Annotated in this window: 52 protein-coding genes and 1 pseudogene (2 of these 53 running past the window's edge); 16 read left to right on the forward strand and 37 right to left on the reverse strand. The window is 61.4% G+C overall.

The window, feature by feature from the left end; all coding sequences use genetic code 11:
* Positions 1-797 carry the 5' portion of a serine hydrolase gene (locus ACVWYO_RS22630; protein WP_457354685.1) on the reverse strand. The gene continues 61 nt to the left of window position 1, outside the view, so 797 of the gene's 858 nt are visible here — the first part of the coding sequence; its start codon is at positions 795-797; its stop codon lies off the left edge, out of view.
* Positions 798-1187: 390 nt separating this feature from the next.
* On the opposite strand from ACVWYO_RS22630, the gene ACVWYO_RS22635 reads away from it, so the two are divergent.
* Together ACVWYO_RS22635 and ACVWYO_RS22640 are read left to right on the forward strand one after the other, a co-directional pair.
* Entirely contained in the window at positions 1188-2681 is a 1494-nt protein-coding gene (locus ACVWYO_RS22635) for a L,D-transpeptidase family protein (protein WP_457354687.1), read from the forward strand.
* A 4-nt stretch (positions 2682-2685) separates the two neighbouring features.
* Positions 2686-3042, forward strand: coding sequence for a hypothetical protein (locus ACVWYO_RS22640; protein WP_457354689.1), 357 nt, complete (start codon positions 2686-2688; stop codon positions 3040-3042).
* Between the two features lie 124 nt (positions 3043-3166).
* On the opposite strand, the gene ACVWYO_RS22645 is transcribed toward ACVWYO_RS22640, so the two are convergent.
* The 12 genes from ACVWYO_RS22645 to ACVWYO_RS22700 all read right to left on the reverse strand — a co-directional run bounded on the left by ACVWYO_RS22645 (position 3167) and on the right by ACVWYO_RS22700 (position 15159).
* On the reverse strand, positions 3167-3955 hold the full coding sequence (locus ACVWYO_RS22645) for a hypothetical protein (protein WP_457354691.1): 789 nt from the start codon (positions 3953-3955) through the stop codon (positions 3167-3169).
* 208 nt (positions 3956-4163) lie between these two features.
* On the reverse strand, positions 4164-5096 hold the full coding sequence (locus ACVWYO_RS22650) for an IS5 family transposase (protein ID WP_457354693.1): 933 nt from the start codon (positions 5094-5096) through the stop codon (positions 4164-4166).
* Positions 5097-5105: 9 nt separating this feature from the next.
* Entirely contained in the window at positions 5106-5237 is a 132-nt protein-coding gene (locus tag ACVWYO_RS22655) for a hypothetical protein (protein WP_457354695.1), read from the reverse strand.
* Positions 5238-5473: 236 nt separating this feature from the next.
* Positions 5474-6247 carry a PRC-barrel domain-containing protein gene (locus ACVWYO_RS22660; RefSeq protein WP_457354697.1) on the reverse strand — a complete coding sequence of 258 codons (774 nt, stop codon included), beginning with the start codon at positions 6245-6247 and terminating at the stop codon, positions 5474-5476.
* Positions 6248-6478: 231 nt separating this feature from the next.
* Entirely contained in the window at positions 6479-7627 is a 1149-nt protein-coding gene (locus ACVWYO_RS22665; RefSeq protein WP_457354699.1) for an alkene reductase, read from the reverse strand.
* Positions 7628-7742: 115 nt separating this feature from the next.
* Entirely contained in the window at positions 7743-8837 is a 1095-nt protein-coding gene (locus ACVWYO_RS22670) for a zinc-dependent alcohol dehydrogenase (RefSeq protein ID WP_457355126.1), read from the reverse strand.
* Between the two features lie 44 nt (positions 8838-8881).
* The gene (locus tag ACVWYO_RS22675; protein WP_457354701.1) at positions 8882-9613 is read right to left on the reverse strand and encodes a TorF family putative porin; all 732 of its coding nucleotides are present in this window, start codon (positions 9611-9613) and stop codon (positions 8882-8884) included.
* A 35-nt stretch (positions 9614-9648) separates the two neighbouring features.
* Positions 9649-11100, reverse strand: a complete 1452-nt coding sequence (locus ACVWYO_RS22680; protein ID WP_457354388.1) for an NAD(P)(+) transhydrogenase (Re/Si-specific) subunit beta — start codon at positions 11098-11100, stop codon at positions 9649-9651.
* Between the two features lie 4 nt (positions 11101-11104).
* Entirely contained in the window at positions 11105-11452 is a 348-nt protein-coding gene (locus tag ACVWYO_RS22685; RefSeq protein ID WP_457354390.1) for a proton-translocating transhydrogenase family protein, read from the reverse strand.
* 19 nt (positions 11453-11471) lie between these two features.
* The gene (locus tag ACVWYO_RS22690; protein WP_457354703.1) at positions 11472-12617 is read right to left on the reverse strand and encodes an NAD(P) transhydrogenase subunit alpha; all 1146 of its coding nucleotides are present in this window, start codon (positions 12615-12617) and stop codon (positions 11472-11474) included.
* A gap of 64 nt (positions 12618-12681) precedes the next feature.
* Positions 12682-14064, reverse strand: coding sequence for an NAD-dependent succinate-semialdehyde dehydrogenase (locus ACVWYO_RS22695; RefSeq protein ID WP_457354705.1), 1383 nt, complete (start codon positions 14062-14064; stop codon positions 12682-12684).
* A gap of 57 nt (positions 14065-14121) precedes the next feature.
* On the reverse strand, positions 14122-15159 hold the full coding sequence (locus tag ACVWYO_RS22700; RefSeq protein ID WP_457354707.1) for a zinc-dependent alcohol dehydrogenase family protein: 1038 nt from the start codon (positions 15157-15159) through the stop codon (positions 14122-14124).
* A gap of 377 nt (positions 15160-15536) precedes the next feature.
* Here ACVWYO_RS22700 and ACVWYO_RS22705 point away from each other — a divergent pair, with 377 nt between their 5' ends.
* Together ACVWYO_RS22705 and ACVWYO_RS22710 are read left to right on the forward strand one after the other, a co-directional pair.
* Entirely contained in the window at positions 15537-17033 is a 1497-nt protein-coding gene (locus ACVWYO_RS22705) for an NAD(P)H-hydrate dehydratase (protein ID WP_457354709.1), read from the forward strand.
* A 64-nt stretch (positions 17034-17097) separates the two neighbouring features.
* A complete protein-coding gene (locus ACVWYO_RS22710) occupies positions 17098-18081 on the forward strand; it encodes a zinc-dependent alcohol dehydrogenase family protein (protein WP_457354711.1) in 984 nt (327 codons plus the stop codon).
* A 97-nt stretch (positions 18082-18178) separates the two neighbouring features.
* Here the strand turns inward: ACVWYO_RS22710 and ACVWYO_RS22715 are convergent.
* The 6 genes and pseudogenes from ACVWYO_RS22715 to ACVWYO_RS22740 form a co-directional block, all read right to left on the reverse strand.
* A pseudogene (locus ACVWYO_RS22715) lies at positions 18179-18743 on the reverse strand (recombinase family protein).
* 120 nt (positions 18744-18863) lie between these two features.
* Complete coding sequence (locus tag ACVWYO_RS22720; RefSeq protein ID WP_457354713.1) at positions 18864-19751, reverse strand: NmrA family NAD(P)-binding protein; 888 nt, start codon at positions 19749-19751, stop codon at positions 18864-18866.
* Between the two features lie 297 nt (positions 19752-20048).
* Positions 20049-20828: a hypothetical protein gene (locus tag ACVWYO_RS22725; RefSeq protein WP_457354715.1), complete on the reverse strand. Its 780-nt coding sequence runs from the start codon at positions 20826-20828 to the stop codon at positions 20049-20051.
* 106 nt (positions 20829-20934) lie between these two features.
* Positions 20935-21672 carry a nuclear transport factor 2 family protein gene (locus tag ACVWYO_RS22730; RefSeq protein ID WP_457354717.1) on the reverse strand — a complete coding sequence of 246 codons (738 nt, stop codon included), beginning with the start codon at positions 21670-21672 and terminating at the stop codon, positions 20935-20937.
* A 108-nt stretch (positions 21673-21780) separates the two neighbouring features.
* Entirely contained in the window at positions 21781-22770 is a 990-nt protein-coding gene (locus ACVWYO_RS22735) for an aldo/keto reductase (protein WP_457354719.1), read from the reverse strand.
* A 226-nt stretch (positions 22771-22996) separates the two neighbouring features.
* Positions 22997-24487, reverse strand: coding sequence for a CYTH and CHAD domain-containing protein (locus tag ACVWYO_RS22740; RefSeq protein ID WP_457354721.1), 1491 nt, complete (start codon positions 24485-24487; stop codon positions 22997-22999).
* Between the two features lie 434 nt (positions 24488-24921).
* Between ACVWYO_RS22740 and ACVWYO_RS22745 the strand changes: the two genes are divergently transcribed.
* On the forward strand, positions 24922-26031 hold the full coding sequence (locus ACVWYO_RS22745) for an NAD(P)-dependent alcohol dehydrogenase (RefSeq protein WP_457354723.1): 1110 nt from the start codon (positions 24922-24924) through the stop codon (positions 26029-26031).
* Between the two features lie 90 nt (positions 26032-26121).
* On the forward strand, positions 26122-27243 hold the full coding sequence (locus ACVWYO_RS22750; RefSeq protein ID WP_457354725.1) for a cation diffusion facilitator family transporter: 1122 nt from the start codon (positions 26122-26124) through the stop codon (positions 27241-27243).
* Between the two features lie 32 nt (positions 27244-27275).
* On the opposite strand, the gene ACVWYO_RS22755 is transcribed toward ACVWYO_RS22750, so the two are convergent.
* Positions 27276-27644: a response regulator gene (locus ACVWYO_RS22755; RefSeq protein ID WP_457354727.1), complete on the reverse strand. Its 369-nt coding sequence runs from the start codon at positions 27642-27644 to the stop codon at positions 27276-27278.
* Positions 27645-27794: 150 nt separating this feature from the next.
* Positions 27795-28274 (reverse strand): DNA starvation/stationary phase protection protein Dps, encoded by a 480-nt coding sequence (dps, locus tag ACVWYO_RS22760; RefSeq protein WP_457354729.1) that lies wholly within the window; start codon positions 28272-28274, stop codon positions 27795-27797.
* A 329-nt stretch (positions 28275-28603) separates the two neighbouring features.
* On the opposite strand from dps, the gene ACVWYO_RS22765 reads away from it, so the two are divergent.
* Genes ACVWYO_RS22765 through ACVWYO_RS22775 form a run of 3 tightly spaced genes read left to right on the forward strand, consistent with a single transcriptional unit; the run spans position 28604 to position 34108 of the window.
* Complete coding sequence (locus tag ACVWYO_RS22765) at positions 28604-29449, forward strand: chemotaxis protein CheB (RefSeq protein WP_457354731.1); 846 nt, start codon at positions 28604-28606, stop codon at positions 29447-29449.
* Positions 29450-29487: 38 nt separating this feature from the next.
* Positions 29488-30567: an IS630 family transposase gene (locus ACVWYO_RS22770; protein WP_457354733.1), complete on the forward strand. Its 1080-nt coding sequence runs from the start codon at positions 29488-29490 to the stop codon at positions 30565-30567.
* Positions 30568-30613: 46 nt separating this feature from the next.
* Entirely contained in the window at positions 30614-34108 is a 3495-nt protein-coding gene (locus tag ACVWYO_RS22775; protein ID WP_457355128.1) for a CheR family methyltransferase, read from the forward strand.
* A gap of 440 nt (positions 34109-34548) precedes the next feature.
* Here the strand turns inward: ACVWYO_RS22775 and ACVWYO_RS22780 are convergent, their stop codons facing one another.
* The 8 genes from ACVWYO_RS22780 to ACVWYO_RS22815 all read right to left on the reverse strand — a co-directional run bounded on the left by ACVWYO_RS22780 (position 34549) and on the right by ACVWYO_RS22815 (position 41615).
* Positions 34549-35124: a chemotaxis protein CheB gene (locus ACVWYO_RS22780; protein WP_457354735.1), complete on the reverse strand. Its 576-nt coding sequence runs from the start codon at positions 35122-35124 to the stop codon at positions 34549-34551.
* Positions 35125-35258: 134 nt separating this feature from the next.
* Positions 35259-35930: an ABC-type transport auxiliary lipoprotein family protein gene (locus ACVWYO_RS22785; protein WP_457354737.1), complete on the reverse strand. Its 672-nt coding sequence runs from the start codon at positions 35928-35930 to the stop codon at positions 35259-35261.
* A complete protein-coding gene (locus tag ACVWYO_RS22790; protein WP_457354739.1) occupies positions 35927-36811 on the reverse strand; it encodes an MlaD family protein in 885 nt (294 codons plus the stop codon). Before ACVWYO_RS22790 ends, ACVWYO_RS22785 begins: the two co-directional genes overlap by 4 nt.
* A 50-nt stretch (positions 36812-36861) precedes the next feature.
* Complete coding sequence (locus ACVWYO_RS22795; protein ID WP_457354741.1) at positions 36862-37647, reverse strand: ABC transporter ATP-binding protein; 786 nt, start codon at positions 37645-37647, stop codon at positions 36862-36864.
* Positions 37644-38747: an MlaE family ABC transporter permease gene (locus ACVWYO_RS22800; protein WP_457354743.1), complete on the reverse strand. Its 1104-nt coding sequence runs from the start codon at positions 38745-38747 to the stop codon at positions 37644-37646. The genes ACVWYO_RS22795 and ACVWYO_RS22800 overlap by 4 nt, the downstream gene beginning before the upstream one ends.
* A 177-nt stretch (positions 38748-38924) precedes the next feature.
* Entirely contained in the window at positions 38925-40562 is a 1638-nt protein-coding gene (gene groL / locus ACVWYO_RS22805; protein WP_457354745.1) for a chaperonin GroEL, read from the reverse strand.
* Between the two features lie 87 nt (positions 40563-40649).
* Positions 40650-40937: a co-chaperone GroES gene (locus tag ACVWYO_RS22810; RefSeq protein ID WP_457354747.1), complete on the reverse strand. Its 288-nt coding sequence runs from the start codon at positions 40935-40937 to the stop codon at positions 40650-40652.
* 150 nt (positions 40938-41087) lie between these two features.
* Positions 41088-41615 (reverse strand): N-acetyltransferase family protein, encoded by a 528-nt coding sequence (locus ACVWYO_RS22815; protein WP_457354749.1) that lies wholly within the window; start codon positions 41613-41615, stop codon positions 41088-41090.
* A 472-nt stretch (positions 41616-42087) separates the two neighbouring features.
* On the opposite strand from ACVWYO_RS22815, the gene ACVWYO_RS22820 reads away from it, so the two are divergent.
* Positions 42088-44466 (forward strand): HAD-IC family P-type ATPase, encoded by a 2379-nt coding sequence (locus ACVWYO_RS22820; RefSeq protein ID WP_457354751.1) that lies wholly within the window; start codon positions 42088-42090, stop codon positions 44464-44466.
* 88 nt (positions 44467-44554) lie between these two features.
* On the opposite strand, the gene ACVWYO_RS22825 is transcribed toward ACVWYO_RS22820, so the two are convergent.
* Together ACVWYO_RS22825 and ACVWYO_RS22830 are read right to left on the reverse strand one after the other, a co-directional pair.
* On the reverse strand, positions 44555-45487 hold the full coding sequence (locus tag ACVWYO_RS22825) for an IS5 family transposase (RefSeq protein WP_457348219.1): 933 nt from the start codon (positions 45485-45487) through the stop codon (positions 44555-44557).
* Positions 45488-45587: 100 nt separating this feature from the next.
* A complete protein-coding gene (locus ACVWYO_RS22830) occupies positions 45588-45836 on the reverse strand; it encodes a hypothetical protein (protein ID WP_457354753.1) in 249 nt (82 codons plus the stop codon).
* Positions 45837-46079: 243 nt separating this feature from the next.
* Between ACVWYO_RS22830 and ACVWYO_RS22835 the strand changes: the two genes are divergently transcribed.
* Positions 46080-46778 (forward strand): VIT1/CCC1 transporter family protein, encoded by a 699-nt coding sequence (locus ACVWYO_RS22835; protein ID WP_457354755.1) that lies wholly within the window; start codon positions 46080-46082, stop codon positions 46776-46778.
* An 84-nt stretch (positions 46779-46862) separates the two neighbouring features.
* Here the strand turns inward: ACVWYO_RS22835 and ACVWYO_RS22840 are convergent, their stop codons facing one another.
* Positions 46863-48047, reverse strand: coding sequence for an acetate/propionate family kinase (locus ACVWYO_RS22840; protein WP_457354757.1), 1185 nt, complete (start codon positions 48045-48047; stop codon positions 46863-46865).
* Between the two features lie 325 nt (positions 48048-48372).
* On the opposite strand from ACVWYO_RS22840, the gene ACVWYO_RS22845 reads away from it, so the two are divergent.
* From ACVWYO_RS22845 to ACVWYO_RS22860, 4 genes are read left to right on the forward strand one after another with little or no spacing between them, the layout of a single operon-like run.
* On the forward strand, positions 48373-50793 hold the full coding sequence (locus ACVWYO_RS22845; RefSeq protein ID WP_457354759.1) for a phosphoketolase family protein: 2421 nt from the start codon (positions 48373-48375) through the stop codon (positions 50791-50793).
* Positions 50790-51833, forward strand: a complete 1044-nt coding sequence (locus ACVWYO_RS22850; protein ID WP_457354761.1) for a class I fructose-bisphosphate aldolase — start codon at positions 50790-50792, stop codon at positions 51831-51833. Before ACVWYO_RS22845 ends, ACVWYO_RS22850 begins: the two co-directional genes overlap by 4 nt.
* Positions 51830-52465 carry a histidine phosphatase family protein gene (locus tag ACVWYO_RS22855; protein WP_457354763.1) on the forward strand — a complete coding sequence of 212 codons (636 nt, stop codon included), beginning with the start codon at positions 51830-51832 and terminating at the stop codon, positions 52463-52465. The genes ACVWYO_RS22850 and ACVWYO_RS22855 overlap by 4 nt, the downstream gene beginning before the upstream one ends.
* Positions 52452-53753 carry a glycoside hydrolase family 130 protein gene (locus tag ACVWYO_RS22860; protein WP_457354765.1) on the forward strand — a complete coding sequence of 434 codons (1302 nt, stop codon included), beginning with the start codon at positions 52452-52454 and terminating at the stop codon, positions 53751-53753. Before ACVWYO_RS22855 ends, ACVWYO_RS22860 begins: the two co-directional genes overlap by 14 nt.
* A gap of 10 nt (positions 53754-53763) precedes the next feature.
* On the opposite strand, the gene ACVWYO_RS22865 is transcribed toward ACVWYO_RS22860, so the two are convergent.
* Both ACVWYO_RS22865 and tpiA read right to left on the reverse strand, forming a co-directional pair.
* The gene (locus ACVWYO_RS22865; protein ID WP_457354767.1) at positions 53764-54033 is read right to left on the reverse strand and encodes a hypothetical protein; all 270 of its coding nucleotides are present in this window, start codon (positions 54031-54033) and stop codon (positions 53764-53766) included.
* Positions 54030-54848, reverse strand: coding sequence for a triose-phosphate isomerase (tpiA, locus tag ACVWYO_RS22870; protein WP_457354769.1), 819 nt, complete (start codon positions 54846-54848; stop codon positions 54030-54032). Before tpiA ends, ACVWYO_RS22865 begins: the two co-directional genes overlap by 4 nt.
* 353 nt (positions 54849-55201) lie before the next feature.
* Here tpiA and lptB point away from each other — a divergent pair, with 353 nt between their 5' ends.
* Entirely contained in the window at positions 55202-55981 is a 780-nt protein-coding gene (gene lptB, locus ACVWYO_RS22875) for an LPS export ABC transporter ATP-binding protein (protein WP_457355129.1), read from the forward strand.
* 102 nt (positions 55982-56083) lie between these two features.
* Here the strand turns inward: lptB and ACVWYO_RS22880 are convergent, their stop codons facing one another.
* The 3 genes in view from ACVWYO_RS22880 to ACVWYO_RS22890 are tightly spaced (at most 52 nt apart) and all read right to left on the reverse strand, a layout consistent with a single transcriptional unit that may run on beyond the window.
* Positions 56084-56416: a chaperone modulator CbpM gene (locus ACVWYO_RS22880; RefSeq protein WP_457354771.1), complete on the reverse strand. Its 333-nt coding sequence runs from the start codon at positions 56414-56416 to the stop codon at positions 56084-56086.
* Positions 56413-57339: a DnaJ C-terminal domain-containing protein gene (locus ACVWYO_RS22885; RefSeq protein ID WP_457354773.1), complete on the reverse strand. Its 927-nt coding sequence runs from the start codon at positions 57337-57339 to the stop codon at positions 56413-56415. The genes ACVWYO_RS22880 and ACVWYO_RS22885 overlap by 4 nt, the downstream gene beginning before the upstream one ends.
* A 52-nt stretch (positions 57340-57391) precedes the next feature.
* A protein-coding gene (locus tag ACVWYO_RS22890) for an FAD-dependent oxidoreductase (RefSeq protein WP_457354775.1) crosses the window boundary here: on the reverse strand, positions 57392-57671 show its 3' portion. The gene runs 1217 nt beyond the window's last position; only the last 280 of its 1497 coding nucleotides appear in the window; its start codon lies off the right edge, out of view; its stop codon occupies positions 57392-57394.

Consider the following 57671-nt stretch of genomic DNA (forward strand, 5'->3'; position numbering starts at 1 on the left):
ATGACGCGTGCGACCGCAGCGATGCCCGGCTGCCGATCGCGACCGCCTCGAGCGAACACCGCGACGGCCACGCGGTGGCCGTCAGGCATGGTAATGAACCCCACATCGTTCGTGACACCGTCAAGCGTGCCGGTCTTATCCTCGACCAGGGTACCGGTCGGGAGCAGTGCGCGAATGCGGCGCGTACCGGTCTCGCATCGCCGCATCAATTCGAAGAGATAGGCGCTGCTTTGCGGCGTCAGGACGGTGCCGTTGGTCAATTTGTACAAGAGCGCGACCATGGCTGTCGGCGTGGCGACATCCCGGCTGTCCGCCAGATGGCCGCGCTCTCGAAGCAGTTGCGCGATGGTTCGGTCGACCCGGATGCCGGTTATCGCGTGCGACGACAGCCACTGCTGGACCGTGACCGGTCCGCCAAGCGCAGCGAGCACCTGGTCGGCCGCCTGGTTGTCACTGCGAACAATCATGAGCTCGAGTACCTTCGCAGCAGGACGGGCGGAAATCGTCTCGTCGAGGCGGCGTCGACCTTGATCGACCTCGGCGAGGTAGGCGGCAGCAATGGCGAGCTTGACCGTACTGGCCATCGGAAACGGCGTATTGCCGTTGATGGCGACGCTCGAGCCATCGCGAAGGTCGAGCGCGGCGATGCCATATTCACCCGAGCGTTCCGCCACCAGCCGGCTGAGCTCGCGCTCGAGCCCGATCAGCTCGGCAGAGCTTGCCGACGCCGGTGCCGGAACGAGGAAGCTTGCGGCGAGACCGGAGAGCAGCAGGCGGGAAAGCAGAGGCACGCGCATCGATAATCCTTGAGCGTTGTCGTTAAGCGGCTCGGCTCACTCTAAACCGACAAGACTGAACACGCGGTGTGCGCGTACCCGTGCAATGCGAGTAGCGGACCGCGCCGGAGCCCGTCCACGGCTAAACCGTAAAGCGTCCTCGATCTCATCGAATTTTGCCGCCCCCCCAATTACCTCGCTTGGTATGCGGCAAGGCATGCCCGCTCGACATGGCGAAAGAATGACACGTATGTTGGGGTCGGACACGATCGACCTGAGCGTCTGATCGGTTTCGTACCCGGCACAGCCCGATGGCGAAGTTTCTCGCAGGCGCCGCCCTCCATCGCAAACAACGACAAGACCGCCAGATAACCGATGCAGTCGGCGGCGACGGGGTGTAGGGCAGCGCTCATGACACAGACGCATCGCAAGCCCCCCTTCTTGTCCCGCCACGGATCGCGCACAACGCGCTGCCTTGCTTTGGCGGCCTTGCTGGTTGCGCCGCCTGCCATGGCGCAAGATGCACCATCGAACAGCGATCTGCCGATGCCTGCACCGATCGTCCAGACAGCGCCATCCGCCCCGCTGCCGCAGCTCAGTCCGGCCCAAGCCAGCGCCCTTGCGCTTCTGCTTCGTAAGGACATCGTGGCACAGGGTCTCGCCGACACAGAGTCGAGCGAGACCCTCGACAACGACAGTCTTGTCCGAGCCGCGCTGGACCATGCCCATGCGGTTCATGCCGGCCGGCTTGCCGAAGCCGATTTCGATAAGGACTGGGCGATGCGGCCCGTGGCATACGACCCGCTGCCGGCCTTCAAGGCCGCGGTCGAGCACGACCGTCTCGCCGCCTGGATCGCTTCGCTGCCGCCACCCTATGCAGGCTATGATGCGCTGGTTGCCGCGCTTGCGCGGTATCGGACGATCGCGGCTGCGGGCGGCTGGGAGCCGCTCACCGCAGGGCCCGACCTGACGCTCGGCAACACCGGCGCACGCGTTTCCGCGCTGCGTCAGCGCCTCGCGCTCGAAGATCCGCAAGTAACGCCGGCGGGCGATCGCTTCGACGCCGCGCTTGTCGACGCGGTGCGTCGCGCGCAACGGCGCTACGGGCTCAATCCGACGGGAATCGTCGCGGCGCAAACGCTCGCCGCGCTCAACGTGCCGGTCGATGCGCGGCTTCGTCAGATCAAGGCGAACATGGAGCGCTGGCGCTGGCTGCCGCCCGAACTCGCAAAGAACCGCGTCCAGGTGAACATCGCCGCCGCGGTGCTGACGCTGTTCGACGGCGACGTGCCGGTCATGTCGATGAAGGCGGTGACCGGGCGCCCCGGCGCCGAGACGCCGATGCTGACCTCGCAGATCCACAGCATCGTGCTCAATCCGCCGTGGAACGTGCCATCGACGATCGCTGGGCGCGAGCTGTGGCCCAAGGAAAAGGCGCACCCCGGCTATCTCGCGCAGCATGGCTTCCGCGTGATCGATACCGGCGATGGCGGCAAGCGGCTCCAGCAAGCGTCCGATCATAGTGCGCTGGGCAAGTACAAGTTCGATTTCGCCAACCCGTTCGCCGTCTACCTGCACGACACGCCGGCGCAGGCGGGGTTCGCGCGCTTCGACCGGTTGGCGAGCCATGGCTGCGTCCGGCTGGAAAAGCCGGGCGACCTCGCCAAGCGGCTGCTCGACGGCACGCCCGACTGGTCGGCGGACGCGATCGATGCGACGGTCAGCGCGGGCAAGACGGTGCGCGCGAAGCTGGCGGCGCCCGTCGCGGTCTATCTGCTGTACTGGACGGCGTTTGCGACCGCGGACGGCCAGGTCAGTTTCCGGAATGACCCCTATACCTGGGACGGAACGCTGGCGACCAAGATTGCGGCACGGTCCGCGCGCCAAGCCCTTGCGGCGCGCTGAGGAGATGACGACGATGACCAGTAAATTCCCCCTCGCCCTTACCGCAGTGCTGCTGATCGCCGCGCTCGGCGCTTGTTCGCAATCGACCGAGGCGCCGACGCACGACGACAATTATGCCGAGACGCGCCCGGAACCAGCCGACGAAGCCCTGCCGGCGGCGCCGGAGACCCGCGCACCCGATCCCGAACCGACACCGACCGCCGACACCAACATGACGGCTGCGTTGCCGGAAAAGGCGCCCCCGCCGGCACCAGATGAACAACTGATGGATGACGCCTCGGCCACCGGTATGACGGCACGCACAACCCGTGGCGATCCGTCAAACCAGGCCGCTCCGACCGAGCAGACCGAGTCCAACTAGCGCAACCGGCCATCGTCCGATCAGCCCGTAGACCTGTTCGTATAGGCATGAGGACAGCGGCTCGATGCACCGTTGCATGCCAGTTTTCGGATTCGGCGGGGGCGTCTAGCGCCCCCGCCCTCGCCTATTGCTTCTTGAGCGTGAACTCGTCGGTCGTCCCAGCCTTTATATTGACGGCCTTCAGGATCATCGTCGTCGCGTCTTGCGGTAGATATGTGTAGCTGCCGATCGCTGTACCGCCGACATAGTCGGTCTCGACGAATCCAGCGCCCGCCCGTTTCAAGGCAACCATCGCATTCGCTTTATCTCCGACGAACGGCACTTGCGGCCCGTCGAGCTTTGCCGCGTAATGCTCGCCCGTCCCCAATTTCATCGTTACCATATCGCCGACCATGCTCATGGTCGCGATGAGGTTTTCCTCTGCGATCTGAGCGCCATCATTGATTCCGACCCACGAACCGCTCGAAGCGTGCGCCCCGGCCGGGGCGGGTCCGACGCGTTTTGCCCGGCTGGAACTGGTTACGGATTTGCCGAGCGCATTGTCGGCTGAGACGGAAACGAACGTCAGTGTATTTCCGTCTGCCGACACTGCAATCTTGGTCGTGCTCACCGAAGCGCCCTTGCGATACCGTTCCCATTGAAGGGTATTGGCGTCGATCACGGCGACCGACCCAGCATCCCAGTAATCGCGGTCCGCGACGGGATGTACTTTCCCATCGGCGGCGATCTTGTAAGGCGGCGAGCACGAAATGCAGTCGTACACCCCATCCTTGATGACGAAGATGTCCGGCTTGGTCGACAACTTGGCGGTGGTGGTATCGGCCTTCCATGTTCCATCGATCGCGCTCTTCGCTAGAGCTGGCGTGGCGACCGTACATAGCAGTCCGATAAAAGCGACGTTGAACCGATTCATCGAATTTCCCCCTGTCAAAAGATGGTGACTTTTATACTAGGGCGACCCAGATTCGACTTACGTCCTAGGTCGAGCGACCGCAATCCCGAACTGGGTTGCAGCCGCAGCCGGATGACAACCGGAAAAACGTCGCGCGTTTAGCGCACGCCTTGATGAGGCTTTGTTGCATAATTACGCGAGAGCATGACCGACGTTTTACTTGAAGATGTTATTGGATGCGGACGGTCACCGGCGTTCCTATTTCGGAGAACCGATTGAGAATTGCAGCACGGACTTTGAGCTCGGTAATCTGACGATCGAAGGTGCGGGCGACAACGCGCTGGCCCAGGAGTTTGAAGCAGTGCATTTTGGTCTCGACCAGACTGCGGCGATGATAGCCGCTCCACTTTTTCCAGATTGCGCGACCAAGCCGCTTTGTCGCGCGTAGCGCTCCATTGCGTGCATCGACGCCGGGACCGCCTTCTGCCCATGGTTGCCCGTTGCGGCGGACCGGGATGACCGCATCGGCACCGCGCCCGGCAATAGCGGCATGGCAGTCCCTGGTATCATAAGCGCCATCTCCGCCGACGCTGAGTATCCGCTCGTCTCCGGGAATTTGCGCCAGGAGAACGGGCAGCGTCGGTGCGTCACCAATGGCATTCGTCGTGACCTCAATGGCCCGGATATCCAGCGTCCCAGCATCAATCCCGAGATGCACCTTGCGCCACTGGCGACGGTAGGACGGTCCGTGTTTGCGCGTCTTCCACTCGCCTTCTCCCGTCATTTTGATCCCGGTGCTGTCGACCAGCAGGTGCAGTCCGCCCGAGCTGATCCGCCCGCCGAGGTTGACCTTCAACGTCTTCTGCCGTCGGCACAGCGTCGTATAATCCGGCACCGACCAATCCAGCCCCGCCATTTTGATCAGGCTCGAAACCAACCCCGTCACTTGCCGCAAAGGCAGGTTGAACAGCGTCTTCAGCGTCAGGCACAGCTCTATCGCGCTGTCTGAAAACCGCATCGGGCGACCAGGGCGACCACACGGCTTCGAAAGCCAGTGCATATCCGGATCAAACCATATTTCCAGCGACCCACGCCGCTTCAGCGCCGCATTATACTCAGGCCAGTTCGTCGTACGATACACAGGTGCGGCAGGTTTGGGCATTACGCCTATCTATACCGCTCGATTCCCTGCGTGAATCCCCGCCATCAGTTTTGCAACAAAGCCGATCGGGAGTGTCATGTCGATTTCCTTGGAAATAAAGCGGACCGGTTCGCGAGGATCCCAGGCGTCAGTCGTGCTCACGACACGGTTCTCGCGCTACGGCCCGTCGCGTTATCGTCGCGAGCTTCGCCCTGCCCGTCTGTTCGACCGCTCGCAGATCTGGTTGCGCGAACGTGCCGCGGCTCTTGCTGAGGCAGCAGCCCAGCCAGTCGTGGCCAGGCCGCAACGCTTCAGGAGGTGGCTACCACCGTCCCGCTCGTGGTCGAGCGCGGTAAGCCGACCATGCATCCAACCGTACAAATTCCAGCCGAATGATATCAGACCGGCTCAGGGACCCGTCGGCCATCATAATAGCCGTGGTACTGATACTCGTAAGCGCGGTCGATGGCCTCTGATCCGTCATACGCGGGACTGTGTTTGACCTTCTCGCGGTCAACATCGAGGTTCACCATTCGGTCCGACCAGCTCGTCGATTGAATGGAGCGCGGCGAGATCAGAACCTTCTTTCCTGGCCACCAGTTGCGCGTGTCCACGACCAGATAGCGAACGCTCCAGTCCCCGTCTTCGAGCAGAAAGTCGGCAACGTGCCCAATCTCACCATCTCGTGCGTGAATATGGTAGCCTGTCACCTCTTTCACACTGCGCAGATGTCTGTCGCCGCGGGCGCGATCTGAATCTTCTGCGCTGGGCTCGCGTGAGCGAAATCCAGGGCTATTGGGGGCAAAAGGGCCTCCAGCGCAACCGTATCCGCCCATGTAAAAGCCGGTGTACCAATACGGGCTCCAGCCGTAATAATCGTAGAGATCGGTTTCGATCTGACCCGAGACCGGCTCGTCGGATTGGATGTCCGGGCTGTCCTTCACCTGCTGCCTGGTCAGGTTGACCGCCAGTTGATGGCCGATGTGATTGACATGGCTGAGCGCTGACGGGGGAAGCAGCACCTTGCGGCCCGGCAGGAAGGTCCCGGTGTCGACGACCAGCCAGCGAACCCGCCAGGAAAGCTCGTCAAACAGAAAGTCGGTCACCGAGCCGATTTGGCCATCGCTTGCGCCAACGGTATAACCACCGATCTTCGAAGTATGTCTCAGCATATCAGGCCTCTCAGGGGTTCAGGACAGCGAAGTGAGATCATAATCCCGAGCGATCCGGCGTGGGCAGGGCCGGAATCTACTCACTGTGCGCGTCGGCAAAGCGTTAGACGGGCTGACAGCACCAAGACCATTGCGGGACGCGTCTCCACTCGTCACGGGAGCACGTAATCAAGGCTGCCGAGCCGAGCTCCAATGGACGAGACCTGCAACACCGGCTCTCGCCGGTCAGATTCACGCACACAGACTCGGCGCTGGCACGCTTGGCCCCTCAAGATCATCGAGTGTCGGATAGTCGGTGTATCCATGGGCACCACCGCCATAGAAGGTCGCCGGTTCCATCAGCGGGTTGAGCGCTGCGCCTTTTCTGAAACGCTCCACCAGATCCGGATTGGCGAGGAACAGCCGGCCTAAAGAAACCAGATCCACGCAGCCGCTGGCAACGGCGTCGCTCGCCATCTGGCGGTCATAGCCATTGTTGACCATCCAAACGCCTTCGAAGCGATCGCGCAGCGCAGCATAATCAAATGGGAGGCTGTCTCTCGCCCCACCGGTTTCTCCTTCGACCACATGCACATAGGCCAGACCAAGGGGGTTGAGCCGATCGACGACATGTTCAAACAGCGGCTGGGGGTCGCTGTCATGAGAGTCCCCTGCCGTCGAGACCGGTGAGATCCGAACGCCAAGCCGGTCTGCGCCGATTGCGTTCGCGCAAGCCTCGGTCACCTCAAGTAATAGTCGTGCCCGGTTCTCGATCGATCCGCCATAGGCGTCCGTCCTGTGGTTCGTACCATCGCGCAGGAAGGCGTCGAGCAGATAGCCGTGGGCGCCGTGCAACTCGACACCGTCAAAACCCGCTTCGAGCGCGCGTGTCGATGCATATCGGAAGTCCTCAACGATGCCCGGCAGTTCCTCCAGCGCGAGTGCCCGAGGCGTTGAGCAATCGACAAAGCCTTTCCCGGCTACAAACGTCTTGGTGTTGGCCCGGATCGCGGAGGGACCAACGGGTGCCTGGCCATCCTTCTGAAAGCTCGTGTGCGACACCCGCCCGGTATGCCAGAGCTGTACGACGATCTTGCCGCCTTTGGCGTGGACCGCATCGGTTACCGTTCGCCAGCCGGCGACCTGCGCGTCGGTGTAACAGCCCGGAGTGCCGGAATAGCCTTGCGCCTGCGCGGAGATCTGCGTCGCTTCGGCGATGATCAGGCCTGCGGATGCGCGCTGACTATAATATTCGGCGGCGAACGGGCTGGGCACAAGGCCTGGGCCAGCGCGGTTACGGGTCAACGGCGCCATCACGATGCGATTGGCCAGGCGAAGGGCACCAACGTCGGCAGGTTCAAATAGAGCATCGGGTTTACGGTGCTGATACGTTCGGGACAAAACTCATCTCCGGGCCTGTTTGGCCATTGTGTGAATCACAGTCGGTGCGGCCGTTAGGCAACATGCCGATACGACCCAGTCGGGCGCGCATTGCGGCCGACTGGGTCGTATCGGATCAGGCGTGGACAGGGACGGCTGGCTTCGTCGCCCTGCCTTCATCGGCGATTTTGTCGCTTTTCGTGTCGGTGAAATCGAGCACCACGCGAGACGGCACGTCGCCATTTTCGAGCCGCTCGAAGATCGTGTTGATCGATGCGAGCGGCTGCAGTTCGATATCTGCCTTGACCTTGCCTTCGGCCGCAAATTGCAGGCACTCGGCCATGTCTTTCCGGGTGCCGACGAACGACCCGCGGATGGTGATGCAATTCGCAACGACATCGAACAACGGCGTGGGGAATTCGCCCGGCGGAAGACCGACGAGCGCGCAAGTGCCCCGCTTGCGCGTCATCTCGATCCCCTGCTTGAACGCCGGCAACGATGGCGCCGTGATCAGCACGCCATGCGCGCCGCCACCGATCGCTGTCTTGAGCACCTCGCCTGGGTTCTGCGTCCGGGCGTTGATGACCATATCGGCGCCGAGCCGCGTCGCATGGGCGAGCTTCCCGTCATCGATGTCGACCGCGCAGACGTGCAGGCCCATCACCTTTGCATATTGGATCGCGAGATGGCCAAGGCCGCCGCACCCAGAAATGGCGATCCATTCGCCCGGGCGGGCTTCGGTTTCCTTGATGCCCTTGTAGGTCGTGATCCCGGCGCAGATCAGCGGGGCCGCCTCGGTCGGGCTTAATTCCTTGGGGATATGGGCGACGTAATTCGGGTCAGCGAGCACATACTCGGCAAAGCCGCCATTCTGGGTATAGCCGCCGAATTTTGCTTCGGCACACACGGTCTCCCATGCCGACAGGCAATATTCGCAGTGACCGCACGCGGAATAGAGCCAAGGCACGCCGACCCGATCGCCTTCCTTTACGATCGTGACCCCCGCGCCGAGCGCAACGACGATGCCAATCGCCTCGTGCCCTGGAATAAACGGCGGCGTTGGTTTCAGCGGCCAGTCACCCTTTGCCGCATGAAGGTCGGTGTGGCAGACCCCGCAAGCCTCTGTTTTGACGAGGATCTGGCCGGGCCCGGGCAAGTGGACAGCGCATTCCTGCAGTTCCAACGGTTTGCCGAAGGTGGTGACGACAGCGGCGTGCATTGTCTTGGGGATCATGACGCGTTCCTTAGTTGGGGGGATGATTGCGCAGATGGAGCTCAGAATCCGAGCTTTGCCGAGGCGACCAGATGGCTGCGGTAGAGCCTGCCGAGGTCGTGCGTGTCGGTATCGGTGTAGCGAAGACCGACGGCGATATGCCTGTTGAAGGCATAGCCAGCGCCGGCGTTCCAGGTCGTGTAGCTGTTGCCCGCGTCGATCTGCTGCCGGCCAACCGCACCACTCACCGTCAATTTGGGTGTGAAGCTGTAGCCTGCGTTACCCTCGAAATAGGTGCCGGGCCGCTTGCTGCCGAAATACTCGAAGGCGTAGTTGACCGCACCACCAACTTTGATCGCGCCGAAGGTCCGCGAGACCGAGCCGCGAAGTTCGGTCGTATCGATCGAGACGCCGGTCGGCGCGCCGATATAGCCGTAGCGGATCGCCCCTACATCGACGTCGAAACCGGCCAGCGAGGAGGCCCATCCGGCGGACAGGTCATATTCGACTTCAATGCCGTTCCGAAAATCGACATTCTCTCCGCCTGCAGCGACGTAGAAATGATCGTAGCTGATCTTGGCACCCGCGAAGACGGCGGGACCGTTTTCCGTCTGGCTCACGCCCCGAAAGATGTAGTCCGACGCGCCGGTTACGCTGACGCTCAGCACCGGCGGCGGCATTGACACGTTCGCCTGTTCAGGCATCACGATCGCGGTGTCGGCGCCGCGCACTTGCGCCTGCGCCGTGGATGCGCCGCCTGCTAGCATCGCGAGGGCTGCGAAGAATAAAGCCATACGCCCGAGCGCGCGCGTCCCTGACGTGCTGGCGATCATGCCGCCGCCGCCCCGAGACCGCGCACGGCCTCGATCATCTTGATCAGCACGGCCTGCGCATCGCCATAGACCATGTCGCAATTCGGTTTGTAGAACAGCGCGTTGACGATGCCGGAATAGCCTTTGCCCTGCCCGCGCTTGATGACGTAAACCTGTTGGGCCATGTCCGCGTTGAGGATCGGCATACCGAAGATCGGCGAGGATTTGTCGGTGCGCGCCGCCGGATTCACGACGTCGTTGGCGCCGATCACCAGCACGACGTCGGTGGTGGCGAAGTCGTCGTTGATGTCGTCGAGCTGGAATATCAGGTCATAGGGCACGCCGGCTTCGGCCAGCAGCACGTCCATCTGTCCCGGCATTCTGCCGGCGACAGGATGGATCGCGAAGCGGACCTGTACCTTGGCGGCGAGCAGCAGCTTGACGAACTCGTAGAGCTTCTGCTGCCCCTGCGCGGCGGCCAGACCATAGCCCGGCACGATGATGACGCTGCTGGCGTAGCGCATCTGGATGCCCGCATCGGATGCCTGCGTTTCGCGCTCCGTGCCGGTGACCGCGCCCGCCTTCCCCTTGGCGGCAACCTCCCCGAAGTTGGAGAAGAGCACGTTGGCGACCGAGCGGTTCATCGCCTTCGCCATCAGCAGCGTGAGGAGCAGGCCGGCCGCACCGACCACCATGCCGGCGATCATCAGTGCGGGATTGCCGAGGACATAGCCTTCGAACCCGACCGCGAGCCCGGTGAAGGCGTTGTAGATCGAGATCACCACCGGCATGTCCGCGCCGCCGATCGGCAAAGTCATCAGGATGCCGAACGTCAAAGCGAGGCCGAAGAAGATCAGGATCCAGGTGGCGGCGGGCAGCACCGGTGCCACGCCGCTGAGCGCGGTGAACACCATCCAGCCACCGATCGCGAGCGCGGCAATGAACACGACGCCGTTCAGGGCGCGCTGGCCGCCGAACCGCAGCGGATTGCCGAGCACGCCCTGAAGCTTGGCCCAGGCGATCACCGACCCCGACATCGAGACCGCGCCGATCAACGCGCCGAGCAACGTCACGATGAGGTGCGTGCTCCCGACCGCCCGGTTCCCGAACAGTTCGACCGCAGCGATGCCCCCCGCCGCTCCGCCGCCCATGCCGTTATAGATCGCCACCATCTGCGGCATGGCGGTCATCGCGACCTTGCGGCCGACGATCCATGCAAAGCCACCACCGATCGCGAGTGCGACGACGGCGAGCACGAGGTTGACGATCAGATGCGGGCGCGCCGCAACGTCGATCGTGAAGGCATAGAGGAAGCTGACCAGGACCGCCGCAACCATGCCGATGCCTGCAACGCGGATGCCCGAGGCGGCGGTCGCGGGCGATGACATGCGCTTGAGCCCGAACAGGAACAGGAAGGCCGCGACCAGATCGGTCGCGCCGATCGCGATTTGGGAAACGACGGCGATCATGGTCTCACCCCTTCTTCTTGAGGTGGACGACTTTGCGATGTGCTGGCTTGCCCGCGTCGCCGCTCGATTTGAACATCGCCAGCATCCGGTCGGTCACGGCATAGCCGCCCGCAGCATTGCCCGCGCCGAGCAGCACCGCGACAAAGCCGATGCCTTGCTCGAGCGGCGTGCTGGCGTTGAGAAGGGCGAACACGCCACCGACCACGACGATGCCGTGGACGAAGTTCGAGCCCGACATCAGCGGCGTATGCAGGATCGCTGGTACGTTCCCGATGATGACCCAGCCGGCAAAGCCGGCGAGCATGAAGATGTAGAGGGCGATGAGGCCCGTCATGGCGAGGTCGCTATTCATGCTCGGGGTCCCATCGCGGTCACGCCGCTGTCGCGGTCGGTGTGGCGGATATTTCGCGCGTCTTGTCGGCGTCACACAGCTTGCCATCATGGGTCAGCGCGGTCTTCGCCAGAACCTCGTCGGTCCAATCGATCGTCACGATATTATCGTGCAGCATCAGCGCGAGCAGATTGAACTGGTTCTTGGCGTAGAGCTCGCTCGCATCTGCGCCGAGGTTCGACGGCACATTCAGCGGCGCGACGATCGTCACCCCATCGACACGGATCGTCTCGCCCGGCTGCGTCGCTTCGCAATTGCCGCCACCCTCCGCCGAGAGATCGACGATCACCGCGCCCGATTTCATGCCCGCCACTTGGGACCTGCTGATCAGCTTGGGCGAGGCTTTGCCGGGGATCGCGGCGGTGGTGATGATCAGGTCGGACGCCTGGATGTGCTTGGTCAGCGCGGCGTCGACCTTGGTCTTTTCGTCCGCGGTCAGCGCGCGGGCGTAGCCGCCCGTGCCCGTCGCATCGACGCCGGTATCGACGAAGGTCGCGCCGAGCGACAGCGCCTGCTCGCGGGTTTCGGGACGGACGTCATAGCCTTCGACCACCGCGCCCAGTCGCTGCGCCGTGGCGATCGCCTCCAGCCCGGCGACACCGAGCCCCATCACAAGCACCTTGGCCGGCCCGATGACGCCCGCGGCTGACGTGATCTTGGGCAGGACGCGGTCCATATGCGTCATGCCGAGCGCGACGGCGTAATAGCCCGCCAGCGCCGACTGGCTCGACAGCGCGTCCATCGCCTGCGCGCGCGAAATACGCGGGATGCGTTCCATCGCGAAGCAGGTGACGTGCCTTGCGAGCAGGCGCTTCACCAGTTCGGGCTCGTTCGCCGCATAGACGAAGCACAGCAAGATTGAGCCGGGCTTCATCGCATCAACGACGTCGAGCGCCGGTGGCTGGACGCACAGCACGACGTCGGCATCCGCGACCATTGCGCTGCGATCGTCCACGAAGATCACGTCGCCATAAGCCGATTCCGGGACCCGGATCGCGTCTGCGGCACCGGCCTGCATATGCAGCCTGGCGCCCAGCTTTGTGAGTTTGGCCACCATCGACGGCACCAGCGCGACGCGCCGTTCGTGCCGCTGGGTTTCTTTGAGAACGGCGATATTGACGTACATGGGGCGCTCCGCTCGGCATCGCTTAAGGGCGCCCGGCAGGATTGCCGGGCGCTGGTCTTGAAGCTCAGGCAGGCGCTTTTGCGTCGTGGATGCGGACAAGCTTTTTGTTCACGAACTGCTGAATGCCCATGTCGCCAAGCTCGCGGCCGTAGCCTGAATCCTTGATCCCGCCGAACGGCAGCTCGGCATCGGTCCAGTCGATGTTGTTGATGAACATCATGCCGGTCTCGACCTTCGACGCGACGCGACGTCCACGCGCGACATCCTTGGTCCACACCGAGCCCCCGAGGCCGAAATCGGAGTCATTGGCGATCGCAATGGCTTCGTCCTCGTCCTTCACGCGGAAGAAGAGCGCGACCGGTCCGAAGAATTCCTCGCGGAAGGCGGGGTTGTCCTTGGCAATGTCGGTCAGGATCGTCGGCGTCATGAACGACCCCGGACGATCGACCCGCTTGCCACCGAGCGCGATCTTCGCGCCGTGTGCAACCGCGCCATCTACCTGCTTGAGCAGATCGACCAGCGCCTGTTCGGTCGAAAGCGGCCCGAGCGTCGTCTTCTCGTCCATCGGATCGCCTGCCTCGAGCGCGCCGAGCGCGGACTTGAACTTCGCGAGGAACGCCTCCGCCATACTCTCGACCACGATGAAGCGCTTGGCTGCGCAGCAGGTCTGGCCGGTGTTGTACATCCGGCCCCACACCGCCCAAGGAACGGTCAGGTCGAGATCGGCATCCTCGAGCACGATGAACGCGTCGCTGCCGCCCAATTCCATCGACGATACTTTGAGGTTTTTGCCAGCGCGCGAGGCAACACTGCGGCCTGCGCCGACGCTGCCGGTCAACGCGACGCCCTTGATGCGAGGATCATCGACGACGGTATCGGACTGATCATGGCTGATCAGCAAATTGGTATAGAGGCCGACTGGCGCACCGGCCTCGATCAGCAGTTTTTCGAAGGCGATCGCGCACTGCGGCACGATGCCGGCGTGCTTCACGACCAAGGTGTTGCCCGCCATCAGATGCGGCCCAGCGACGCGGGCGAGCTGATAATACGGGAAGTTCCACGGCTCGACGCAGAAGATCACCCCGATCGGGCTACTCTCCATATGCGCTTCACCATTCGTGGGGTTGAGCTTGACCGGCGCGAGGAAGCGTTCGGCGTTCTTGGCGTAATACGCCATGATGCGCGCGCTGAATTCCACTTCGCCCCGCGCCTCCCCAATGCGCTTGCCCATCTCGGTCGTCATGATGCGCGCGAACTCGTCGGCCCGCGCGTGGAGGATCTCGCCCGCCTTGGCGATGATCTTGGCGCGGTTGGCGTAGGATGTGTGACGCCACGTCTGGAAGCAGGCGTCGGCCGTCGCGATCTTGGTCTCGAGTTGCGGATCGCCGAGATCGGCGAAGGATTCAACGAGTTTGCCATTGAACGGATTGAGGCTTTGATAGGTCATGAAATTCAGCTTTCTGTTTGGAATGACGACGGCAAAGGCAGGCCGCCGGCCGTGTCGTCAGGCGTCGATGATGACCTTCAGGGCCTTGGTTTCCGCGGCGCGCACGAACGTGTCGTAAGCGTCGAGGATCTGGTCGAGCTTGAAGTGATGCGTGATCAACCGAGTCGGGTCGATCTTCCCAGATTGCACCGTCTTCAGCAGCATCGGGGTGGTGACGGCGTCGACCAGCCGCGTGGTGATCGCGATGTTCTGCGACCAGAGCGTCTCCAGATGCAGGTCGACCTTCTGGCCGTGAACGCCAATATTCGCGATGATCCCACCGGGAGCGACGATCTGCTCGCAGAGCTCGAAAGTCGCCGGGATGCCGACCGCCTCGATCGCGGTGTCGACGCCTTTTCCGTCGGTGAATGCCTTCACCTTGTCCGACGCCTTGCCGTCCGCACTGTTGATCGTGCGGGTTGCGCCGAACTTCATCGCCATTGCCAAGCGATTGTCGTCCAGGTCGATCATGATGATCTCGGCTGGCGAATAGAGTTGGGCGGTGAGCAACGCCGCCAGCCCGATCGGTCCTGCGCCGACGATCGCTACCGTCGATCCCGGCGAGACCTTTCCGTTGAGCACACCGCATTCAAACCCGGTCGGCAGGATGTCGCTTAGCATGACCATCGCGTTCTCATCCGCACCCTTGGGAATCGGATAGAGGCTCGTCTCGGCGTGCGGAATTCGCACATATTCCGCCTGAGTGCCGTCGATCGCGTTGCCGAGGATCCAGCCCCCGGTCGTGCAATGCGAATACATGCCGCGGCGGCAATATTCGCATTTACCGCAGGATGAGATGCAAGAAATTAGGACGCGGTCGCCTGGCTTAAAGGTGGTGACGCCCGCACCGATCGTCTCGATCGTTCCGATACCTTCATGGCCGAGAATACGCCCCGGCGCGCAGGTCGCGACGTCGCCTTTCAGGATATGCAAGTCGGTCCCGCAAATGGTCGTCTTGACCATCTTGACGATCGCATCGCCCGGATCGGTGATCTCGGGCTTCGGGCGGTCTTCAAGGCTCTTCTTGCCAACCCCACCGTAAACGAATGCCTTCATGATACGCATGCTCCTGGTCCGCCACTCGCGCAGAATTGCCCGATGCTGCCGGTTCAGCCGGTTCGCGGTGGCTGGTTCAGGATTGCGAGGTAGGATTCATCAGGTTGGGATATCAGCGTCGGAATCTACTCATCCCCATTGGCGTCAGCCCGACCACCGGGACGTGCTGACCTTGTCCGCTTCCGTGTGCCGCCGCCTTCAACCGACCGCGCTACGCCGCGCGGTGACATTTCAGGACCGATCGGTGCTTTCGCGTTGCGATGCCGCTTTCGGAAAAGACGTCAGTGTAAGTGAATTCCGACCCTGCCGGGGCGGGCGGGGACCGCGTACCCGCAGCTTGGCCCACGCGAATGGTCGCAGGCAGGAATTCACTGAAGATGAGCGATTCCGAAGACACATGGCAACGGGACTCAGTTGTGCTCCTGACTCCTGCACAGATGGGCGCTGCCGACCGCGCCGGCCAAGCGGCTGGCATTAGCGGCAGATCGATGATGGAGGCGGCCGGCGCAGCCGTTGCGGTCGCGGTGGGCGGACGCTGGTCGATGCAGCCGGTTACGGTGCTGTGCGGCCCTGGCAACAACGGCGGCGACGGGTTTGTCGTCGCGCGGCATCTCGAAGCTGCAGGGTGGCCGGTGAAAGTCGCGCTGCTTGGCACGCGCGAGAAGCTCACCGGCGAGGCTGCGCATGCGGCGGCGATTTGGAACGGCGAGTTGATACCCTTTGATCCCGAAAGCCTCGACGGCGCGGGGATTGTCGTCGATGCAATCTTTGGCGCGGGCCTAGCAAGGCCACTCGAGGGGCAAGCGCTGGTCATGATCGACGCGCTGAAAACCCGGAAGATTCCTGTCTGTGCAATAGATGTCCCCAGTGGGCTCGACGGTGCTTCGGGTTTGGTTCGCGGGGATGCGGCACCCGCCGAACTGACGGTGACGTTCTTCCGCAAAAAACCGGGCCATCTGCTTTACCCGGGACGAGCACTGTGCGGCGCGATCTTGGTTGCCGATATCGGCACGCCGTTGTCGGTGCTGGATGGGGTTGCGCCCGATTGCTGGGAGAACGATTCTTGTCTCTGGCAGGCATCCTACCCGTGGCCGCAGCCCCAAAGCTTCAAATATACGCGTGGTGAGGTCCTCGTTCTCGGCGGCGCGACTATCACGGGTGCAAGCCGAATGACGACGCTGGCGGCATCTCGTGCTGGCGCCGGCATGGTCACCCTTGCCGCACCGGCGGCGGTGTGGAGCATTTATGCCAGCGCGGTGACCAACGCGATTGTGTGCGGCTTCGATGGGGCGGCGGGATGGCTGGACTTGCTGGCGGACGAGCGTCGCAACGCCATCGCGATTGGGCCTGGCGCTGGCATCGGCGAAATGACCCGAGGGTATGTCCTTGCTGGTCTCGCCACAAAAAGGGCGATGGTTCTCGATGCTGATGCGTTGACCTCGTTTGCCGAGGCACCCGAGGATCTGTTTGGTGCGATCGTCGGGCCGTGCGTGATGACCCCACATGCGGGCGAGTTCATGCGGCTGTTCCACTTCGACGGTGACAAGCTGGAGCGCACGCGCGCCGCCGCCCGGAAAAGCGGCGCGGTGGTGGTCTTCAAAGGCCCCGATACCGTCATAGCAAGCCCCGATGGTCGCGCCATCATCAATGCAAACGCACCGCCGCAACTCGCGACCGGAGGCAGCGGCGATGTTCTGACCGGCTTTATCGCCGCTTTGCTTGCTCAAGGCATGACTCCGTTCAAGGCGGCTGCGGCCGGCGTCTGGCTGCACGGCGCAGCAGCCACGGAATTCGGGCTGGGGCTGATCGCGGAAGATCTGCCCGATGCGCTGCCGAAGGTTCTCCAGAAGCTCAAGGTGCAGACGGCACTTTGAAGACCGTGACCGCCGCTGCCCCCCTGCCCTCGCCGACCGGCGGATATCGAAGGACTGGCCAATCATGAAGGCAATGGTACTCAACACGCCCGGAACGCCGCTGGTATGGACAGACTTGCCCGACCGACAGCCCGGCCCCGGTGAAGTCCGCGTGAAGGTTCTCGCGTGCGGCGTCTGCCGCACAGATCTGCATGTTTTCGACGGCGAGCTGCCGAACCCGAAATCGCCGATTATCCCGGGCCATGAGATCGTCGGGCGGATCGACGCGATCGGCGCGGACGTATCCGATCTCCAACTGGGCGAACGGGTTGGGATTCCTTGGCTCGGCCACACCTGCGGCGTTTGTCATTATTGCAAGGCGCATAGGGAGAACCTCTGCGACGCACCGCTGTTTACAGGGTACACCCGCGACGGCGGTTTCGCGACCGCTGTGATTGCCGACGCGCGCTTTGCGTTTCCACTGGGTGAGACCGGCAGCGACGTGTCGCTCGCACCGCTGCTTTGCGCCGGGTTGATCGGCTGGCGCTCTCTGGAGATCGCCGGCGATGGTAAGCGTCTGGGGATTTACGGTTTTGGCGCTGCCGGCCATATCGTCGCACAAGTCGCCAAATGGCAGGGTCGCGAGGTATACGCATTCACGCGGCCAGGCGACACGGGAACGCAAGAGTTCGCGCGCAGCCTGGGCGTGACCTGGGCGGGCGGCTCGGATGAGATAGCGCCCGGGCCGCTCGATGCCGCGATCATCTACGCGACCGTTGGCGAGCTCGTGCCGGTGGCGCTCAAGGCGGTGCGCAAGGGCGGGCGGGTCGTCTGCGCGGGCATCCACATGAGCGATATTCCCAGCTTTCCTTACGACATCCTCTGGGAAGAGCGGCAACTCCTGTCGGTCGCCAATCTCACACGACAAGACGGAATCGATTTCCTTGGCCTTGTTCCGAAGATGGGCATTGTCGTGAAGACGACCGTCTATCCGCTAAATCAGGCCAACACGGCGCTTGATGACCTGCGAGAAGGCCGGTTCGACGGCGCGGCAGTCTTGGTGCCTTGACCGGCCATTGCCAGCCCGCATGGCGCATAACGGACAGGACGCTCATCCATCGTAAAGGTTGTAGATATCAGAGCTAAATGGCACGTCCCTATTAGCGCTATTTGTCCCTCGGGGCGCGCCTGCCGCTCGCCGGAAAATGGCGATAGAAGATCGAAACCGACACGCCGACCGCTTCTGCCACGTCCTGCGGCCGATCGCCGGCAGCGAGCAGTTTGACGGCCATGTCTCTTTTGCTGGGCGTTATGATGGACTTACGCCCTCCGCCCCGCCAGCCTTCCGCCGCGCCGCCAGCCCCGCCATCGTGCGTTCGCGGATCAAGTCGCGCTCCATCTCCGCGATCGACCTGAGAATGTGGAATACCAGACGACCCGTGTGTGTCGCGGTAACGATCCCGTCTGTGAGCGAGCGCAACTCGATCCCGCGTGCCGACAGCTCAGCCGCCAGATCGACCAGCCCTTTCATCGACCGTCCGAGACGATCCAGTTTCCAGATTACCAGCGTATCGCCCTTGCCGGCCTTGCCCAACGCTTCGGTCAGACCCGGCCGTACGATGCTTGCGCCGCTCGCCTTGTCGGTCGCGATGTGTTCGCAGCCGGCCGCGTTGAGGCGTCCAACTGCGACGCCAAATCCTGATCCGGGGTGGACACCCGCGCATAGCCAATGAGTACGCAGCTCCCTTCTCATAACTCCGTCTAAAATATGTATCGTGAGAAAGTGGTTTTGGGAACGGTTTTGAGAAAATGGAAAACGGCGGTTTCCCGGCTTTCTCGAATTTGTATCGCTCATATCGGTCCGGCGAGTCGGTCCTTGATCTCACGCGCTTGGCCGAACACCTCAGTTGGCGTTGTGATTCCGGGCACTGCCTTTGCTCCAGGCCGACCGAAGTCAATCCAGCCGGCGTTGGAGCCATCCTGCATTTCCTCCCAATTTGCCGCCTGATCCCCGAAAAGCCCCATCTGACCGAGGGCCGTGGTCCAATGCTCGCGTGGGATCGCCCTTGCCTTCACCGGCCTGTTCAGCGTCGCGGCCATCGCATCCGCAATCTGCGCAGGCGTCCAGTAGGACCCGACCTCAACGACCTTACGCCCCGTCCAGCCTTCGGCGAGCAGGCGTGCGGCCTCTGTGCCGACATCGACCGTGGCAGTCATCGGAAAGGCGCGATCCACAGGCTGAAGAAAGCTGTCGAAGACGCCGGTCTCGTCCGCGCGGTTAAGAGAACTAAGATTGTTTTCCATCAACGAGCCAGGTCGCACGATCGCGATTGGAAAAGTGAAACGCTCCAACGCCTTTTCAAGCATGTGGGTCTGGGTAATGTTGCCCAGACCCCTCGACTGTTCGGATCCGACCGAGGACAGAACGACCGCACGGGGCGGCGGCGCCTGATCGAACGCCGCAACGATGGCGTCCGTTAGGGCGTGTGCCTCGGGGAAGTCTCGCGTCACGCCCATCGGCGTCGGCTGCATCAGGAAAGCCCCCTCCACCCTCTCCATGGCTTCTGCGAGCGCGACGGCGTCGGTAAGGTCGCCGGTCCGCAGCTCCACGCCCCGTTTGACCCAGGACTCTGCCCGTAACGGGTTCCGAACGAGCGCCCGGACCTGTTTACCCTGGGCAAGGAGCGCATTTGCGGTCGCCCCGCCGATCTTGCCGGTAATGCCTGCAATGAAAAACATGGATGCGGTCCTAAGCCATGGGTGCGTTGTCCGGAAACACCTCAAACGCATCTCCGCAAAGGGCGAAGTGTCGAGCCAGAGATATTGGAACGACCGGCTTTTGAATACCCAGCGCCGGCCAAACGCCGCAGGCGATCAAACGCGACGCAGTAGTTCCGGTAATAGGATGGTCCCACCGCGCGGGGACCTTCGTGTTTGGCATCACCGATAGCCTGCTGCCGATTTCGAGAGGCACCGTGGTGGTTGACCCGCATGCACATATGAGCGGGCGCATCTCTCTCAGACTCCAGCGGGCGCTTAGCCTCTATAAAGCCATCCACGCTCGGCCGCGCGCAATGCGGTGACTACGTCGGGCTGATCAACGCCGGGAAGATCGCTGCGCATGGGACGCCCGTTTGCTTGAAGGACATAACTGAGGTGACGATAAGACGGCCGGTAAAGTTTCAACTTATCCAAATCAATCTTTGGAATTTCGGCGGGGTTGCATGGCTCAAGCAGGTCGCGAATGTAGATAGCGCGCAGACCAGCGATGCGCCACACACCGTTTGCCTTTTGTACTCGGCAAAGCAAACGGGTGAAGCTAGTCATGCTGGCCTCCACTCCATCCAGCGGTAAAAAGGTATGTATAGCACAGGCAGAATCAGCGATCGCCCGGTTCTTGTGAACCAAGATACTAGCTGGACCTGTTGAGTCGAAGTAGACGGACTTCTGACCATACTCCGTCGGACCAGTTCGGCGACCAGAGTTAACAAATTCCGCAGCAGTACCTTTAAACCATGATACCTCTACATTGGCATCAGGGTAAAAGCAGGTTTCTTCGTCATTGTAGTTGTGAGTCTCTCGTGCAAGACGCTCGCGCAACAGTAGCTGACTTACAGCGAAGGCATCCAATAATCCCTGCGGATCGTTATGCTGATCTTTCGCGGTGGCGCCACCTTGGCCGGCATTTAGGGGAGCCGCAGTCGCCGTTTTGGTGATCAGCGCCATAAACGCCGCCAAGAGACTTCCTTTGAGAAGATGGCGCCTACAATGAACTTCAGGTATCAGCGCCGTCCTGTCGATTTGCGCTTCGGTCATTTTATCCTCCAATAACATGCCAATATTCAATTTGGACTTGGTTCAATGCACGGTGGTGTGCGCTTTGTGCCGATGATGGCCATAGGGCTGCCTGGAAGCGAAGGCGCTAACTCCCAGCGAGCCACTCCATCTCTTTTGCTCTGAGCGATGCCACGGTGTCAGGGCGGTCGATCCCGGCCAGATCGTCCCGCACAGGAAAGCCGGAGCGCGCCATAACATAGGCGATCGAGCGATAACTCCGACGCAACCCATCGAAGATCGCATGGTCAATATCCGGAACTTTGGTCGGGTCCGCAGCGATAATCGCGTCACTTAAATAATAGGCGCGCATGCCAGCGATGAGCCAGCCGGCCTTTTCCTTTTGCGCCCGCCAAAGCAACCGCGATTGGCTGACGATGTCGATTTCCACGCCTTCTAGCTCGGTCAGACCGTGAACCGTACATCCTGTCTCGGCCAGCGCCCGATCGCCATTGAGCATTACGACGGCGGGGCTCATGATGTGAAAGGTATAGACCTTTCCGCCCGCGATTAGGCTGCTCTGTTTGACGAAATCTGTTCCGGCCCCTTGGAACCAAGACACCTCGACGTAGGATTTGGGGTGATAGCAATTGGCCATTTCGGCCCACTGGCCGGTGTCGCGTGCGGCGCGCTCGCGCTGTATGAGGCTGTCGACCGCGCTCTGATCGGCCGCGTCCAATTTCCTGATGGCATCCTCGACCGCGCCCTTGGCGTAACTTTTCGCATGCACCGCCAAGATTGTTTCCCCTTGGTGGGCGGTCGCATCGGCGTCGGTCTCCGACTTCATTTCACCGACAACACTCTCGTTCAGGTTTTGATCAGGCATTTATCACACTCACAGTTCCGAGGCTGTGGCGACGCCAGAAGCCTGTAAGACCAGGCTATAATTTCCGCGGAGTCTCACGTGCAGGGTCGGAAATTACGCAACGCGGCCTTACTGTGCGGCCCATTTCATAACAAATTCGGGATAGCGCAGACCAACAATCGCATCCGGAGCGAACGCATGATCTAATTCAGCAAGTTCGCTGGTACTGAGGTCCACTCTGAGCGCGGCTATGTTGTCTGCGATCCGAGCAGGGCGGCTGATCCCGACAAGCGGTACGATATCGGACCCACGTGACAGCACCCAAGCTAGCGCGATCTGAGCCGGTGCGAGACCTTTGCGAGCGGCCAAAGCAACCAGCGCCTGTGACGTAGCGACGTTGCGCACGTAATTTTCGCCTTGCATACGCGGTGCAAGGAAATGAGCGTCCACCGGGGCTTTGTCGTGGGGAAGGGTGCCGGTCAGTAGCCCTTCGGCAAGAATTCTGTACGCGACAACGCCAATACCCAGCGTGCGGGCAGCAGGCAGAATTTCTGCTTCAATGAACCGGCTGGCAAGCGAATATTCGATTTCCAGCGCAGTCACCGGATGCACAGCATGGGCGCGGCGAAGCAGATCTACGCCGACCTCGGATACGCCGAGGAACCGCACTTTACCTTCCTGAATCAGGTCGGCGATCGCGCCGATCGTTTCTTCATACGGCACGTCCGGATCAGCGCGACCCGGCTGATACAAGTCAATCACGTCAACCCCAAGCCGCTTTAGCGAGTAGGCGGCGAAATTCTTGACCGAGTTCGGCCGTCCATCAAGACCGATGATACGACCGGCAGGCGACCTCAGCGCACCGAACTTGACGCTGAGGAATACTCGATCGCGCCTGCCCCGGATCGCTTCGCCAACAATCATCTCGCTTACGCCGCTGCCGTAAAAATCGGCCGTGTCCAGAAAAGTAACGCCTTCATCCAAAACGGCCTGGACGGTGCGAACGGCCGCTTCGCGCTCTCCACCGTCACGGCTGCTGCCGAAACCTTGGCAGCCAAGGCCAAGAATTGAAACCTCGGGGCCGTTATGGCCTAGCCGTCTCATCGACATATCAGCCATCCGTGACACTCCTTCTAATTCGTATTCCCATATAGACTCGGCGGGCCGACATGTCGCTCCTGCAATGACTTAATTGGGCGACGCCTGCCGTTCCGTTGCATCCTGGCCTTGATGCAAAATTTTTGATTTCTGCATCAAGGCAGAATCTGGAGCGCCGCTTGCAGTGCCATTGATCGCTGACAGACCCGTGCCAATTAGCGCCGATATTGACGGGAAAGGTTTGAAGTCAGCGCCAGAAACGCTTAAGGTCCTTTACTATCTCATAGGCATCCGCCGCCCTACTGATAGATTGCTCCTTAGACGAGTTTGCACGCGCGGTGTCGGCCGCCGATGGCACCGCCAAAGGGGTGAAGTGGTTCAGCAATTCGGCACCGGTCGTGTCATCGTTAAGACTGCCCAACTCGGTTTGGAGCGCCATTATGGCCTCCAGGAAATGTCGACGCCGGCGGCGTGCCTTCTTGCCCGCAAACAGGCTGCCGAAGAAGTCCGCAGCATAGCCAAGCTTCTTGCCGACGATGCGGACCTTATGGCGGGTCTCGTCATCCAGCTTGTCCAAATGATTGCCCCGTCGATTCAGGCACCGTTGATAACGGTCCAGTACGTGACCGGCGAAAGCGGTGATTGGTTGGCCCCGTTTCTCGGCGGTATCCATCTCGGAAAGCCAGGATCCGACACTGATCCAGCGGACAAGGTCGAGCATCAACGCGCGAAAACTATCCGCTCCTATCGCTCTCAGAAGCTCAGCGTAGATCACCGTGCGTCGCGTCGTCAGCTTGGCGAGCAGTTTAGGATCCGCGATCCGATCAATCAGCACATCGATGTTACGAGCATCGCTGAACACCGCAGCGGCGGTCCGCAATCGGTCGCGCAGCGCAATGGATTCCGGGTCTTTGAGGATCGGTTTGAACAGTGTCAGCGCCGCGCGAAGGCGACGGAGCGCCACGCGGCATTGATGTAACGTTTCGGCGTCAGTTCCCTCGAGCAGCAGCCCTTCATTGAGCCGGTAGTGCCGAATGCAGGCACCAGCGATCGCCTGAAAGCCAGCGGCTGTGGTGAGGTCTTTGTCCAGAGCGATAGGCTCAGCTTCCAGCGCCTTGCCGACATCGGGCGTCCGCAGCGCCTGCCCGCGCTCGGCCTTGCTGCGCACGCCGATGCGCAGCGGAACGGTCGCGCCAATTTTGGCCGCGACGGTGAATAGCGCCGCGCATGTACCTTTCTTCAATTCGAACTCGAGTTCATGGATCGCGGCAGCGCGGCTGTCGGTGGTGATGGCACCGTCGTCGGCGGCGATCTCGATCTTCGCGCCATCTGAGTCGACGAGCCAGAGCGTGCGGGTAATGTCTGTCGTGAACACTTGTTTCAAGGTGTCGGCGGTGATCGCCGCGCCCGCAAGCTTGGTCAGCAAGCCAGCTGTAGGCATGTCAAGATCCGGCGTTTCCCCCGCGATCTCGCACTCCCATTCCGGCCGGCTAAACAACCCGGCGGCTTTGCCGCCCTCGACCTTGATCGTCTGAATGCGCCGTTTTCCGTCACGGCGGACGCGTATTGTGATGCCGGCATGCCACAGATGGTCGTCAATGGTATCAAAATACGTGGATATCAGATGATGATGCGCCGTAGGACGGCCGAAGCTCCTGATCAGCGATTCATAGACCGTGGACCCGTCTTGAACATCCACATCAAGCTTCAACTCGGTTTCCAATGGCGGACCTGTCATATCGCTATTCGTTCTTGTCGGGCGACCGAGGCGCCGTTCTCAGCGTCGATCGGCAGTCGGAAAAGCGTCGGAATCTACGCAGACCTCGCAGTCACCGAAGCGCTGGCAACGGTCATTACCGCGCTAAAGCAGACGCAGGCAAATCGCCGAAAGATTCGCTTATAGTCGCGTATTCTCGCACATGTGCCCTCGACCGCCGACGAAGATGTCGTGACCTGCGGACAATGCGGGGATGCCAGTACGTCGCCGCGCTGCCGTCGAATCCTCGGTCCCTGGGTAGTTTCCGATCCTGTTGGGCAGGGGCGCCTTGGCGCATTTCCGTCCCTTGCTCGTCGCGATCGCACTGCTGGGCATGGCTGACACCCGCGAAACCATGGAGACCGTTGTGACCGATACATTCTTTCCCGGAGAAATTCGCCGATAGAACCGAAACCGTGCGGACTCGGAGCGACCCTGCGGAGATCGTTCAGCATCATGGCGCACCGACCCGTGCTTATGGCGCGCTGCACAACAACGGGCCGATCCACAGCATGACAGTCGACCGCCGCGCGCTCCTACCGGACGATGTCGCGATCGACATTCTCTATTGCGGCGTGTGCCACAGCGACATCCACATGATCCGCGGGGAATGGGGCGAACAGCCGTTTCCGATGGTGCCGGGGCATGAGTTCGTCGGTCGGGTATCCGCCGTCGGCCAAGCGGTCACCCGATTCTCACCCGGAGATTTTGCCGGGGTGGGCTGCATGGTCGACAGCTGCTGCGCCTGCGACAATTGCACGGCGGGTCTGGAGCAATATTGCACGACGGGCACGACGCTGACCTATGCCTCGCCCGACCCGCGCGGTCCCGGGCAGACGCACGGCGGCTATGCCGAACGGATCGTGGTGCGCGACCGCTTCGTCGTCAAAATCCCCGATGGCGCGGATCTGGCGTCGACCGCGCCGTTATTGTGCTCGGGCATCACGACCTTTTCCCCGATGCAGCATTGGCGCCTGGGTTCGGGCCAACGCTTCGCGGTGATCGGGCTCGGTGGGCTGGGGCATATGGCGTTGAAGCTCGCGGTCCATCGCGGCGCCGAAGCCACCGTCTTCACGACGAGCGAGGACAAGGCCAAGGACGCCTATGCCATGGGCGCCAAGGACGTCGTCGTGTGGCAACCGGCTGCGACCGATCCGATCCCGCTGGTCGGTGAGATGACGAATCGCTTCGATTTCATGCTGTCGACGATCCCCTTCCCGTTCGACGTCTCGCCCTTCCTGCCGCTGCTCCGGCTGGACGGTATCTTCGTCAACGTCGGTGCCCCTGGCGCAATTGCAGGCGTCAGCGGCGGCGCCCTGTGGGGTCAGCGGCGATCGATCGTCGGGTCCTGCATCGGCGGCATGCCCGAGACGCAGGACGTGGTCGACTATTGCTGCACCAACGGCATTCGGCCGCAGATCGAGCTGATTCGCCCCGATCAGATCGACGACGCGTATCTTCGGGTCGAGCGCAAGGACGTGCGCTATCGCTTCGTCATCGATCTCGCTTCGCATCGCGCCGGATAAAGCGGCCTGAGACGCCCTGCGCTCGGGAACCCGAGCGCGCGCTAGCGATGCAGCCGCCGCCTGGGGGCCGCAAGTTCGACGGACGAACCCATGGTATCAAGACGCAAGAACTCCTCAACGCCCGCCGTCCGCGCCGCTTTGGCCGGAGACGTACTGGTCGCGCTCGCAAAGTCCGCTGCCGCGCTGTGGACCGGCAGTTCCGCCATGACGAGCGAGGCGATCCATTCCTTCGTCGACGCCGGAAACGGAATCCTGCTCCTTTATGGCATTCGCCGCGCCGGGCACCGGCCTGATATCGAACACCCCTTGGGCTATGGGCGAGAGCTCTACTTTTGGAGCTTTATCGTGGCTCTGCTCGTCTTCGCCCTGGGCGCCGGGTTCGCGGTCTACGAAGGCATCAACCACGTGCTTCACCCCGAAGCGATCCAGCATCCCTTGATCAATTACGCGGTGCTCGGCGTCGCCTTCGCGCTGGAAGGGTGGGCATGGCTGGTGTCCTTCCGGCAGTTCGACGCTGCGAGCGGCGATCTGGGCTTTTACGCAGCCTTTCGCGAGAGCAAGGACCCACCCTCGTTCATGATCCTGTTCGAAAACAGCGCGGCATTGCTCGGTCTAGTCGTCGCCGCAATCGGAACGGCTTCGGCCGTCGCATTGCGGCAGCCCTGGCTCGACGGTGTGGCGTCGATCGTCATTGGCGTGATCCTGGGTGGAACGGCCGTGCTGCTGGCGCGTGAAAGCAAAAGCTTGCTGATCGGCGAGCGGGCCGATCCGCATCTGTCACGCTCGATCCTGGCGATCGCCGCCGCCGAGCCTTTCGTCACGCGCGCGAACGGATTGCTGACGGTCCAGCTCTCCCCCGATCAGATACTGGCCGCACTCAGCCTGGAATTTTCTGATGAGCGGACGATTTTGCAGGTCGAGCAACAAGTGATCGCGCTTGAGCAACATGTTCGCGCTGCGCATCCTGAGGTCGTCGTCCTGTTCGTCAAACCGCAGACCGACAAGACCTATAGTGCGCAGCGACGGGACCGGTTCGGGGATCCGGTCGAAGATTTGCCCAAGCGTCGTCTAACAAAGCCTTTCCGCCTGAAATTGCCTTCCTTCATTCCGAGTTCATGGCGGCCACCGCGGCATGCCCTGCCGATGCGATCATCAAGTCCGGTTGCCGTCGTCGAGGTTTCGAAGACGGCAAGGAAGCCGGACGTAGTTTGACCGGCGCGCTGGGTAGGGGTGTGATTTCATAGTCATTCGGTATTCCTGATGCGACTCACTGTGGCCATGCCGGTTGCAAGGCCGCGCATATTGAATGGCTTTGCAACGACGACGGCATCCGGCACGACCTTCAAAAGTTGGACCGGATCGCCGGTTATATAAAGATGGGCGACAAAACCGCGTGCCAGGATCTCGCGCATTGCCGATACGCCACTGCCCTCGGAGAGATTTGCGTCAACGATCATCAGATTGGGCTTCCACCGCGTCGCAGCAGCGACGGCCTCACTCTCGCTTGAGACGATCGCGCAAACCTCGTGTCCCATCGCGATCAGGAGATCGGCAAGATCCATGGCGATAAGGACGTCATCTTCGACGATGACGATCCTGCGTCCAACGGTCACCGTACCTCTCCCCCTGCTCCGCCTTCGTTGACCCAATTCGCAATTGCGCGTCGCAGCCGCCTCTCCCGTCCGTATTTATCATTCTGCATCGTGCCAGCTTCGTCCCCCGACGCGGGTACCCCGGGTTGATCGGCGCTGCGCTTTGGACGTTCACGCAGGGACATGGTGCGACTCAACGAACCAGAGCTGCTTGTCGATATTGCGCGATATGCCGGTGAAAAGGTCTGCAGTGTCCGCATCCCCAAAGGCGGTTACTTCCGCGATGGCTGTTCGCGTCGAGGCCCCGAATGACGCGAGAGCCTCGGCCACAGCCGAAAGATGCGTTTGCTCAGACCCAATCCCAAGCAGATAGGGCGCGAGAAACGAGCGTTCGCTTGCCAACTGAATTGTACCCCGTGCCGTTCCGCCAAGCCCAGCAACCCGTTCGGCGATCAGATCGGACATCCCCTCAGCCTCTACCGATATGCGATCGAACAGCTCATGGATCGCAATGAATGCTGGGCCGCGCACATTCCAGTGCGCCTGCTTGAGCTGCGCATGGAGGTCGATCGCGGCAGCCAAATGCTTGTTCAAGACCTCGTTGGATTGCGCGCGCACATGCTCGGGTAAGCTGTTTTTGGTTGGGTACATGATCGTATCTCCAGGCCACCCCACGGGCCGGATATGCAGAGCCCCCGGATATTTCGAGCCGCTCTGACATCGGGGTCGGCCGCGACAATGGCCGGGCGGCGCCCGCGCGGTCAGTCTCGGAAACTACTCACGCTTCGAAAATGACGGCGAATTCATGTCCGGAATCACTATAAGTAGGAGGTAAGAGGTAGAGGAGTGCTACCCCATGTTGCATGACAGCAGACCCCACACGTTCGGCGGATCCGCCCGCTAACCACGCAGTCCCTCTTGCCTCGCCCAAGTCGGAAAAAGGAGCACTCGCACTAGCCGCGAGAGGTCCTCCTGCTGCGATGCCCATTATCGCCATCGGGGCCTCTGCCGGCGGCCTGGATGCCGCCTCGAAATTGCTCGACGCGATCCCGCCGATCACGGGCATGGCGTTTATCCTCGTTCAGCATCTCGATCCCACCCACAAGAGCATGATGGTCGACCTACTGACCGAACACACCAAGATGAAAATCGTCGAAGCGACCGACGACTGCCCCCTCAGCCCCGATCACATCTATGTCATTCCGCCAGGTCGATATCTTTCCGTTCGCGCCGGCGCTTTGCACCTTTCACCGCGCCAGGCACTCCATGGGGCCCGCCTTCCCTTCGATTTTCTGCTGAAGTCGTTAGCCGACGGCTATGGCCAACAGACTGTTGGCGTCATCCTCTCTGGAACGGGTGCGGATGGTAGGGGGGCACTTTCCGCGCTGAAAGCCGCAGGCGGCTACGTGATCGCACAAAAGCCCGAAGAGGCTGAATATGACGGGATACCGCGAAGCGCGATCGGCACAGGATTGGTTGATCGGATCCTCGAAGTGTATGATATCCCCCAAGCGCTTGCCGACTATCAAGTTGAAATTGCGAAGAAGCCGACAGAGCAAAATAATATTTTGCCGTCGGGATCAACGGTCCTGAACGAGATCATCGGCTTCCTCAAGGACAAGACGTCTCATGATTTCACGCAATACAAGCCGGGAACGTTGGAACGTCGAATCGAACGGCGGATAGCGCTTCTCGCGCTTGTGCGCGGTAACCTTGTCGGCTATCTCGATCTGCTTCGTAGAGATCCGACCGAACGGGATCTTCTTGCCAAAGACTTGTTGATCAATGTGACTAGTGGTTATCGCCTGACAGTTGAGTCCGATTAGGGATTCCCGTCGCCGTTTTGCCGTGCGAGTCATCGGGGATGCGAAGTGGTATAATCATCGACCTTGCGTCGGCGGACCGAGAGCGTCTCGAGCGGATCTGCAAGGATCGTAACGCGCCCCAAAAGCACGTCTGGCGCGCCAAGATCGTGCTTTTGAGCGCCGAGGGGATCGGCACCAGCGAGATCATGCGGCGGACGGCCACATCGAAGACATGCGTGTGGCGCTGGCAGGAGCGGTTCATGCAGGAAGGGGTGGAGGGGCTGCTGCGCGACAAGACCCGTCCGTCGCGCATCCCTCCCCTAACCGCGGAGGTTGTCGCATGGGTAGCGAGCCGGACGCATGAGGCGCCGCCGGGTGAGACGACCCATTGGACAGCCTCGCTGATGGCCCGCGAAGCCGACATCAGCGCCAGTTCGGTTCACCGGATCTGGCGCGCCCACGGCCTCCAGCCTCACCGCGTTCGGCAGTTCAAGCTGTCCAATGATCCCGAGTTTATCGACAAGCTTCGCGATGTCGTGGGCCTTTATGTCGCGCCGCCCGCCCACGCGATCGTCCTGTCGTTCGACGAGAAGAGCCAGATCCAGGCCCTCGACCGATCCCAGCCCGGCCTGCCGCTGAAAAAGGGGCGGGCCGGCACCATGACCCATGATTACAAGCGCAACGGCACCACTACGCTCTTTGCCGCGCTCAACATCCTCGACGGGACCGTGATCGGCCGCAACATGCAACGGCACCGCCACCAGGAATTCATCCGCTTTCTCAATCTGATCGAAGCGCGCGTGCCCGCCGGCAAGGCGATCCATGTGATCCTCGACAATTACGCCGCTCACAAGCACCCCAAGGTTCGCGAGTGGCTCGACCGCCACCCGCGCTTCACCTTCCACTTTACGCCTACGTCCTGTTCCTGGCTCAATGCCGTCGAGGGCTTCTTCGCCAGGCTGACCAACCGTCGACTCAAACGCGGCGTGTTTCATTCGCTCGTCGACCTTCAGGCCGCCATCAACCGCTTCCTGGTCGAGCACAACGAAAGCTCAAAGCCCTTCGTCTGGACCGCCGACCCCGATAAAATCATCGCCGCCGTCAGACGCGGGCACCAAGTGTTAGATTCGGACCACTAGCTTCTTCCGAGACCCATCGATTTTCGCGGCGCTTGCTAAGACGATCATTCCCAATCTCGTCGATAATTTACCGGAGCATAAAGCGCTTAGAATTTGGGTCGCCGGGTGCAGCACGGGAGAAGAGGCCTATTCGATCGGGATGATTTGCCGTGATGCGATCAAAGCGTCGGGGCGAGACATCAAGCTGCAGCTCTTCGCATCCGACGTCGACCCAAGCGCCATCGCAACGGCACGCGAAGGGTTTTACCCCTTTGATATTGAGAACGCGGTCCCTGCAGACCGGCTTGGGCGCTTTTTCGTCAAGGAAGAGGCCGGATACCGGGTGGCGACCGGACTGCGCGGCGACGTCGTCTTCACCGTTCAGGATGTCTTGTCAGATCCGCCCTTCTCGAAGATTGATCTCGTCTCCTGCCGTAATCTCCTGATCTATCTAAATCCAGAAGCCCAGGCCAAGGTCATATCGCTCTTCCATTTCGCCTTGCGGGAAGGCGGGATCCTGGTCCTGGGTTCATCCGAGACGGTTGGGAATGCCGAAGACCGGTTCGAGGTCATCGCGAAGTCCGAACGTTTCTATCGGCACATCGCACGAAGCCGTGCCGGTGATACCGGCTTTCCATTAAGCTTTGGCGATACCCTTCCATTGCTTGGCAAGAACGATAGGTCCGCCTCGCCCATGCGACAATCCACGTTGGCCGATATTTGCCGCAAGGCGGTCATCGCCAGCCATGCGCCAGCCGCGATCCTGATCAATCGCCAGCGGCAGTGTCTCTATTCGATGGGGCCGACCGACCGCTATCTGCGCATCGCACCGGGATATGCCACGCTCGATCTGCTGGCCATGGCGTCTCCTGCCCTGCGAACTAAACTTCGCCTCGCAATCGACAAGGTCACCAAGACGGTGCCGTGCGTCGATGGAGGCCGCTCGCGTGTGACCCGTGATGGCAGTACCATCTGGTTTCGGATCGATGTGCAGGCGGTTGCCAATGACCAAGAAGATTTGCTGCTCATCTGTTTCGTCGAAGAGCCAAGCGAAAGCGCAAGTGCGCCTTCAATTCCAACTCGCAGTGACGCCTCGCGTGTTGCAGAACTTGAGAACGAGCTCGAAGCGACTCAAGCTGAACTCCAAACATCAATCCTGGTTCAGGAAACGTCGAGTCAAGAACAAAAATCGATTAACGAAGAAGCGCTTTCGGTCAACGAGGAATTTCAGTCAACAAACGAGGAACTGCTTACCTCCAAGGAGGAACTACAGTCTTTGAACGAGGAATTGACGGCGCTCAACAGCCAGCTTCAGGAAACGCTGGAGCGCCAGCGATTGACGTCGGACGATCTACAGAATGTTCTTTACAGTACGAATGTCGCAACGCTTTTTCTCGATATCGATCTTAAAATCCGATTTTATACCCCTGCGATAAAGTCGGTGTTTAGCATAATCACCGGGGACATGGGACGGCCGATCGCGGACCTGCGGCCGATCGCCACCGATCCCGAGCTGCTGAGCGATGCTAGACGAGTCCTATCCGATCACATCTTGATCGAGCGCGAGATCGGCGCGCCGAACGACACATGGTTTCTCCGGCGGGTATTTCCCTACCGCGCGCATGATGGCAATGTTGAAGGTGTCGTAATCACCTTCGCCGAAACCACTGACCTAAAAATCACTGCTAAAGCTCTCGAACTCGCCAAGGTCGAAGCGGACCGCGCCAATCTTGCCAAGTCGCGCTTCTTGGCCGCGGCAAGCCATGATTTGCGCCAACCACTGCAATCGCTTACCCTCCTTCAGGAACTGCTGTCACAGTCCACCGACGACGAAAAGGCGAAGAAGTTGCTTTCCCGACAGGGCCAAACCTTGGCAGCGATGTCCGGTATGCTCAATGCGTTGCTTGACATTAACCAGATCGAAGCCGGTGTTGTGGAAGCCAATCCAGTCATCTTTCCGATCGCCGATGCGCTGAATCCGTTGCGAGACGAGTTCGCTTATCTTGCGCAATCTCGCAATCTGTCTCTCCACATTTTGCCGAGTGCGGCGGTGGTGTACAGCGACCCGGCTCTGCTCACGCAGATGATCCGGAACCTGCTCGGGAACGCCATCAAATATACGAAGCGGGGAAAAGTCCTGCTCGGCTGCCGGCACCGCGACGGCAGACTCCTTATCGAGGTTTGGGACACCGGGATCGGCATCGCCGCCGACCAGCTTCACGCCATTTTCGAAGAATTTCATCAGGTCAACAACGCCGCGCGCGAACGGAGCCTTGGCCTGGGCCTTGGCCTGTCCATCGTGCAACGCCTCGGCCACCTGCTCGGGCATGACGTCGATGTTCGATCGAAGCCGCACAAGGGATCGGTCTTTACCATCACCCTCTCGTGCCCAGCCGCAGAGCTATCGACTCCCGTGGCAGCACTACCCGAAGCTGATGGCACCGCGGGTCTGCATCGTCGTACCTGCAAGATCGTCATCGTCGAAGATGACCCGGATGTCGTCGACCTGCTGGAACAACTGCTCAAGGCCGAAGGGCATATCGTCAGAACAGCATCCGATGCGGCGTCTGCAATCAAGCTGGTCGCCGCAGGTGCGATCAAGCCGGAACTCCTGCTGACCGACTATAACCTTCCAGGTGGCATGGATGGCCTCGATCTCCTGCGCTGCCTTCGTGCCGGGATGCCAGATAGCCTGCCGGCGATCGTTCTCACGGGTGATATCTCGAGCGAAGCGCTGGCGCGGATTGCGAGCGAAGAGTGCATCCAACTGAGCAAGCCGGTGAAACCGAACGACCTCATCGCGTCAATCGCGCGGTTGATCGCCAGCGCTCGACCATCAGTCTCACACCGGGTCGTAACCGCGGCAACGGATGGAAAACCTGTGGCCTATGTAATCGATGACGATCCGGAAATACGAGCCACCATCCGCGACGTACTCGAAGCCGACGGACGGATCGTCGAAGACTTCGCTAGCGCGGAAGCGTTTCTCGATGCCTATCGACCAGGGATCGATGGGTGTCTGCTGGTCGACGCCCACCTGCCGGGCATGAGCGGCGTGACGCTGATCGAAACGCTTCGTGACCGCGGAGATTATCTTCCGGCAATTCTGATCACCGGCAGCGGTGACATCGGTCTCGCCGTCGCAGCGATGCAAACGGGCGCGTGCGATTTAATCGAAAAGCCTGTTGGGCGGATCGTATTGCTCGCCAGTATCGAGCGCGCGATCGATCAGTCTCATGACCTCCGGCTGCTCGATGCCGCGCATGGAGAAGCAGCGGCTCATGTCGACGATCTTACTGTCCGCCAGCGCGAGGTGATGGACTTGGTCCTTGCAGGCCACCCGAGCAAGAATATCGCCGCCGATCTTGGAATCAGCCAGCGCACTGTGGAAAATCATCGCGCAGCGATCATGCATAAGATGCAGGCAAAGTCGCTTCCAGAGCTTGCTCGGATTGCGCAGGCCGCCACCCACAGCCCTATGGCAAAAGCCGCATCAGGATCGTCTTCGACCGAGGCAGCCGTCGGAACCCACGAAATCGCAGAAATCACTGCTGGTGGGTAGCGCGTTCGCCACGGACCGTTCGTTCCTAAATTCTGTCGGCATCGGCAGCCGTGGCATGAATGTTAGCAACCTTGGCTTATGATGATGAGGCACGGGGGCCCCATCGTGCAGTCGACACACTCTTCACCTCCACCAGCAGCGTCGACACACCGTTCGCGATAAAGACGTGCGAGAAGAGAATGAGACCACGCGGCAGGTCCACAGTCAGTCGCCGCAGCCATTGCATCTTCGGTACTGGCCCGGTCGCGAAGGAAAGTTCTGGTTTCGGTCAGCATTTCGATCTCCCTGGGGTCGACCGCCACGTGCGCGCAGCGATCATTGTCCAACGGTGTATCTTCTCCCACCAAGGCGCCGAAGGATCGGAAAATACTCATCTCTACGGCAGAGGCGGCAGTAGCGGGATCGTCATAGCGATGACGCGGCGGGAGCGCGCTATCTCGTTACTCAGCAGCTCCAAGGATCTCCGCGATTTTTGCCGCGATGCTCTCCGGGCCGAGGATAAAATCAACGCAGCCGCTCGCAATGGCGCCATCCGGCATATCCGACTGGAGGGCGGACGCCGGCAATTGCGCGATCGTCACGCCGCCGCATTCGCGGATACCACACAAGGCTTCTGCGCCGTCACCGTCATAGCCGGACACGATCACGGCGACGAGCCTGCCATGCCAATGCTGGGTCAACGACTTGAGGAAGACCGTGATGACATCGGGCCATCCGCGCGGCTTGGAAATGGGGGCCAGCCGAAATTCTCCGTTGAGCACGTGCAGATCGCGTTGAGCAGGAATGATGAAGACATGGTTCGGCCGGATATCGAGCCCCTCGGTGATGAGTTCGACCGGCATCGCCGTATGCCGTGGAAGGATCTCGTGCAGAAGTGTCGACACCGTTCGCAGGTGGTTTACGATAACGATCGCCGCGCCGAGGTCGCTTGGCAGGCTATCGAGCAGTCTTTTGTACGCGTCTAGACCGCCCGCGGACCCGCCGACGCATACGATTGGAATGTCTTGCGCTATCACCGGCCCGATGCTCCTCTGTCCGCGCTCGCGACGAGACGGCATTGATTGATACCCACGTTGGGCTGGTGGGGGCGACCGTACACGCTCCCGCCCGAAACCGCGCACCGTTTGTCTCTGCCCAGCGCCGCGCTACGCTACGACCGCGTTGGGCAGACGGCATCTCCGGACGGAGGCTGGCCTGCGGCCGAAGTCGTGATCCAATCTGCGACATCAGCTGTGTAACATATGGTGGCGCGATCGAACGCCGCTACGATCTCCCCGGCGCGGCTGCGCGTAGCGCCTACCCGCGTTACGAAGTGCCGTTGCCCGACGACGGTGTGCGTGAGAAGCTGATAGAGCGTTGCATCGCCTGCGATCACGATCGTCGGCGTATCAAGCATGCTTGCGTCGTCATACTGCGCTTCGAATTGTCCAATGGTGAGCGCGAGCGAATAGCCGTCGCGCGCGCCCTCCTGCGCCGCCGTCACCCGGAAGCCCGGCATCCGCGACTGAAGCTCACGAACCGTTGCCTGCGCGAAAAGACTCGGCGCGCTCGTCACCCATCGAACGCCTTTTATGTAGCGCGCACTTCCTGCATGCACCGCCAGCATTCGGTCCCCGTCGATTTCCGAAGCGAAGCGGACTTTCTCGACCAAGAGCGTCGGTTGCGCCGACGATAGTCTTTTGGTGGTGCCAGCAGGCTCGGTGACACCTAAGCGGTATAAGCTGTCGGGTTTACCGCCACCCAGAAGCCCACCGACGCAGCCCGCGAGCAGACATAGCGCTGCGAATCCGCCGAGGCGGGCGGTTGATCGGCACACCGTCATTTGGGAAGCTCCAGTTCCTTGCCGCGGGGTTTCGTCAGCGTGCCGCGCGGATCCTCGCGGATCGAGCGGACAAGCCCGTTCAGCGAGTCCGCCGTATCCTGCAGACTTCGCATCGTGGCATCGATGTCGGGGATGGTTGTCGATGAAATCGCGCCCGTCTGGCCGTCGAGCCGCGCAATCGTTCCGCGCGCTTCGTGCACTGCGAGTTTGAGTTCGCCCGCCGCGCTGGATATGTCGGAGAAAGCCTGCCGCCCATCGCCATCGGCAATCTTGTGAACTGAAGCGGCGGCCCCCTGGATGTCGGTCGCTGCACTGTCGAGCTTGGCCAGAGTTGCCGCAGCATCGCTGAACATTGCCCGGTTGGCAGCGAACGCCGCTGTCGTCGATCGGATGTCCCGCACCGCACCCGTCATGTTGGCGATATTCTCATCCGACAAAAGGCGGTTAACCCTGGTGAGGGACTCCGTTGCCGTTTCCAGCATCTGCCCCCCACCAAGGAGCAGCGAAGCCAGCGCGTTCGGCTTACTGTGAATGATCGGGCGCTTGCTGGTGTCGACCTGGCGCAGGAGGGGCCTGCTCGGTGTCCCGGCGCTGATCTGGATGACGTCGATCCCGGAAATGCCCTGTAACTCGGTCGTGGCTTCGGAATCGACGCGGACCGGGGTCTCGCCATCGATCCGGATATCGGTAATGACCTTGCTGGCGTCTTGGCCATCCAGCGTGATATGCTGGATGGTGCCGACCTTGATGCCGCTGAACTGGACGTCACCGCCGACGCTCAACCCACGCACCGGGCCGGAAAACACGATCCGATATTCGTCAAACTGACGATCGAACTCGAAGCGACCGAGCCAGACGACGAAGAAAAAGGCCGCGATCACCAGCAGCGTCGAGATGACGCCTACTAGCGCGTAATGGGCGTGGCGTTCCATCAGCTGAGCCTGCCTTCTGCGGCGCGCCCGCGCGCGCCGTGGAAATACGCCTTGATCCAGGGCTGTTCGGATTTCTCGAGTTCGGCGACAGTCGCAACGGCAATGATCTTCTTGTCGGCGAGCACCGCGACCCGGTCGCAGATCGCGTGAAGCGTATCGAGATCATGCGTGATGAGAAACACAGTGAAGCCCAATGCCTGATGCAGCGTGCGGATCAGATCGTCGAACGCAGTGGCGCTGATCGGGTCGAGTCCCGACGTCGGCTCGTCGAGAAACAGGAGGTCGGGATCGAGCGCGATCGCGCGCGCAACGCCGACGCGCTTGCGCATGCCGCCTGACAGTTCAGCGGGCATCTGGCCGCCGACGTCGGCCGGAAGTCCCGCCAGCAGAAGCTTGAGGGCGGCTAGATCACGAACGATATCCGCGGGAAGGTCAGCGTGCTCTCGAAAGGGCGCCTCGATGTTTTCCTGAACGCTCAGCGCAGAGAACAACGCCCCCTGCTGAAACATCACGCCGATCCGTTGCTCAGTCGCGCCTTGCGCATCGATGTCCCTGATATCGTGGCCGAAAATCTCGATCGTCCCGCCATCCGGACGCTTGAGCCCGAGGATCGTGTTCAGCAGCACGGATTTGCCCGTGCCCGACCCACCGACGACGCCGAGAATTTCCCCGGCACGAACCTCGAGATCAAGGCCATCGTGGACGACGAGATCGCCGAAAGCGGTCCGCAGGTTTTTGATCCTGATCGGTGCGGCACTGCTTGGCGATGGCAGGGCCGCGCTCACAGGTTCAGTTCCATGAAGATCACCGCGAAAATCGCGTCGACCATGATGAGAAGGAAGATCGACTGCACCACGGCGGAAGTGACGGCGCGGCCCAGGCTAGCGACATCGCCCCCGACAGACAGGCCCTTGCGGCAGCCGGAGACGCCGATGATGACCGCAAGAAAGGGCGCTTTCACCATTCCGAGCCAGAATTGGGTGAGGTTGACGGTCTCGAGCGTCCGCTCGGCGAAGAAGACGGGGTTGATGCCCATCATCGCCCAGCTGACCGAAATACCGCCCAGCATTCCCCCCATGTCGGCACAAAAGGTCATCAGCGGCATCATCAGGAGGCAGGCGAGCACACGCGGGACCACCAGCGCATCGAATTGGTCGACGCCCATCACCTGCAGCGCGTCGGTTTCCTGGTTCATCCGCATCGATCCGAGTTCGGCCGCGAAGGCCGATGCGGTCCGACCGGCCAGCAGGATCGCCGCGATCACCACGCCGAATTCGCGAAGGATCGCCGCCCCGACGAGCTCGACGGTGTAGACGCCGACGCCCATGTCGGTGAGTAGATTGGCACCCACCAACGCAATGACCGCGCCGATGAAGAAGGTCATCGTCATCACGATCGGGATCGCATCGATTCCGGCCTGCTCCATCACGGCAAAAAGCGGGGTCAGCCGCAGGCGTCCGGGATGGACCATTGTCCGGCCGATTGCCGACACAAGCTGCCCCAGAAAAGCCATCGCCTGATAGCTCTCGGAACCTGCTCCGGTGACTGCCTTACCAATACGTTCGAACACGAGGAAAGGATGGCGCTTGACCGAAGCGGTCCCTTTGGTCTGCGCCGCCGGACGCACCAGAGCGGAAAGCCTGTCAAAATCGGCATGGGACGGCGTGACAATTCCGATTGGCTTCAAGGCCCGCAAAAGTACGAACGCGCCAGACGTATCGACGCGACCCAATCGTGAGAGGTCAAGCCTGTCCGCCTGACCCACACGGTGCACTTCTTTCCCTAGTGTCGCCACCGTTCCGTCGAGCAACAAAACGGTCCAATCGCCACTCGGCTGAAGGGTACGGCCCTCCGGATGATCCAAGATGTCAAAGGCAGCATTCATCGAAGAGACCGTTTCCTCACGGGACGGTATTCGCAGGATCTAGTCTCCATCGCAGGATCATCCTTGTACCCCTCAGCGGCATCGACGGTCAGCAAGCAACGCGCCTGCGGGCGGGATTTGGGGGCGACGCAACGATCGACCCCAAGTAAAGCGCTGGGCCGCTGAGGGTTTCGTCGACTAGAAGTCCATGCCGTTCATGCCGCCGCCCGACATCCCGGGCATGGTCGGTCCGTCCTGCGGGTGGTCCGCCACCGCGGCTTCGGTGGTGATCAGCAAGCCAGCGATCGAAGCTGCGTCCTGCAACGCACATCGGACGACCTTGGTCGGATCGATCACGCCGGATTTGACCAGATTTTCATATTGTTCGGTCTGCGCATTGAAGCCAAGATTTTGGTCGTTGCTGTCTATCAGCCGCCCCGCGACCACCGCTCCGTCCTGGCCGGCATTCTCGGCGATCTGGCGCAGCGGTGCCTGCAAGGCCTTGCGAACGATGTCGATCCCACGCGTCTGGTCGTCATTCAAACCCTTGAGGTCATCGAGCGCCTTGCTGGCATAGAGCAGCGCGGTCCCGCCGCCCGGGACAACGCCCTCTTCGACAGCTGCGCGGGTCGCATGCAGCGCATCGTCGACGCGGTCCTTGCGTTCCTTGACCTCGACCTCGGTCGATCCGCCGACCTTGATGATCGCGACGCCGCCGGCAAGCTTGGCAAGGCGCTCCTGCAGTTTCTCCTTGTCATAGTCGCTGGTGGTGCTTTCGATCTGCTGTCGGATCGCCTCGATCCGGCCCTTGATCGCGACCTCGTCGCCAGCACCATCGACGATAGTCGTGCTATCCTTGTCTATGGTGACGCGCTTGGCACTACCGAGCATCTCGAGCGTCACAGACTCAAGCTTGATGCCGAGATCCTCGGACACGACGGAGGCCTTCGTCAGGATCGCGATGTCCTCGAGCATCGCCTTGCGGCGATCGCCGAAGCCCGGTGCCTTCACGGCGGCGACCTTCAACCCGCCACGCAGCTTGTTCACGACGAGCGTGGCAAGCGCTTCGCCCTCGATGTCCTCGGCGATAATCAAGAGGGGGCGCCCCGACTGCATCACAGCTTCCAGAATGGGAAGCATCGCCTGAAGGCTGGAGAGTTTCTTCTCGTGGATCAGGATGTGAGGATCCTCGAGTTCGGCCACCATTTTGTCGGGGTTGGTGATGAAGTACGGTGAGAGATACCCGCGATCGAACTGCATCCCCTCGACCACGTTGAGCTCGAACTCGAGGCCTTGCGCCTCTTCGATCGTTATGACGCCTTCCTTACCGACCTTTTCCATCGCCTCGGCGATCTTGCGTCCGACAACCTCGTCGCCATTGGCGGAGATGATCCCGACCTGCGCAATCTCGTCGTTATTGGAGACAGGCTTCGAGCGCGCCTTCAAGTCGTCGACGACCCTCCCGACGGCAAGATCGATCCCGCGCTTCAGGTCCATCGGGTCAATGCCGGCCGCCACGGACTTCATGCCTTCCCGAACGATTGCCTGGGCCAGCACGGTCGCTGTGGTCGTGCCGTCACCGGCATGGTCATGGGTCTTGGAGGCTACAGCGCGCAGCATCTGCGCGCCCATATTCTCGAATTTGTCCTTGAGCTCGATTTCCTTGGCGACGGTGACGCCGTCCTTGGTGATACGCGGTGCGCCGTAGCCCTTGTCGATGACCACGTTGCGTCCCTTCGGGCCCAGCGTCACACGAACGGCATTGGCGAGAATATCGACACCGCGGGTTATGCTTTCGCGGGCGTCGCGCGAGAATTTCACATCTTTGGCTGCCATGTCACATACCTTATATTCGGGGGAGTCGGGCTGCGCGCTCGCGGTGGCGCGGCACGCCCTTGCAAGCAGGATCGTGAGGGTGCGGCGTCAGCCGATAACCCCCAGCACGTCGCTCTCCTTCATGATGAGGAGATCCTCGCCGTCGAGCGTCACTTCACTTCCGGACCATTTGCCAAAGAGGATGCGGTCGCCCGGTTTCACATCCAGCGGGATCACCACCCCGTCCTCGGCGCGCGCGCCGGTGCCGATCGCGACGATCTCGCCCTCTTGCGGCTTTTCCTGCGCCGTGTCGGGGATAATGATCCCACCCGCCGTCTTGGCTTCGGCTTCGATCCTGCGAACAAGCACGCGGTCGTGCAAAGGTCGAAATGTCATGGTCGTCCGTCCTCTCGCTGGTCTGCGACGCAGCGTCGCGTTCGCAACAGGACAGCCAGCGCTGCCAGATTACGGCGGTGATCGTGTCCAGCAGGTCGCCGGCAACGCGCGAGCGACGCTCGCGCGCAGATTTTGTCCCGCGCCGGAAGTTTAAGCACGGGCCACCTGATCGAGTGTCCTGCGGACCAGCACGAGTGTGGAATCGCCAGGATAGGGTTCCGCGGTGAAGCCCATCTCGCGCTCGAGTTCGATTGCCGCGTGATTTTCATGGGCTTCGATCGACTCTAACGTCTTTACGCCCTTTGCCTCGGCAAAGCGCGCGATATGCGCCAGCAATTCCCAACCGATCCCGCGATGCTTGAAATCTTTGCGGATGCAGATCGCGACTTCTCCACGATCGAGCGCAGGATCGCAGGCGAGCATTGCGGTCGCGATCATCATCGAGCCGTGCTCGTCGAACGCGAGGAAGTTTTCGGTGGACTTGTGATCGATCGTCACCAAGTCGACGATCCGATCGTGACCGACTTCGTCGAGACCTGTCAGAAAGCGAAATCGCAGGTCGTCGCGAGTGACGTGGGTGAAGAACTCGGCAAGCGTCCCCTCGTCAGCCGGACATGCGGGTCGGACATGGAAGCGAAACCGCGTTCGGGTCGTGAGATACTGGCTCCAGTCGTCCACAGGATCGGCTCCGAAATAAGATACGCAAGGTGCATCGTGCCGCAGTGCGCGGCGCGGCTCTCGCAGCGCGGCAGTGCAGGCCGATGACTTGGACGCGCAGTCCAAGCGTCACCAGCTTCGGAAAACACCTACACCCCATCTGAAACGCTGCGGATTGGAATGGCGTGCCCCCAGAGGCTTGTCAGCCGACCACGTCCGCCGCCTGCTTCCGCCCAAATTTGGCAAGGACAACCGTTGCTAGAAACAGATGCGATGGCCCAATGTAGCTGACAAGAGCGCCCACTCCGCCGCGAAACCAGGTGGCAGCCCTTGTGCGCGTCGTTCAAAAACAACGGCCCCCTCTCCCAAATGAGTAGTTGCCGGTGGATGACGACGTTCTGGATCAACGTGTAGCCTTGGTATTGAGGGCAACCCTCCGGGCAAAGACACTTTGGGAGATGAGGGGGTGGGAGGTAGTATCACACCGACGGTTTTGATCCCTGGTGGGCGAACTGAGCCCTATCGCGCATCAGGAGCGCAAAAAGCGAATACCGGTCTTACCAACGAGCAGGTCGACGAGCGCGTTCAGCGCGGCGATATCAATGCGGTCGATCGTCAAAACAGCCGAACGATCAGCGGGATTCTGATTTCCAACATATTTACCCGTTTCAACGCTATACTCGGCGCTCTGCTCTGCATCATTCTCTATATTGGTCCATTGCAAGACGCGCTGTTCGGCGGCGTTTTGGTTGTGAACACGCTTATCGGCATCGTTCAGGAGGTGCGCGCCAAGCGCGCTCTGGATCGACTGGCCGTCATTAGTGCACCGACTGCGCGCGTTGTGAGGTCAGGACACACGATCGACGTTCCCGTCGCTTCGGTGGTTCTCGACGATGTGCTCGAGTTCAGACCGGGGGATCAGGTCGTCGCCGACGGCATCGTTCTCACATCGGAAGACCTGGAAATCGACGAAGCGCTCATCAGCGGCGAGTCCGAACCACTTTTGAAAGTGCCCGGCGACCACGCGCTCTCAGGCAGCTTTGTTACCGCCGGGCACGGATATTACCGGGCAACCGCCGTCGGCAGCAAAGCCTATGCCCAGAAACTCTCAAGTGCTGCCAAGGTCTTCAAACCCGCACACTCCGAAATGAGCGCCGGTATCAACCGCATACTGCGTTACGTTCTGTGGACGATTGCGGTTGCGGCGCCCGTGCTGCTGTGGAGCCAATTTCGGGCACAGCCCCTATTCCACGCTGCCGCACTGCGCTCGACGGTCGCCGGCGTGGTCGCGATGGTGCCGCAAGGACTTGTGTTGCTGACCAGCCTTGCCATGGCCGTCGCCGTGACGCGCCTGGGTCGCCGCCGTACGCTCATCCAGGAGCTGCCCGCCGTCGAAACGCTGGCGCGAGTCACTACGCTTTGCCTCGACAAGACGGGTACGCTCACGACGGGCAAGCTCAACATCGCGGACCTCGAGATCCTCGATGCGGATGCAGAGATCGCCAAGGCGTTCGGGGCGCTCGCCGCTGCGGATCCTGCGCCCAATGCCACGCTGCGCGCCATCGCCGCGAAGTATCTAGCGCCAACAGACTGGAAGGCTACGGAGAAAGTCGCGTTCTCGTCGGCGCGCAAATGGAGCAAAGTGTGCTTTGGTGACCACGGGAATTGGGTGCTTGGCGCTCCAGACGTGCTGCTCGTCGGTGACATGCACGTCGACCTGTTGAAGCGCGCTGCGGCACACGCCAAAACCGGGCGTCGTGTGCTGCTCCTTGCTCATGCGCGCACGTGTTCAAACGACCAGCTGCCTGCCGACCTAGTCCCGGCCGCGTTCGTCCTGCTGGCCGAAGACGTGCGATCGAACGCTGCGGAAACACTCGCTTACTTCGTGCGGGAAGGCGTCGCCATCAAGATCATTTCTGGTGACCATCCCGAGACAGTGGCAGCCGTGGCCCGCCAGGTCGGCGTGCCTGGGGCCGATGATCCCGTCGACGCGCTTCACCTCCCGAGCGGTGACGCAGCGCTCGCGACACTTATGGATGCGCGATCCATTTTCGGACGGGCTACGCCAGACGGCAAGCGCGCGATGATTGCCGCCCTCCAGAGCAAGGGTCACGTCGTCGCCATGACCGGCGACGGCGTGAACGATGTCCTGGCTCTTAAACAGGCCGATATTGGCATCGCGATGGGCGCAGGAAGTGGTGCTGCTCGCGCTATCGCCCAGCTCACGTTGCTCGATGGCAATTTCGCGTGCTTGCCTGACGTGTTGGCCGAAGGGCGGCGCGTCATCGCAAACATCGAACGGCTGGCGATACTGTTCGTCACCAAGACGGTTTTTGCAGCGGTTCTGGTCGTCACGGTTGCGGCTTCAGGTCTCGTTTATCCATTTTTGCCCCGGCAACTCTCTCTCGTCGGCGCACTGACAATTGGAATCCCGGCTTTCTTCCTGTCGCTTGCGCCTAATGCACGGCGCGCACGACCCGGGTTTCTCCCTCGCGTCTTACACTTCGCGATCCCTGCGGGCATCGCCGCCGCAATCGCGACGCTGGCGGCATATTCGATCGCACTGTATCCCGCCAATGGTTCGCTCGAGGAGGCCAGCACCGTTGCAAGCCTCGTTCTGTTTTCTTGCGGACTGGCAAACCTGGCCTATCTTTGCCGACCCTTCACACCGCTTCGCGTCCTTCTGCTTGCCGCGTTGACAGCGGCATTCGCGAGCGTGCTGATTGTCCCGATCTCGCGGAGCTTCTTCGCGCTGGTGGCTTTGTCATCAAACCTATGGTTCACCGCCACAATAAGCGGCGCGTTGGCTGTCATGGCAGTGCTTCTCCTTCTGAGCTCCGTCACGCGGAAACGAGCCTCCATGTCGAGATGATGCTACGTCACACGGTGAAGTATTTCGGGTTAGACCGGCTTTGTTGCATAATTACGCGAGAGCATGACCGACGTTTTACTTGAAGATGTTATTGGATGCGGACGGTCACCGGCGTTCCTATTTCGGAGAACCGATTGAGAATTGCAGCACGGACTTTGAGCTCGGTAATCTGACGATCGAAGGTGCGGGCGACAACGCGCTGGCCCAGGAGTTTGAAGCAGTGCATTTTGGTCTCGACCAGACTGCGGCGATGATAGCCGCTCCACTTTTTCCAGATTGCGCGACCAAGCCGCTTTGTCGCGCGTAGCGCTCCATTGCGTGCATCGACGCCGGGACCGCCTTCTGCCCATGGTTGCCCGTTGCGGCGGACCGGGATGACCGCATCGGCACCGCGCCCGGCAATAGCGGCATGGCAGTCCCTGGTATCATAAGCGCCATCTCCGCCGACGCTGAGTATCCGCTCGTCTCCGGGAATTTGCGCCAGGAGAACGGGCAGCGTCGGTGCGTCACCAATGGCATTCGTCGTGACCTCAATGGCCCGGATATCCAGCGTCCCAGCATCAATCCCGAGATGCACCTTGCGCCACTGGCGACGGTAGGACGGTCCGTGTTTGCGCGTCTTCCACTCGCCTTCTCCCGTCATTTTGATCCCGGTGCTGTCGACCAGCAGGTGCAGTCCGCCCGAGCTGATCCGCCCGCCGAGGTTGACCTTCAACGTCTTCTGCCGTCGGCACAGCGTCGTATAATCCGGCACCGACCAATCCAGCCCCGCCATTTTGATCAGGCTCGAAACCAACCCCGTCACTTGCCGCAAAGGCAGGTTGAACAGCGTCTTCAGCGTCAGGCACAGCTCTATCGCGCTGTCTGAAAACCGCATCGGGCGACCAGGGCGACCACACGGCTTCGAAAGCCAGTGCATCTCCGGATCAAACCATATTTCCAGCGACCCACGCCGCTTCAGCGCCGCATTATACTCAGGCCAGTTCGTCGTACGATACACAGGTGCGGCAGGTTTGGGCATTACGCCTATCTATACCGCTCGATTCCCTGCGTGAATCCCCGCCATCAGTTTTGCAACAAAGCCGGTTAGACCCCGACTGCTGAAGCAATCGCATGACCAGCTAGGCGATATCGGGCCCGCGCCAACGCGGTATGCTGAGCGTCCCCGTGAACCGGCGACCTGGCAGGCTACGCTCCAGACGCGTATCCGATGAATCCTCGCCTAAGCCAACGCCCAGCCCCGCTGTCGTAAGGCCGGTCGATCCGCCAAAATCGCAGCCGGGCCTGTCCACCGGGTGCTGCGTGCTCTCCGTGAGAAGAATGTTTCTCGGTGGTTTGACCGCAATATCATTTTCTTTGGGTTTGATCATGTTTCGCCTCCATCGCGACGTCTGGCATCGTCCTCTGGCCCGCAATTTAGCCATCAGTGCGGATCCCGGCAGGCTCGGCATCTACCCATCCGACTGGCGCCAAGCCGTCGTCCGGCTGAATTGAAAGGGCTCAGCCTGATCTGCCGATGTACTCGATTAAGCATCGCCAAATGAGTAGTTTCCGAGGCTGGGGCGACACTTGAGGCAACTGTAGCGTCAACGCACAATGGAAGAACCTTCCCAATGAGGCGACCGAAGATTCCCGAGCACCATCTCGTTTCCCGGATCGGGTGGTTGCGAGCTGCGGTGCTCGGCGCCAATGATGGGATATTATCTACCGCGAGCTTGATCCTTGGCGTTGCCGCGGCGGGCGGCACCCGCGGCAATACCCTGATCGCGGCCGTCGCCGCGCTTGTGGCGGGCGCAATGTCGATGGCATCAGGTGAATATGTCTCGGTGAGCTCCCAGCATGACACCGAACAAGCCGATCTTTCACGCGAACGCGCCGAGCTCAAGGCGGATATCGTCGGTGAAAGAGAGGAACTTGCGCAAATATACCGCGAGCGTGGCGTCGACGATGCGACTGCTCATTTGGTGTCGCGTGAACTGATGGCCAAGGACGCGCTCGGTGCACATGCGAGAGACGAGCTGGGAATCACCGCTACGGGCATCGCCCGACCAATTCAGGCTGCTCTAACATCGGCTGCCACCTTTACGTTCGGCGCGTCATTGCCGGTTCTGATCGTTATCATCGCGCCGCCAGCAACCCTCATTGTCGCAGAATCGGTCGGAGCACTTGTGTTTCTCGCCGTTCTTGGTGCGGTTGGAGGGGTAACGGGCGGCGCGAACGTCTGGCGGGCCATGGCGCGCGTCACCTTTTGGGGCGCGCTTGCCCTCGCGGTTACTGCGAGCATCGGGCGTCTGGTGGGAACCACGCTATAGGGTTGCGGCGGTCTTGGCGGATCCGCCGCCCCGCTGCGACCGCCTCCGCGCATGGCGATCACGCTTCTACGAGCGCGCTCAGACTCAACGATGCATCTCCAACTGGCGCGACAGAACCGCCCGAGTGTGTTGCGCGATCATAGCTTCCTCGTCAGTGGCATACACCAAAACCTTGATCTTGCTGTCGGTCGCGCTAATCTGACTCGCGTTGGCGGCATTGGGTACATCGTCAAGGATGATGCCCAGCCAAGCAAGACGTTCACATATAGCTGCGCGGATAACAGCGGAGCGTTCACCGATCCCGGCGGTAAAAACGAACCCGTCGATCCCGCCAAGTGCGCTCGCCATACCCCCGGCCTCTACCGCAATGCGATAACTGAACAGGCGTATCGCTTCGACTGCGCGCGCATCGTCGCTAGCCAGCAGAATACGCAGGTCCCCGCTGATCCCCGACACGCCAAGGAGACCTGATTGGTGATAGAGCAAATCTTCGATCTCAGACACGCTGCGGCCCTGGCGCGCGAGATAGAGCAAAACGCCTGGATCGATGTTGCCGCAGCGCGTCGCCATTCGCAGGCCATCGAGCGTGCTAAAGCCCATCGTGGTCGCAATACTGACGCCGCCGCTGAGGGCACAAAGGCTTGCCCCCGCACCGAGATGGGCAATGATGACCCGCCCATGCGCGAGATCTGGCGCGTCTAGAGCAAGTCGGCTCGCGATGTATTCGTAGGAAAGTCCGTGGAAGCCATACCGTCTTACGCCCGCGTCCCGCAGTGCGCGCGGGACCGGCACGATCTGAGCTTCGATCGGCATATCGTGATGGAAGGCGGTGTCGAAGCAAGCAACTTGCGGCAGGTCAGGTCGCATTTTGAGGATCGCGCGCACGGGGGCCAGATTGTGCTGCATGTGCAGGGGATCGAGCGGTGTCAGTCCGTCCAGGGAATCCAGCAAATCGTGAGTGATGAGGGCGGGCTCGACATGGTCCACGCCACCATGCACGATGCGGTGGCCTGCACTCCCCAACCCGTCGCGGCCAGCATGATCATGCAACATCTCCAGCAAATCCCTCAGGATCACTGCAAAGGATGCATCGTCGGCCGGCCAGCGGCGCTCTACCACGAGCCGGCCCGCTACATCGCGTGCGGCGAGGCGGGGCGCCCCGTCGGTATCTTCGATTTCGCCGCGAAGTGTCGGAATGAGCGCTTCGTCGAACAGCGCGAATTTGAGGCTCGAAGATCCCGCATTCAACGTCAGGATCGATCCGGTCATGAGTAGCTCCTGACGACATTCGCGCATGTGCGGAGCACGCGCAGGATGAAACGCTCCGGTTATGCCAAGATGCATAATAGCGCGAGGGTCGGAATTTACCCAACTGGCTTGGCGGCTCCCAGGCACCCGGCGGACGATGAGATGGCTTGCAAGGTTGTCTTCTCGCTCGTGCTGTCAAAACCTTACCGGAAGCTCCGAAGGCATGTCGTGAGTAATTTCCGATACTGCGATCGAGAGCCAATTACGGCCAATGCTATGTCTGAGACGATCCCGGCGATGCAAAACCACGACGCCGGAACCTGCCCTTTCTCGGAGCCGCAATCCCATGGACACACATGCTATTGAACGAGTGCCGCCGGCCGTTGTCGACGTCTCATCGCCGGTCCCGAAATCCTATCTTGGGCCTGAAGAGCGTCGTCTTATCAACGCCTATTGGCGCGCGGCCAATTATCTTTCGGTTGGGCAGATCTATCTCTTTGATAACCCGCTCCTGCAAGAGCCGTTAAAGCTCGCCCATGTGAAACCCCTGGTCGTGGGACATTGGGGAACGACGCCGGGACAAAATTTCATCTACGTCCATCTCAACCGTGTGATCCGCGCCAAGGATCTTAATATGATCTATATCGCGGGCCCGGGCCACGGCGGTCCAGCGATCGTCGGCAACACCTATCTCGAGGGAACCTACAGCGAGTTCTTCCCGAACATCACTCCGGATATGCCGGGGCTCAAAAAGCTGTTCACGCAGTTCTCGTTCCCGGGCGGGATCTCGAGCCATGTCGCACCGACGACCCCCGGGTCAATTCATGAAGGCGGCGAACTCGGCTATTCGTTGAGCCATGCCTTCGGCGCGGCATTCGACAATCCCAACCTGATCGTCGCCTGCGTGATTGGCGACGGAGAGGCGGAAACCGGGCCGCTTGCCACCGCCTGGCATTCGAACAAGCTGCTGAACCCGATCAGCGACGGCGCGGTTCTGCCGATCCTGCATCTCAACGGCTACAAAATCAGCAATCCGACGATATTTGCGCGGATCGATGGCGACGACCTAGCCTATTTTCTCGAAGGCTGCGGCTGGTCGCCACGATTCGTTGAGGGGAGTGACCCCGACGCGATGCACCAGCGCATGGCTGAGGTGATGGATGTGGCGATCGCCGACATCCGTCAGCTGCAAGATGATGCACGCACCGGCAAAACAACGCTCCGCCCGCGGTGGCCAGTAATCGTGGTGCGCTCGCCTAAGGGCTGGACCGGCCCCAAAGAAGTCAACGGCGTGCCGATCGAGGGTACGTTCCGCGCGCATCAGGTACCGCTCCTGGTCGATGGCAAACATCCGGACCATGTGGCGCTGCTCGAAAGCTGGATGAAAAGCTACCGCCCCCAAGATCTCTTCGACGAAGCCGGCACCTTGCTTCCCGAACTTGCAGCCCTCGCGCCGAAGGGCGACCGGCGGATGGGCGCCAACCCGCACGCCAATGGCGGTGCCCTGCTTCGCAATCTGCGGATGCCGGACTTTCGCGCTCACGCGGTGGCGGTGCCGACGCCGGGAGCGGCCATCTGCGGAGATACGCCGGTGCTCGGCCAGTTCCTCCGTGACGTGATTATCGCGAATCCCGACAATTTCCGGGTGTTCGGCCCCGACGAGACGCTGTCCAACCTGCTCGGCGCCGTGTTCGAGGTGACCGATCGCCAATGGGATGCTGCGATAGAACCCAATGACGAGTTCCTCGCGCCAACGGGTCGCGTTGTCGACTCGATGCTCAGTGAGCATCAGTGCGAAGGCTGGCTCGAAGGCTATCTACTGACGGGCCGTCACGGTTTGTTCAACAGCTACGAGGCGTTCATCCGCATCGTCGATTCGATGGTCGGGCAGCACGCCAAATGGCTGAAAGTGTGTAAGGAAATCCCGTGGCGGCGCGATATCGCCTCGCTCAATATCCTCCTCGCGTCGCACGTCTGGCAACAGGACCATAACGGCTTCACGCATCAGGATCCCGGTTTTCTCGATCACGTCGTCTCCAAGAAGGCCGATATAGTCCGCGTATATTTGCCGGCGGACGCCAATTGCCTTCTGTCGGTAGTCGATCACTGCTTGCGCAGCCGCAACTATGTAAACGTCGTCGTTGCCGGCAAGCATGCGCTGCCGCAGTGGCTGTCGATCGAGGCTGCGGTCACGCATTGCACGCAAGGGATCGGCATCTGGGGCTGGGCGAGCAATGATCAGGATTGCGAACCCGATCTCATCATGGCCAGTTGCGGGGATACGCCGACGCTCGAAAGCATGGCGGCGACCTCGATCCTGCGCGGTGCCTTGCCCGAGCTGAAGGTGCGGGTCGTCAACGTCGTCGACCTGATGAAGCTCCAGCCCTGCACCGAGCATCCCCATGGCCTCAGCGAGCGCGCGTTCGACTCGCTGTTCACGCGCGACAAGCCCGTGATCTTCGCCTTTCACGGCTATCCGGGGCTTGTCGACCAACTCACGTGCCACCGCGCCAATCGCAACGTGCACGTCCACGGCTACCGTGAGGAAGGCACGATCACGACGCCGTTCGATATCCGCGTGCAGAACGGTCTCGATCGTTTCAGCCTGGTTATCGACGCGATCGACCAGATGCCGCAGACCGGCAGCCGCGGCGCCTATCTCCAGCAGGCGATGCGCGACAAGCTGGTCGAGCATAAGCATTATATCGATCGCTACGGCGAGGATTTGCCGGAGATACGCGACTGGACCTGGCGGACTCCAGCATGAGCGTCGCCCAACTCACGGTCCTCGCGCAGCAGATGGTGGCGCATGGCAAGGGCCTGCTCGCGATCGATGAGAGTATCTCCACGTGCGATCGACGCTTTGCAGCGCTCGGTATCGCACAGACGGTCGACCGCCGACGCGCGTGGCGAGACCTGATCGTGACGACGCCCGGTCTTGTCCAGTCGATCGGCGCCATCATCCTGAACGAGGAGACGATCCGCCAGACGACGCTCGCAGGTGTGCCGTTCGCGGCGGCAATTCGCGATGCCGGCATCATTCCGGGCGTGAAGGTCGACACCGGCACTATCGAGCTCGCCGGGCATGCGCCCGAGCGGATCACCGAAGGACTCGACGGGTTGAAGCGGCGCCTCGAAGCATTTGCGGCGATGGGGGCGCGTTTCGCGAAATGGCGCGGCGTCATCACCATTGCGGCGGACATCCCGACGCGGGGCTGTATCGAGGCCAATGCCCAGACGCTGGCGCGCTATGCCGCGATCTGCCAGCAGGTCGGGCTCCTCCCGGTTATCGAGCCGGAGGTCTTGATGGACGGCCCGCACGATCTGGCACGCAGCGCCGTCGTAACAGAGGCAGTCCTACACGCTGTCTTTCGGCACGCCGACGAACAGAATGTGGCATTGGAGGGGCTGATCCTCAAACCCAACATGGTGCTTCCTGGCACGGACTGTCCGGGCCAACCCGACCTTGTCACGATCGCTGACGCGACCGTCACAAGCCTGCTGCGCACGGTTCCTGCGGCCGTTCCGGCGGTCGCGTTCCTGTCGGGCGGGCAGTCGGGTCCGCTCGCGTCGGCGCGGTTGAATGCGATGAACGACCGCTTCAAAGGACGGATGCCGTGGCACTTGAGCTTCTCCTTCGCACGTGCGATCCAGCAACCGGCGCTGGGCATATGGGGCGGACGCGATGAGCGTGCGGGAGCGGCGCAAGCGGCGATCGCGCACCGCGCGACCTGCGACCGTGCTGCGCGTCGCGGCGCCTATGATGTGTCCAAAGATACTCCACTGATCCCTGCGCGGGCGGCGTGACACCTATACTGCCACGGCTGTTCCTGATCCGCCACGGCGAAACCGAATGGTCGCTGTCCGGGCGTCATACCGGCAGGACGGACGTGCCGCTCACCATCCATGGCACAGCGATTGCCGGTAAGCTGCGAGCCTATCTGGCGGGCCTGGATTTTACCTGCGTCCTGACCAGCCCCTTGGAGCGCGCGCGCGCAACGTGCGCCTTGGCAGGTCTGGCTGTGCAGGCCGAGGTGACACCTGATCTGTCGGAATGGGATTATGGCGACTATGAGGGACAGCGGACGGTTGAAATCCGTCAGCAGGCGCCCGGGTGGAACGTCTTTCGCGACGGCTGCCTCAATGGCGAGACGCCGACCCAGATAGCCGACCGGGCGGACAAACTGATTGCACGTTTGCTGGCTTTGAGCGGCGACATCGCGCTCTTCTCGCACGGCCAGTTTGGATGCGTGCTGGCAGCCCGGTGGATCGGCTTGGCCGTCATCGAAGCCCAGCATCTCGCACTCGATCCAGCATCGGTGAGCGTGCTCGGGCCAAAGTCTGGCCACCCGACGGTTTCCGTCATCAGCCAGTGGAATGCAGGCCCAGCAGTCCATTACGACCTCGATCTGAACAAGGACACCCATGCCCGATCATGACTTCGTGGCACGCGTGCCAATTACTCTGCATGCCGATCCATCGCGCGTCGTCATTCGGCCGTTCAAGCCCGCCGACGATCAGGCGCCCTTCATTTCGTCCACGCAATCGCGTGCGCAGCGCATCACGGATCGGGTGCTCAGTCTCGATCCAGCAGGTGTACACAAAGATCTCACCTATTTTACCGCCAACCTCGCCAAGCATCACCGCGATGTCGAAGATGTCCTGCTCCGTCGCTTCCACGATGTGGAGGGGCTGGTCATCGACCTTGGCTCGATCAGCGCCGAACAATCCCTGCTTATCGGCGCCTATTTTTGCGAGGAATATTCGTTCGAGGCAGCGGCGTTGTTCAACCCGAGCATCGTGCCACATCCCGACCAGACCGGCGTTGCCGACGGGGAACTGAGACTGCTTTTGTCGCTGCGCGGCGTCGGCGAGGGCAACATCTCCTCGGTGACGTTCCGGACCGGCCATTGTTCCAAAGACGGCACGCTGACGATCGATCCGCCGAGCAAACAGGCGATCTCGCCGCGCATCAAGCTGATCCCGGGCGGGGAGCCGGACGATCCCGGCGTGCGGCTGTTCTGCGAGGAGGCGCGGGACCCTTCCGAAATCGTGATCTTCCCGGTGACGCCGCCGCAGCGGCACGGCATCGAGGATCTTCGCTTGGTCCGCTTCGTCGATGATGACGCAAACGCGACATATCTTGGTACCTATACGGCCTTTAGCGGCGGTGGCATCCGGCAGGAGATCCTGCGCACCGTCGACTTCAAAACGATCGATCTGACCGCGCTGCGCGGTCCCGGCACAGATAACAAGGGCATGGCGCTGTTCCCTCGCAAGATTGCCGGGCGCTACGCGATGCTCGGGCGCCAGGATCATGAGAATATCTGGCTGCAATATTCGGACGATCTCTACCGTTGGGAGATGGGCGTGAAGATCGTGACGCCACGCTATCCATGGGAATTCGTCCAGATCGGCAATTGCGGATCGCCGATCGAAATCGCCGAAGGCTGGCTCGTCATCACGCACGGCGTCGGCGCGGTCCGCAATTACTGCCTCGCCGCGTGCCTGCTCGACAAGCATGATCCTTCCAAGCTTCTTGGACGGCTCAGCACCCCCCTGATCCGGCCCGACCCGTGCGATACGGACGGCTATGTCCCAAACGTTCTCTACAGCTGCGGTGCGATGGTCCACCAGCGGACCCTTCTCCTACCCTATGCGATCGCCGACAGCTTCACGACCTTTGCAAGCGTTCCGCTCGACCAACTGCTCGCGGCCATGGAATAGCTTTGAGCCTTCACGTTGCTCTCAAGCGCTTTTGATCGGCCTTCCACGTCGCGATGGCATCGGAATATGCTTTCGCAATGAACGCGGGAACGGGTCCGATTGCGTGCACAAGGTCGGCCTCACTGAGCCCCGCCTGTAGGGCTTCCTGCCTGAAATCACGGATCGGCTCAGCATAGATTGGCGGATCATTCCACGAAAAGGGACCGATCTCGATGTTCTCGGCAACCCAGCCCGCGGCGAAGATCGAGGCTTTGTCGGAAGGAGAAAGGGCGGCAGTCATGGTGTAGTCCTTGAGAGAGCAGGAACCGCGGTGGGAACGGATATCTCGGTCCCGACATTTGCCAGATGCACGATTTCGGCCGCGCGAATTATGCCATTGAAATCTTGCGACCTCAGGCTGGCACCGCCGACGAGCACGCCACCGACCTCCGGCAGGATGAGGATGGTCCGCACATCGGCCGGCGTGATGGATCCTCCGTAGAGGATCCGGATCCGGTCACCATCCTTGCCCATCAGCCGCGTCAATTGCTGACGGAGGTGCCGATGGATCTCGGTGACGTCTTGCGCATTGGGGGTCCGACCGGTCCCGATCGCCCAGAGCGGCTCATAAGCGATGGCGCTGCCGGCGAGAAGTCGCCGATCCGCCGGAAGGCTCGCCTCGAGCTGCGCCGCGCAAACCTGCAGCGCGGTGCCTGCGTCGCGCTGGACCTGGGTTTCGCCGATACAAATGATCGCAGCAAGGCCGGCCCGTCCGGCAGCAGCCGCCTTTTCAGCGACCACCGCGTCAGTTTCGTGATGGTGGCGCCGCCGTTCAGAATGGCCGACAATGACAGCGTCTGCGCCCGCATCCCTGAGCATTTCGGCGCTGATATCCCCTGTGAAGGCGCCGGCGGCCTCGACGGCACAATCCTCGCCGCCAATGGCAAGGCATCCGCCGCTGACCGCAACTGCGCGCGCAATCAGTGTGGCCGGAACGCAGATGAGGACGTCATTCGCACCTGCGGCGGTCCTGGCGTACTGCGCTATCGCCACCAGTTCTCCGAGTTGGTCGGATAACCCATGCATTTTCCAATTGCCGGCGATCAGAAATGACATTCGCTCTCGCCCTGTATCGTTTCCGACCTTGCTCAGATTGCCACGGATGGATCGGGCTTGAAGCGGTCGGAAACTACTCAGGCTCCGCCTGCAGGCTCAGTATAGTCTTTGAAGTCCTTATGCCGACCGACTGTCGGTTGAGCTTACCAGTCGCGAACTATGCGTATTTGCCGAGGCTCGCGGGCCTCACCTTCTTCGCCTAACTTAGTAAGTCTGGCATCCCTCCCCCCGCTAGTCCGGTTCGCGAAGCGCCCTCGAAAACCGCTGATCTTTTATGTTGAGCGCGCATCAAAAGGCTTGATCTCGTTGGACCACCACCGCTTTGCCGATCCCTACCGCGACGGGATACCTCTCTGAGCGACACCGCCTCCGCTAGGAGCCTTGTCTCACCCGAAATCGCACACCCTTCGGTCCCTGATCTGTCGGTCATAGGAATCGGGAAATCCTACGGCGATCGCACCGTTTTGCAGGATATCTCGCTCAATGTTTCGCACGGGGAGGTGGTCGGGCTCCTAGGACCTAACGGAGCAGGTAAGACCATCTGCTTCTACGCAGTGATCGGCATTATTGCCGTCGATCAAGGCCGCATCCTGCTCGGCTCTACGGACGTGACAGACCTGTCCACACCCGATCGCGCAAAACTCGGCCTGGGATATCTGCCCCAGGAGGCGTCAATTTTTCGGGGCATGACCGTCGCGGAGAACATTACGGCGGTCCTGGAACTGGTCGAGGACGGACCGGAGCAGCGCCGCGTCGCTCTTGAAGGGCTTCTTCACGAATTCCGGCTCGAGCATGTCCGCGATACGTCCGCGATCGCGCTTTCGGGCGGAGAGCGCAGGCGCTGCGAGATCGCGCGCGCAGTAGCGGCTCGACCGTCGATTCTCTTACTCGACGAACCCTTTGCCGGCGTCGATCCGCTATCCGTCATCGACATCAAGACAATGGTGAAGGATTTGAAAAAGCGTGGGATCGGTGTGCTGATCACCGATCACAATGTCCATGCGATGGTCGAACTCGTCGATCGCGCCTATGTCATATATGAAGGCCGCATGCTCTTTCAGGGCAGCCCCAACGCCTTGGTTGCAGACCCAACGGTTCGCCATCTGTACCTCGGCGACGATTTCACCCCTTGAAGGCACTTTCTGAACCAATTGCTGAAGGAGCTGACGCGGCGACGTGGCTGGTCTCCTCGTGCGTCTGCCCATGATCCGCTGATCAAAGACTAAGGTTCAGCCTCATCGCCAGGACCGCCGCGCGGCAATCCCTTGAAGTGCCCGGTGCAGGTCATCAGAATCCGTTTCAGCGATTGCGACGCCAATCTCACGGAGGTGGCGGCGCACGTCGTAGAGTTGATCAAGCAGCAAGAGGACGACCGGCAACGCGGCCTCGTTGACGTCCAGTTCCTCGCGCAGTTCGTAGATGAGATGCACGCGCGCAATATCAATATCTTCGAACACATAGCGTCCATCCGCCAGGTCCGGTTTGACCCAGCGGTTGGCGATCCAACGTGCCAGATCCGCGTCTTCGAGGCCGTCGACATCGCCGACGAGTAGATCGAAGCTCATCATGCCACGCTCTCCATTTTGCCCCTCGGATTGACGGCGTCGTGCGGTTTCCAATCCCTGACGAAATCGCTCAGCGCGTCATCGGGTTTGCCGATCATGACGCGGAGCGTCGCGTAGAGATCGCCCGCGGTATGGCCCGCGGACTGTGGAACACCCCGACCGCGCAGCCTGAGTTCGGTCCCGCTATCGGACTCGGGCGGGATCTGCATCTTGACCGGGCCGCGCGGAGTTCTGACCTCGACTGGACCACCGAGCACGGCCTCCGACAGCGATATCGGCAATGTCAGTGTTATGTCCCGGCCGCGGCGCTCGAAGAAGGGGTGGGGTGCGACGTGAATTTCTATAAGCGCGTCACCGGCCTTCCCCCCATTGTGGCCGGGTCCGCCCTGCCCGCGTAGCCGCATCACCAGCCCTTCAACGGCTCCCGGTGGGATCTTCACGTCGAGAACCCGACCGTCAGGCAAGGTGAGCCGGCGTGTTGCACCGTTGACGGCTTCAAGAAAATCGGTCGTGAGCACATAGCGTTCGTCGCTGCCATCGCTCCGAAATGCGCCGCCGGGTCGTCTGCCACCACCGAACATCGACCCGAAGATATCGCCAAGATCGTCGGCGTCCCAGCTCCCCTGCCCGCCCGCACCTCGGCTATAGCGATCACCGGCGGTGCCGTCGGCATGCTCACGGTAGGACGGGCGCTGCGCGCGCTCCTGCCCCGCCGCGTCGATTTCGCCGCGATCATATTGCGCGCGCTTCTCGGAATCGGACAACAGGGCGTTGGCGGCAGCAATCTGCTTGAAGAGCTCTTCGGCCTTGGGACTGCCGGGGTTGAGGTCGGGATGATGCTGCTTGGCAAGCTTGCGATACGCCTTGCGGATGGCGTCCTGGCTGGCGTCGCTGGCAACGCCCAGCGTTTTGTAGGGGTCGTCCACAATTTCCCTTTCCGCGACGGCTTCGGCGCCAATCTTGCGCAATCAACGATGCTTAAGCGGGCACCTCCACGCGGTCTTCGGCTGCGGCGGGAGTGATGGACATCTCCTTCGACGCATTCATCCCGGCAATGCGCCCAAAGGCGAAACACTCGCCGATATTGCCGCCGCCCTGGTAGAGAAACGGGTAAATCGATCCGAGTTCACCCGCCGAGTAGAGGCGACCGATTGGCGCCCCGTCGGATCCGATCACCCGCGCCTCCTTATCGCGCCGAGGGCCGCCCTGTGTATTGACCAGCGCCGGGGTCAATTCCATCGCATAGAAAGGCGGCGAC

It is taken from the genome of Sphingomonas sp. UYP23, from assembly GCF_054059235.1.

Coding starts and splice junctions, on each gene's coding strand:
- ACVWYO_RS22860 (WP_457354765.1), top strand. CDS start 52,452: ATGCCCGATCATGACTTCGTGGCACGCGTGCCAATTACTCTGCATGCC.
- ACVWYO_RS22830 (WP_457354753.1), bottom strand. CDS start 45,836: ATGATCAAACCCAAAGAAAATGATATTGCGGTCAAACCACCGAGAAAC.
- ACVWYO_RS22660 (WP_457354697.1), bottom strand. CDS start 6,247: ATGCTGAGACATACTTCGAAGATCGGTGGTTATACCGTTGGCGCAAGC.
- dps (WP_457354729.1), bottom strand. CDS start 28,274: ATGTACCCAACCAAAAACAGCTTACCCGAGCATGTGCGCGCGCAATCC.
- ACVWYO_RS22740 (WP_457354721.1), bottom strand. CDS start 24,487: ATGACAGGTCCGCCATTGGAAACCGAGTTGAAGCTTGATGTGGATGTT.
- ACVWYO_RS22810 (WP_457354747.1), bottom strand. CDS start 40,937: ATGACATTTCGACCTTTGCACGACCGCGTGCTTGTTCGCAGGATCGAA.
- ACVWYO_RS22770 (WP_457354733.1), top strand. CDS start 29,488: ATGCGAAGTGGTATAATCATCGACCTTGCGTCGGCGGACCGAGAGCGT.
- ACVWYO_RS22765 (WP_457354731.1), top strand. CDS start 28,604: ATGCCCATTATCGCCATCGGGGCCTCTGCCGGCGGCCTGGATGCCGCC.
- ACVWYO_RS22840 (WP_457354757.1), bottom strand. CDS start 48,047: ATGACCGGATCGATCCTGACGTTGAATGCGGGATCTTCGAGCCTCAAA.
- ACVWYO_RS22835 (WP_457354755.1), top strand. CDS start 46,080: ATGAGGCGACCGAAGATTCCCGAGCACCATCTCGTTTCCCGGATCGGG.
- ACVWYO_RS22690 (WP_457354703.1), bottom strand. CDS start 12,617: ATGTACGTCAATATCGCCGTTCTCAAAGAAACCCAGCGGCACGAACGG.
- ACVWYO_RS22680 (WP_457354388.1), bottom strand. CDS start 11,100: ATGATCGCCGTCGTTTCCCAAATCGCGATCGGCGCGACCGATCTGGTC.
- ACVWYO_RS22635 (WP_457354687.1), top strand. CDS start 1,188: ATGACACAGACGCATCGCAAGCCCCCCTTCTTGTCCCGCCACGGATCG.
- ACVWYO_RS22845 (WP_457354759.1), top strand. CDS start 48,373: ATGGACACACATGCTATTGAACGAGTGCCGCCGGCCGTTGTCGACGTC.
- ACVWYO_RS22675 (WP_457354701.1), bottom strand. CDS start 9,613: ATGGCTTTATTCTTCGCAGCCCTCGCGATGCTAGCAGGCGGCGCATCC.
- tpiA (WP_457354769.1), bottom strand. CDS start 54,848: ATGTCATTTCTGATCGCCGGCAATTGGAAAATGCATGGGTTATCCGAC.
- ACVWYO_RS22710 (WP_457354711.1), top strand. CDS start 17,098: ATGAAGGCAATGGTACTCAACACGCCCGGAACGCCGCTGGTATGGACA.
- ACVWYO_RS22650 (WP_457354693.1), bottom strand. CDS start 5,096: ATGCCCAAACCTGCCGCACCTGTGTATCGTACGACGAACTGGCCTGAG.
- ACVWYO_RS22880 (WP_457354771.1), bottom strand. CDS start 56,416: ATGATGAGCTTCGATCTACTCGTCGGCGATGTCGACGGCCTCGAAGAC.
- ACVWYO_RS22720 (WP_457354713.1), bottom strand. CDS start 19,751: ATGTTTTTCATTGCAGGCATTACCGGCAAGATCGGCGGGGCGACCGCA.
- ACVWYO_RS22730 (WP_457354717.1), bottom strand. CDS start 21,672: ATGCCTGATCAAAACCTGAACGAGAGTGTTGTCGGTGAAATGAAGTCG.
- ACVWYO_RS22785 (WP_457354737.1), bottom strand. CDS start 35,930: ATGACGGTGTGCCGATCAACCGCCCGCCTCGGCGGATTCGCAGCGCTA.
- ACVWYO_RS22850 (WP_457354761.1), top strand. CDS start 50,790: ATGAGCGTCGCCCAACTCACGGTCCTCGCGCAGCAGATGGTGGCGCAT.
- ACVWYO_RS22825 (WP_457348219.1), bottom strand. CDS start 45,487: ATGCCCAAACCTGCCGCACCTGTGTATCGTACGACGAACTGGCCTGAG.
- ACVWYO_RS22705 (WP_457354709.1), top strand. CDS start 15,537: ATGAGCGATTCCGAAGACACATGGCAACGGGACTCAGTTGTGCTCCTG.
- ACVWYO_RS22695 (WP_457354705.1), bottom strand. CDS start 14,064: ATGACCTATCAAAGCCTCAATCCGTTCAATGGCAAACTCGTTGAATCC.
- ACVWYO_RS22685 (WP_457354390.1), bottom strand. CDS start 11,452: ATGAATAGCGACCTCGCCATGACGGGCCTCATCGCCCTCTACATCTTC.
- ACVWYO_RS22640 (WP_457354689.1), top strand. CDS start 2,686: ATGACGACGATGACCAGTAAATTCCCCCTCGCCCTTACCGCAGTGCTG.
- ACVWYO_RS22735 (WP_457354719.1), bottom strand. CDS start 22,770: ATGGCTGATATGTCGATGAGACGGCTAGGCCATAACGGCCCCGAGGTT.
- ACVWYO_RS22645 (WP_457354691.1), bottom strand. CDS start 3,955: ATGAATCGGTTCAACGTCGCTTTTATCGGACTGCTATGTACGGTCGCC.
- ACVWYO_RS22700 (WP_457354707.1), bottom strand. CDS start 15,159: ATGAAGGCATTCGTTTACGGTGGGGTTGGCAAGAAGAGCCTTGAAGAC.
- ACVWYO_RS22865 (WP_457354767.1), bottom strand. CDS start 54,033: ATGACTGCCGCCCTTTCTCCTTCCGACAAAGCCTCGATCTTCGCCGCG.
- ACVWYO_RS22750 (WP_457354725.1), top strand. CDS start 26,122: ATGGTATCAAGACGCAAGAACTCCTCAACGCCCGCCGTCCGCGCCGCT.
- ACVWYO_RS22800 (WP_457354743.1), bottom strand. CDS start 38,747: ATGAATGCTGCCTTTGACATCTTGGATCATCCGGAGGGCCGTACCCTT.
- ACVWYO_RS22725 (WP_457354715.1), bottom strand. CDS start 20,828: ATGACCGAAGCGCAAATCGACAGGACGGCGCTGATACCTGAAGTTCAT.
- groL (WP_457354745.1), bottom strand. CDS start 40,562: ATGGCAGCCAAAGATGTGAAATTCTCGCGCGACGCCCGCGAAAGCATA.